Raw genomic sequence first — 57,671 nt, 5'->3', positions numbered from 1 at the left:
ACCCAGACCATCGAAGTCCTCGGCCGGGACCAGAACGCCTCCGACTTCACCAGCCTGGTCGCCGCCAAGAGCTACGCCTTCGACCCGGCGAGCGCCAACACGGTCACGATCCCCGTCACCGCCCGCACGGCCGACGTCAGGCTCCGCTTCACCGCCAACTCCGGCGCCCCGGCAGGCCAGTTGGCGGAGTTCCAGGTGATCGGCGTGCCCGCACCCAACCCCGACCTACAGGTGACGAACCTGACCACGACGCCCGCCTCGCCGGTCGAGTCGGACGCCATCACCGTCGCCGCCACCGTCCGCAACGACGGCCCCGCCGCCGCGGCCGCGAGCAAGCTCGCGGTGCGCCTGGGCGGTACCAAGGTCGCCACCGCCGACGTCGGCGCCCTAGCGGCCGGCGCACAGACCACCGTCACCGCCTCCATCGGCCAGCGCGAGGCCGGCTCCTACGAACTCAGCGCCGTCGCCGACGACACGGGCACGGTCATCGAGCAGAACGAGTCCAACAACACCTACACCCGGCCCACGCCCCTCGTCGTCAAGCCGGTCGCCAGCTCCGACGTGATCACCACCTCGGTGACCACCACACCCTCCAGCCCGTCGGCCGGAAACACCGTCTCCTTCAAGGCGACCGTGAAGAACCAGGGCACCGAGCCCACCGCCGCGGGCAGCCACGGCGTGACCCTCACCCTCCTCGACAAGCAGGGCGCCACGGTCAAGACCCTGACCGGCTCCTACGACGCGACCCTCGCCCCCGGCGACTCCACCGTCGTCACCCTCGGCCCCTGGACCGCCGCCAACGGCACCTACACCGTCAAGACCGTCCTCGCCGCCGACACCAACGAACTCCCCGTCAAGCGCAACAACAACACCGCCACCCAGCCCCTGTTCGTCGGCCGCGGCGCCAACATGCCCTACGACATGTACGAGGCGGAGGACGGCACCACCGGCGGCGGCGCCAGTGTCCTCGGCCCCAACCGCACCGTCGGCGACCCCGCCGGTGAGGCATCCGGGCGCAAGGCCGTCCGCCTCGACGCCACCGGCGAGTACGTCGAGTTCACCACCCGCGCCGCCACCAACACCCTGGTGACCCGCTTCTCCATTCCCGACGCGGCGGGCGGCGGCGGCACCGACGCCACCCTCGACCTCTACGTCGACGGCACCTTCAAGAAGGCCATCCCGCTCACCTCCAAGTACGCCTGGCTCTACGGCGCAGAAGCCTCACCCGGCAACTCGCCCGGCGCGGGCGCCCCGCGGCACATCTACGACGAGGCACACCTCATGCTCGGCGAGACCGTACCCGCCGGCAGCAAGATCCGCCTCCAGAAGGGCTCCGCCAACACCTCCACCTACACCATCGACTTCATCAACCTCGAACAGGTCGCCCCGGCCGCCAACCCCGACCCCGCGACCTACGCCGTGCCCACCGGATTCACCCACCAGGACGTCCAGAACGCCCTGGACAAGGTCCGCATGGACACCACCAACACCCTCGTCGGCGTCTACCTCCCGCCCGGCGACTACGAGACCGGCAGCAAGTTCCAGGTCTACGGCAAGCCGGTCAAGGTCGTCGGAGCCGGCCCCTGGTACACCCAGTTCCACGCCCCCAGCACCCAGGACAACACCGACATCGGCTTCCGCGCCGACGCCACCGCCAAGGGCTCGCTCTTCAAGGGCTTCGCCTACTTCGGCAACTACACCTCGCGCATCGACGGCCCCGGCAAGGTCTTCGACTTCGCCAACGTCTCCGACATCACCATCGACGACATCTGGAACGAACACATGGTGTGCCTCTACTGGGGCGCCAACACCGACCGCATGACCATCAAGAACTCCCGGATCCGCAACCTGTTCGCCGACGGCATCAACATGACGAACGGGTCCACCGACAACCTCGTCACCAACAACGACGCCCGCGCCACCGGCGACGACAGCTTCGCGCTGTTCTCCGCCATCGACGCCGGCGGCGCCGACATGAAGAACAACCTCTACGAGAACCTCACCACCACCCTGACCTGGCGAGCCGCGGGCGTCGCCGTGTACGGCGGCTACAACAACACCTTCCGCAACATCCACATCGCGGACACCCTCGTCTACTCGGGCATCACCATCTCCTCGCTCGACTTCGGCTACCCGATGAACGGCTTCGGCACCGATCCGACGACGTTCGAGAACATCTCGATCGTCCGCGCCGGCGGGCACTTCTGGGGCGACCAGACCTTCCCCGGCATCTGGTTCTTCTCCGCCTCGAAGGTCTTCCAGGGCATCCGCGTCAACCACGTCGACATCGTCGACCCCACCTACAGCGGCCTCATGTTCCAGACCAAGTACAACGGCACCACGCCCGAGAACCCGGTGAAGGACACCGTCCTCAACGACATCTCCATCACCGGCGCCCGCAAGAGCGGCGACGCGTGGGACGCCAAGTCCGGCTTCGGCGTCTGGGCCAACGAGATGCCCGAACCGGGCCAGGGTCCCGCCGTCGGCGAGGCCACCATCAACTGCCTGCGCACCGGGAACAACGCCCAGGACATCCGCAACACGACGACCACGTTCAAACTGACCGTCAACCCCTGCTGACAAACCCGATCACACCTGCCAGACCAGTAACAACCACCCGCGCCCACCGCACACCGCGGCGGGCGCGGGCACATGTGTGTGTCAGCGGCGTGCCCTACGGATACGAAGGGGGCCGCGCGCCTCGCCCTCCACGACCGGCCGTCCACCCTGGGTCACCTCGACCTGGCCCACTGCCGCCAGACGCCAAGCCGCCTGCCGGGTCGGCTCCATCAGCGCTCGCCAACCGTCGTCGTCGCCCTCGTAGACCTCGCGCGCCACGTCGGACGGGCAGATCGAAGCCGTGTCGGCACGACGCTCCAGCAGGCTGGTGATCGCCGTCTCCAGCCTCTGGGCCAGGTCCCGGTCCCTGTCCGCCATGGGGCGGTGTCACGCAGGGGTGCCGAGCGGCGGGTGTTCGAGCACGCGGGGCTTGTACTCGACCAGCTGGATGCGGCCGTCGAAGGTGCGGTGCTCGGTCATCTCAAGGGCGACGTCCGGATAGCCGTCGTAGATGCGTTCCTCGCCCGTGGCCCCCGTGATCACCGGGAACATCACGACCCGGAAGCGGTCGACGAGTCCGGCCCGGAGCAGGGACCGGGACAGGCTGAGGCTGCCGATCGTGCTGAGGAGCCCCGAGCCGGTCGCCTTCATGGCGCGGACCGCCTCGACGGCGTCGTCACGGACGAGCGTGCAGTTGGCCCACGTCAGCGGCTCCTCCAGCGACGAGGAGAACACCACCTTGGACGCCCTCGTGAGCTCGTCGACGGACGCCTCTTCCTCGGGCCGGAACTCGTCCTGGCCACCGGGAACCTCGCCCGCGGCGAAGCCCGACATCAGGCGGTAGGTGTTCGCCCCCATCAGGTAGGTGACCTCGGGCTGCTCGCCGAGCCATGCGAGGTACTCCGGGCCCTCCAGCCCCCAGAACCCGGGCCATCCCGCTCCCGACGCATAGCCGTCGAGAGAGGTGATGAAGTCGACGAGAAGCTCCGACATGGCAGTGTCCTTTCGTGGGGTGTCACGAGTTTGGACCGACCGAGACCCACAAACTCATCGGCCGCGCCGTGGAGCAACGCGATGGCCGTAGTGAGCGGCGAGGCCCAGGGGTGTCTGCCCGGTGGGCCCCGGAAGCTGCGGGTCGGGGTGTGCGGACGGAGTGGTCAGCGGACCGCGCCGTCGGTGGCCGTACCGGGGAGTGCCGCCGTCGGGTTCTCGGCGGAGCCGATCGCTCCTGCGGCCCTGCGTCGGCGTGCCAGGGACTCCTCGGCCGCCTGGCGCGGGTGGCGGCGGCGCCAGTACGGGTTGTCATGGGGGAGCCTGCTGGTGACCCGGCCGTACATGCCGAAGGTCAGGATGACCAGGCCCATGACGAAGCTGAACATGACGTTGGTCAGGCCGAAGTCGAGGAAGTTCGCGTCCTTGTCCAGCACGAAGATGTGCCAGAAGCCGCTGAGGAGGAAGAGGGTTCCCACCGTCATGTTGAGCGTGGACGCGAAGTTGCCGCCGATCACGGCGCCGGCGATCAGCGCGAGGCCGACGACGACGGAGACGAGGCTGAGGGCGCCGTTGGTGGTCATGCCGGCGATGGTGTCGCCGTCGGTGCCGAACGGGCTGAGCCGGTCGGCGAAGCCGAGGACTCCGAAGATCAGCAGGACCACGCCGCAGAAGGCGGCGCCGTACCGGTAGACGGTGGCGAGCTGGTGATCGACCGGAAGTTCGTCGCGGAGCTGCATGTCAGGTGATCCTCTCCCTGGGGGGTATGCCCTCCTTTCCGCTGGTTCGGTGTCAACGGTTGCACCTGCCACGAGGTCCGTGAGCCGGAGCGGCCCGCATTCAGCCGCCGTGGCCGGAGAGGGGGTCGTGGCCCCAGTTCATGAGGGAGTGGCGCCACGTCGTGTCGGCGACGTCCCCGGAGGGGCGCTGCGCCAGGTGGCGGCGGACGTAGCCGACGACCTTGCGCATGTGCTGGTAGTCCGCGTCGGACAGGTCGTCCTTGCGGGTGCGGAGGATGCCGACGATACGGCGGCCCGAGGCGTGGCCGGTGGACTCACCGCCGCCCTGGTGCTGTCCAGCGTCTCGGGACTCCGGTGTCTTCAGCCACTTGTCCAGTTCCGCGGGCGCCATGGTGACCAGGTCGCGGAACTCGCTCCATGTCTGCTCGTGATCCATGCGTGGCTCACTTCCCTCGCTTCTTGAGGGCGGACGGCTTGTGGACGGCGGATCGTCCGGACTTGTCGCTGCGCACCTCGTACTGCGGCTCGTCGGACGAGGCGTCCACCGTCCGTCCGGCGGCCTCGGTGCGGCGGGTGATCTTCTTCTCGACCTTGCCGGTCGCCTCGCTCCCGTGGCTGCGCCAGGTGACCTTGTCGCCTTTGCGCAGGTTCTTGTCCTGGCTTTCGTCCTTGGTCATGTCTTCAGCCTCCTGGCTTCCGAGTTCCCGCGGGGCGGAGGGTTGTACCGGTCCCAGCCCCGACGCGCTTCGCGGACATCTCCCTCCGGAAGGCGGCTCCGCCAGCACTCCTCAGCCGGGGAAGCGCCCGGTCGAGCGGAGTTGCCAGCGTCGTTCCGCATAGGCGAGATCGTCGCGCCACAGTCGGCCGGCGGCGGCCCGCATCAGGGGGCGCAGCAGCGGCGTCATCCGGCGGGCCACGGCGAATCCAGGCCGATCGGACGCCGCCACCACCGCTTCCACCACCGCTGTCCGCGGCCTGCCGTGCTCGTCGGCGCCGAGCGGGGTGGCGTGCGTCTCGACGACCGATCCCGCGCCCTCACCCCGGGTGATGCGCATCAGGACCGTACGCGGCTCGGGAGCGGTGAACACGGCCCGCACCGGTACGACGAGTCGCCCGGCGACCTTGAAGGACACGTCTACGGTGAAACCGTCCTCGTCCGTCGGGGCGCTTTCGTCCGGGGCGCCGGGCTCACGCTGCGAGGGTCCGTCGGGTCCCTGCGTCGCGGGGGTTGCGGGCACGACGGTCAGGTCCACGAAGGAGTACGGGTGGAACCAGGCGCCGTGCCAGGGGTCGAGACGGTTGGCCACGACGTCCTCGGGTTCGCAGGTACCGACGCCGACGTACACCGCGGACACCGCTCCCGCCAGTGCGGGCCGCGCAGGAACCACAGGCGCCTCCAGCGGTACCTCGCCACCGACGTCGTCCAGGCGCACCCACACCAGCACCCCGTCGTCGTGCGCGGGCAGTGGCTCCCAGCCCGCGAACGAGGTGCCGCGCAGGCCGAGCCCGTGCCAGTGGCAGACGAGGGTGCCGCAACGGACGGGGCTGTCGCGAAGCGGTGCGCCCAGGTGAGGGCAGATGCCGGGTCCGGCCACCAACTGTCCTGCGGCGTCGCGCCAGACGACGACCTCCTGCCCGGCGATCGTCCGGGCCAGCGGGCGGTCGTCGCGTACGTCGCTGGTGGCGCCCACGACGTACCAGTTGCCGGACGGTCGCGCCTGGGCGCGCTTCAGGGCGTCGGCGATGACGGCTGGGCGCGCCTCGCGCCAGGTCGGACGCTGACGTTCCCAGTCCACGGCGTTCCGGCGCAACGACAGGGGGTACCGTCCGCGCCGGACGGGACGGAGGGGAGGAGCGGCAGGAGCGGGAGGGACGGGCCGGAGGGGGCGGGCCGGTCGATCCGCAGGATCCGGTCGCCGCCGCGAACGGTCACCGGAGCGGTCGTCGACGGGGTCGGTGCTCACACGGCCTCCTTGCGCAGCGGGCCGTCCACGGCGTCGGACGAGCGGGGAGCCGGGGCCGGTGACCGCGGGGTCACGGGCTGCGGGGTCCGGCGGGGGCCGCGTGCCGCGATCCTCGCCGCCGACAGCCGTACCGCCCCGTCGAGGGCCACCGCGGCGCGCCGCCGCCGGGACACCACGGACCGGCGGTGCAGGACCGCGTACCCGTCCTCGGCGACGGCGTCCAGAATCGCGCCGTACAGGACGAACGCCGTGCGGATGCAGGGGCGCGCGACCGGGTCGAGCATCGCCAGCCCGGGGGCCGCCTCACGGTAGACGCCGCGTGTGAGGTCCTCGAAGGACCTGAACGCCTCCGTGATGCGCGGGTCGCGGTTGCCGGTCGCGCGGCTCCAGGACAGCAGGTCCCGATGGACGCCGTGGGCGCTCAGCAGGTCGGCGGGGAGGTAGACACGGCCACGGTCGAGGTCCTCGCCCACGTCGCGCAGGAAGTTGGTCAGCTGGAAGGCGACGCCCAGGGCGGCGGCGTAGGGGGCGGCCTCGTCCCGGGGGACCACCGTGCCCAGGACGGGAAGCATCTGGAGTCCGATCACCGCGGCGGAACCGTGCATGTACGCCCGCAGGCTGTCGTAGGTCTGGTAGTCGGTCACTTCCAGGTCGCTGCGCATGGCGGCCATGAAGTCGCCGAAGTGACGGTGGTCGATGTCGTAGCGTCGGGCGGTGTCGGCCAGAGCCAGCACCACCGGTTCGAGGCCGGCGCCGTCCCGCAGCCCCTTTTCCAGGTGCCGCTGAAGGCGGGCCAGTTCCGTCGCGCGGGCGTGGGGCGGGACGCGGGCGTCCAGGGAGTCGACGATGTCGTCGGCCCAGCGGGCGAAGCCGTACAGGGCGTGCACGGCGGGGCGGCGTTCGACGGGCAGCAGCCGGGTGGCGAGGAAGTAGGTCCGTCCGTGCCGGGCGTTGAGCCGACGGCAGTGGGCGTAGGCCTGGCGCAGCGCCGGGTCGGTGATGCCCGCCGCGTCGAGTTCACGGGCGGTCATGCGGGAGTTCCCTTCGAGGTTGCCGAGGAGGCGCGGGTGCTGGATGCGGCCGGCGGGTCCGGCGTGATCGAGGCCGGTGGGGCGGGGCGTCGGCGCCTGGGTGGAGCGGCCTGATGGCCCCCGGTGATCCGGGCCGCGGCGAGCTTGCCGGAGAGCAGCACGGTGGGCACCCCGACGCCCGGAGTGGTGCCGCAGCCGGCGAGCACCGCGTTCTCGGTGCCGCGTACGAGGTTGCGCGGCCGGAACGGGCCGGTCTGCGGGAAGGTGTGGGCCGCCGAGAAGGGGGTGCCGGCCGCGTGCCCCTGGTTCTGCCAGTCGGCGGGGGTGACGAGGGTTTCCTCCTGTACGGCGTCCGCGATGCCCTCGAATCCGCGCCGCTCCAGCTCTCGCAGCACGCTGTCGCGGTAGCGCGGCGCGAGCTCGGCCCAGGCGGTGGCGGAGGGGCCGATGGCGGTGTTGGGGCAGGGGGCGAGGATGTAGTGCAGATGGCGGCCGGGCGGGGCCAGGGAGGGGTCCGTGGCGGTCGGGCGGGTGATCAGCAGGGACGGGTCGCTCATCAGCTGCCCGGTGCGGGTCAGCTCGTCGAACGTGCGCCGCCACTTCGCCCCGAAGGACAGGGTGTGGTGGGCGAGGGTGGGCCACGTCCGGTCGGTGCCGACGTGCAGGACCACGGCCGAGGGCGCGTACCTGAGCGGCAGGATGCGGCGGGGTGTGTGTCCGAGGAGGCGGTAGGCGAGCGGCAGGTCGGGTGTGAGGACCACGGCATCGCAGGCGATGCGCTCCTGGTCGGTGACGACGGCCGTGACGCGGTCACCGCTGCGTTCCAGCCGGGTCACCCGCTCCCCGAAGCGCAGCTGCGCGCCCGCGTCGGCGGCGGCGTCCGCCATGGCCCGGGGCAGCGCGTGCATGCCGCCGCGGGGGAAGTACACGCCGGCGACGGTGTCCATGTAGGCGATCACGGCGTACGCGGCCAGGGCCCGCTCCGGCGGGACACCGGCGTAGAGCGACTGGAACGAGAACACCCGGCGCACGCGCTCGTCGCGCAGGTACCGGCCGATCCGGGCGTCGAGTCGGCCGAACCCGCCGAGCGCGGCCAGTCGGGCCAGATCGGGGGTCAGCAGGGCGAACGGCGAATCGAAGTTGGCGTCGATGAAGTGCCGCATCTGGGTCCGGTAGAGATCCTCCAGCCACCGGCGCAACCGCCGGTACCCGGCGGCCTCCCGGGGGCCGGCGAACCGCTCCAGCTCCGCCTCCATCGCGCGCGCGTCGGTGTGTACGTCGAGGCTGGTGCCGTCGGCGAAGAGCGCGCGGTAGGCCGGGTGCAGCGGGATGAGGTCCACCCGGTCGCGCAGGCTGTCGCCCACCGCCGCGAAGGCCTCGTCCGCCAGGTCGGGCATGGTCAGGACCGTGGGACCGGTGTCGATCCGGTAGCCGTGGTGGTCTAGCCGTCCGGCCCGGCCGCCGGGCAGCGGATCGCGCTCCACGAGCGTCACCCGGCGGCCCGCGCCCAGCAGATGCAGGGCGGCGGACAGGCCGGAGAGGCCGGCGCCGACCACCACGACGTGATCGGTGCGTCCCGGTACGGTTCTGGGCATCGAGCGGCCTCCTCGAAGGCTCATCGGGCGGCCCCTTCGACGGCCGCGGTCAGCAGCAGGGAGACGGGAAGGCCGTCCTCGGCGCTCGGGTGGCCCGGGGGCGGCGGGGGAGAGGCGGAGGAACCCGCCGTCGCGAGGAGCAGGTCACGCAGCGGCAGACGACCCTCCGGCTCCAGCCGAGCGGACTCCAGATGGCGCATCGCGTGGCCCGCCAGCCGGTCGATCTTCGCCTCGACGATGTCCCGCGCACCCGTGTCGATCAGTACGTCGCGGACTTCGCCGAGGCGGCTGTCGGGCAGGTCGGCGCGGCCGAGGCAGCTGCGCAGCACGGCGAGGCCCCGGTGGTCGCCGATCGCCTCGGCCCGGGCGTGCGCCACGGCCACGAGGTAGGTCGGCTTGCCCGCCCGGATGTCGCCGCCGACGGGCTTGCCGGTGCGCCGGGGGTCGCCGAAGACGTCGCCGAGGTCGTCGCGGAGCTGGAAGGCGATCCCGACGCACCGGCCCGCCGAGCACAGGGCCTGGCTGCGTGCGGCATCCGCTCCGGCGAGGGCGGCGCCCAGTGCCAGGGGACGTTCCACCGAATACAGGGCGCTCTTGAGGCAGGCGGCGCGGATGGCCCGCCGCATGGACCGTGAGGAGGTGGCCTGCCCCCGGAGGTCGAGATACTGCCCGGCCACCATCTCCGTGCGCATGACGCTCCACAGGTCGCGCACGGCGCGAGCCCGCGGCCGGGGCGCCTCGATGTCCGCGACCAGGTCGTCCGCCCAGGCCAGGGCCAGGTCCCCGGCGAGGATCGCCGCGGCCTCGCCGAAACGCGAGCCCGCGGCGCCCGGAACGGTGTCCGCGTACTGGGCGGCCACGTCCGCGTGCAGGGCGAGCCGTCCGCGCCGCAGCCGGGATCCGTCCATCACGTCGTCGTGGACCAGGGCGCAGCTCTGGATGAGTTCCAGTGCGGCACCCACATGCAGGGCCGCTTCGCACTCGGCGGCTCCGCCGCCGCAGGCGCGCATCGCCCACCACGCGAACTGCGACCGTATGCGCTTGCCCCCGTCCAGGGTGAAGCGCGCCAAGCGCTCGGCGAGATCACGGCCGAAGTCCGGGTCCACGGCGGTGGCCCGCTCCGTGCGTTCCGCCAGCACGGACTTCAGTACGCGGCCCACGGCGGCGGGCACATCGGCGTCGACGGCGCGCGGGTCCCTGCCGTCCAGGGCAGAGCGGGCCGGGGCGGGACGGGAGCCTGGCGGCCTCCCGGCCACAGGGTGATCCTTCGCCTCGGTGGGGCGCATCCCGGTTCCTCCCGTGTCGCTCGCGTAGCTTCCTGACCGAAGGCCTTCCTCACGAGCGGCCCGCACGGATGCGCCGTCGCGGCCGCGATCCCTGATCCGTCACAGCGATCGCACCTGGAACCCGGGCGGCGCCACGCCGACCGAGGCCCGCACGGCGCTGCTGAGGTGATGCCAGGTGGGGCCCGGCGCCGTCTCGTCCATGCTCGACGGACCGGCCGCCGACCGCACGGCGGAGCAGCCACCAGGCCCTGCCCACCAGGTCACCCCCGCCCGCAGCTCCGGCCCCGCTCGCCCCCGTGCTGCCGTCCCGCCCGTCCCTCCGCGCGTCGTCCCTCGGTTTCCCGGGGCTGCCTGCATCCGTGTCTACGGTTTGCACGGAAGGAGTCCGACGGGCAGTTGCCCGCACCGCCGGGCTCGGGACCCCGGCGGTGCGCGCAGGGAGGGAAGAGGGGACATGTGGGAGGCCGAGGTGGCCATCGTGGGCGCGGGAGCCGCGGGACTGTCTCTCGTACACCACCTCGCCCGGCCGGCTCCCGGTGCCCGGCGCGTGACGGTCGTCCTGCTGGACGCCCCGCCGGGTCCGCTGCGGCCGCCGGAACGGACATGGTGCTTCTGGGAGAACGGTCCCGGACCCTACGACGCCGCGGTCACCGCGACCTGGCGGCGGCTGCGCCTGCACACACCCGCGGGCCGTCCGCTGGAGGACGACATCGCCCCGCTTTCCTACAAGATGATCCGCTCCACGGATTTCGAGCGCCTGGTCGAGCGCGAAGTCGCGTACAGCCGGGACATCCGCTGGCTGGAAGCGGCCGTGGAGACGGTGGACCCCTGTGCCGACGGGGCCGAGATCCGTGCCCGGGACGACCGGGGGCGCCCTCTCGTGGTCCGTGCGCGCTGGGTCTTCGACTCCCGGCCGCTGGGGAGTCTCCCCGCGGCCCGGACCACGTTGTTGCAGCACTTCCACGGCTGGTTCGTCCGGACCGAGCGGCCCGTGTTCGATCCCGGGACGGTGGAGTTCATGGACTTCCGGATGCCTCAGCCGGCGCGGGGCCTCGCCTTCGGATACGTGCTGCCGACCAGCCCGCACGAGGCCTTGGTGGAGTACACGCGGTTCTCGCGTGCCGTGCTGTCGCGGCAGGCGTACGAGGCCGAGCTGCGCCGGTACACGGAGGACGTGCTGCGCCTCGGGTCCTTCGAGGTCCTGTCGACCGAGACCGGCGTGATCCCGATGACCGACGCGCGCTTCGCACGCCGCTCGGCGCCCTCGGTCTTCCGCATCGGCGCCGCGGGAGGTGCCACCAGGCCGGCGACCGGGTACACCTTCTCCGCCGTCCAGCGCCAGACGCGAGCGATCGCCGAAGCCCTGTACGCGGGCCGCCGTCCGGAGCCACCGCCCGCGCACTCGGCGCGCTCGCTCGCCATGGACGCCGTGCTGCTCAGGGCGCTGGACAGCGGACGGGTGGACGGAGCGTCGTTCTTCTCACGCCTCTTCACACACGTCTCGGCGGAGCGGCTGTTGCGGTTCCTCGACGGGCGGACCCGGCTGGGCGAGGACCTCGCCCTCGGCAGCCGCACGCCGGTGCTGCCGATGCTCCGCTCGGCCGCGGAACTTTTCTGGCTTCCCCGCAGGCCTGCCCCCTGACCGTGATGACGGCACGAAGGAGTTCTGTGCACCCCTACGCAGGAGACGGCATGAGCGTGCTGCGCGACGAGGACCTGGCCGCCGCGTTCGACCACGCGTCGCGCAGCTACGACATGCTGGTGGCCGCGAACCCCGGCTACCACGCCCATCTGCGCCGTTCCGTGCGACGCCTGCGACTGCCGCGCCACGGCGGCGGCCTGCGGGTGCTGGACCTCGGCTGCGGTACCGGCGCCTCGACGGCGGCGCTCACGCAGGTGCTGCCCGACGCGGAGATCGTCGCGGTGGACGCCTCCGCGGGCATGCTGGAGCGTGCCGCCGCCAAGCGGTGGCCGCCGGGCGTGACATTCGTTCAGTCCCCCGCGGAACGGTTGGCGCAGGCGGGCGTGCGGGGACCGTTCGACGCCGTCTTCGCCGCCTACCTCTTCCGCAACGTCGCCGATCCCGACGCGGTGTTGGCCTCGGTCCACGACGTCCTCGCCGTCGGTGGCCGACTTGCGGTGCACGAGTACACCCTCAGCGGCCGGGCCGTCGACCGCGCGGTGTGGACCGGGGTGTGCCGGGGTCTGGTCCTGCCGGTGGCGACCTTGCTCGGCGACGGTGACCTGTACCGCCATCTGTGGCGCAGCGTCGTGCAGTTCGACACGGCGGGAGACTTCGCCGACCGGATGCGCGACGCCCGCTTCACCGACGTCCGGGTGCTGCCCCTGCCGGGGTGGCAGACCGGCATCACCCACACGGTCGTCGCCCGCCGTCCCGCCGTCGACGCGGAGGCCGTCCGATGAGCGCGCGGCGACGGCAGCCGGCGGTCCGGCGCGGCCGGGACCGGCGTGCGCGGACCGTGCCGCCCGTGCCCGGCACGAAGCGTGTGAGCAGCGACCGCACTGTGTCGACGGCGGTCGTGGGCGGCGGCATCGCAGGGCTGGCGGCCGCAACGGCCCTGGCCGAGCGGGGTGTTCGGGTCACGCTCTACGAACGCGGGCGCACCCTGGGCGGCCGGCTCGCGGGCTGGCCGACGGTCCTGGCGGACGGCAGCCGCGTGACCATGAGCCGCGGCTTCCACGCCTTCTTCCGTCAGTACTACAACCTGCGCGGACTGCTGCGCCGTACCGATCCCGGACTGGAGCGCCTGCGTGGCCTGCCCGACTACCCACTGCGGCATGCCGACGGGATCGAGGACAGCTTCCGGCACGTCCCGCGCACCCCGCCCTGGAGTGCTCTGGGCTTCGTCGCCCTGAGCCCCACCTTCGGCCTGGGCGATCTGGCCCGCATGAGCCCCCGGGCCGCGCTGCCCCTCCTGGACGTCCGCGTCCCCGGCGTCTACACCCGGCTGGACGACATCAGCGCCCACGACTTCCTGCACTCGATCCGCTTCCCGCAGGCCGCGCACCATCTGGCGTTCGAGGTGTTCTCCAGGAGCTTCTTCGCCGATCCGCGCGAACTGTCCGCGGCGGAGATGGTGTTGATGTTCCACATCTATTTCCTCGGCTCGGCCGAAGGCCTCCTGTTCGACGTGCCGGACGAACCGTTCCCCACGGCTCTGTGGGACCCCCTCGCCGGCTACCTCGCCGGTCACGGTGTCGACCTGCGCACCGCCACTCCCGTGGACTCGGTGGAATCCCGGCCGGACGGTGGCTTCGTCGTCGCCGCAGGACCGGACGAACACCATCACGACACGGTGGTCCTGGCCCTGGACGCGGCAGGACTGCGCGCGCTCGTGGCGCGCTCGCCGGGGCTGGCCGACGCGGCGTGGCGCGAGCGGATCGCCGGGCTCCGCACCGCGCCGCCCTTCCTGGTGTCCCGGCTGTGGCTGGACCGCCCGGTCGCCGCGGACCGGCCCGGCTTCCTCGGCACCAGCGGCTACGGCAGCCTCGACAACGTCAGCGTCCTGGACCGTTGGGAGGGCGAGGCGGCGCGCTGGGCCTCGCGCACCGGGGGCTCCGTGGTGGAACTGCACGCCTACGCCCTGCCCGAAGGCGCGGTCCGGGACGTCGAACAGAAGCGTCTGGTGGAGCAGCTGCACCGGGTGTATCCGGAGTCCCGCACGGCCGCGGTGGTCGACGCCCGGCACGAGTGGCGCGCCGACTGCCCGCTGTTCCCGGTGGGCGGCTACGGCGACCGGCCGACCGTACGCACCAGTGATCCCGGCCTCGTCGTCGCCGGTGACCTGGTCCGCACGGAACTGCCGGTCGCACTCATGGAGCGCGCGGCCACCAGCGGATTCCTCGCGGCCAACGCGCTACTCGAACGGTGGGGCGTCAGAGGCCAGACCCTGTGGACGGTTCCGGACGGCGGCCGCAGCGCGGTGCTGAGAGGGCTTGCTCGGCTTGCCTGACCTCTGCATCCGGCAGCCGAGTACGACCCGAATGTGCTGCATGAACAGCGCAGTCCACGGGGCGGTCCTGACCCCGCAGCCCTTCGGCGCACTGTCCCGCCCGTCAGGCGACACGCCTGCGCGAGATGTGGACGCGGCCCTCACCTGGCACGCCCTGGGCCTGGAGACGATGGCGTCCCTGCTGGTGCTTTCCCTGCACCGGCTGGGGGACCGCTATTTCGAGGGCCGATGCCAGTGGCCGCGCACGCATCCCCTGAACGAACGCGGCACCACGGTGGCGCATCATCCGCTGATCGTCGTCGAGTCCACCCGGCAGCTCGCGGTGGCCGTGCAGCGGCGTCACCTCCCCACGGCCTCGCCCGCCGACTGCGAGGTGTTGTCGGTCGGCCTGGGTCTGCTTCCGCACCTGGTACCGATGGAGAGCGGCAGCGCCACGGACGTGGCGGTGCGCCTGACCTTGACTGACGTCGTGGCACGGCCCGGCACAGCCGCCTCCTTCCGCGTCACGGCGGAGTACCTGTATGCCGGGCGGGTGTTCGCGACCTGCGTGATGCGTTGTGCGTCGCCCCTGGGGGAGGGGCGGGAGCCGGCCGGCGTGGTGCCGCCCGGACCCGGGCTGCTGCACCCGGCCGCGGCGGCGGTAGGCGCGGCGGCCGACCCGGACGTGCTGCTGGCCCGTGGTCCCCAGGGCCGCCTGGTGATCGCCCCGCGCGACCCCGCCCACCCGGTGCTGCTGCCCGGCCGGCCCAGCAGGCTGACCACTGCGGCCGTCCTGGAGGCGGGGCGGCAGGCGGTCCTGCTCTCCTGCGGGATGACGGCCCGTGCGGTGGTGGGCTTGCGTGCGGACGTCAGGTCGCCGGTCCCGGGCCGGGGTGCCGTGGTGGACGTGACGTTCGAACAGAGCCGGGCCCGTTTCGCCGTGAGTGCGGCTGGGCATGTGGTGGCGTCCGGTGCCGTGAGTCTGCTGCGGTCCTGACCGTCCCGCGGTGCGGATAGCCCGCCGAACGCAGAGCTCTAGGTCTTGCCCGTCCTCAGGGAGCGTCGTCCGAGGCCCGTGCCGCGCCCGGCCTGCTCTCCAGCGCGTCGAGCATGACCAGCGCCTCGTGCAGGCCGTGCGGACGCAGCTGTCCGGGGCGTGGTGTGCGGCCCCAGCCGGGACCCGTGAGCAGGACTCGGGTGCGGGTGCGGGCGCCGCGGACGCCCCAGTGGGTGGAGGCGATGTGCTGGGCCAGCTCCTTGGCGGCCGTAGCCGAGGACTGCGACCACAGGACGACCGCACTCGGCCCGACACGGTGCACCGCGGCCAGCAGTGCCTCCGCCGGGACCGCGCCGCCCAGCATGAGGGTGGCGACCTGCCGCTCGGCGAGCGCGGCGTTCAGTGCCTCCAGCGGCAGCGTGTGCTGTTCTCCGGGCACGCACGCGAGGATCACGGGGGCCGAGGAGGACGACGCCCGGGTGGCCGCGGCGTCCACGTAGACGTGCCGGATCGTCGCTGAGATGTGCCACGACAGGAGGTGCTCGACCTCGACGTAGCGTTCGCCGGCCGACTGCCACTTGCGTCCGACGGCCTGGAGGGCCGGCGCCAGGATCTCCTCCCACGCGACGACCAGCCCGTGGGTGCGCACGGACGTCGTGAGCTGCTCCTGTACCGCTGCGGCGTCCAGCCGTACAGCGGCGCGCGCGAGACCCTTGCACTCAGGTCGCACCGAGCCGAGCGGCAGGCCGCTGCCTGAGCGTGAGGCGTACGGGGAGCCAGGTTCGTCGTCCGTGGCAAGGGGGAGCGCGGCGGGTGTCTGGCGTGCGGGGCGTCGCTGGGCGAGGTTCTTGGCGGCCCGCGCGGCTTCCCCCGGCGGAATGCCGACAGCGGTGAGCCGGCACATCTCCAGGACCATGGCGACGTCTTCCGGCGTCCACCTGCGATGGCGTCCCTGAGGCCGGGCTGCCGGGCCGAGGCCGTATCTGCGGTCCCAGGAGCGCAGCGTGGTGGGCGACACGCCCAGACGTCTGGCGAGGGAACCGGTCGTCACTCCGGCCTCCGCGGGGATCGCTGCCGCCGGTTCGCTCACGTCCATGGAAAGGTCCCGACGTACAGGGCGGAGCGGGCGTATGCGCCCGGATGCCGCGGGCGCACGACACGCTCGACTCCGATCACAAAGGCCTCCCGTTCGGTCTCGCATTCGCCCTCCCCGCCCTGATCTGTTCTTCCTTCGGGTGCTTGACGGATGCACGAACGGGCCGTGATCCGCACCGAGAGGTGGATTCGATGCAGAGACGATGCGAGTGGTCCATCTTGCATTGATTGCGCACTGTGGAGGAGAAGCAGTCGCTCTCGGCGACCGCGAGGCCCGGCGGAGGAGCAGCCATGACGACCGCACAGCGACCCGGCGCGGACATCGACGACAGTGCGCTGGTGGACGCATTCCTCAGGGGGGACGAGGCCTGTCTGGCCACCGTGTACCAACGGTGGGGCTCCCTCGTGCACACCCTCGCCCGGCGTGCGCTGGGGGACGCCAGGGAAGCCGAGGACGTCACCCAGCTGGTCTTCCTCGCAGCGTGGCGCGGCCGGGCGGGATACAACCCGGACCGCGGGACCCTGCCCGGCTGGCTCACGGGCATCACCCGGCGCAAGGTCGCCGACGCGCTGGCGGCCCGCACCCGCCGCACCGAACTGGTCGCCGCCGCGGGCGCCGAGCTGATGCTGAGGGCCACCGACGAGGCCGTGCGGCCGGAGGCCGCCATCGACCACGTCCTGCTGGCGGACGAGATGTCGCAGCTTCCGGCACCGCAGCGCCGGGTGCTCAACCTGGCCTTCTACGACGACCTGACCCAGACCCAGATCGCCGAACTCACCGGCTGGCCCCTGGGCACCGTCAAGAGCCACGCCCGCCGCGGCCTGCGCCGCCTCGCCTCCCGTCTGCGCGAGGACGACCCCGTCGCCTGCGCCGCGTGACATCGACGCACAATCGATTCAACTCAGTCGGCATCATGGCCCTCGGCACAGCGGCGCGATCCGCCGACGTGGACCGCCGGGCAGGCCCCGCGCGTCGGTGAGCCGGCGAACTGCTCAGCTCACGCCCATGACTCCGTCCATCCGGTCCCCGGTGGCCAGCCGCGCGCTCACCTTGAACCGCGGTTTTCTGGGCGTAGGGACAGCCAGGGTACGGGCGGACGTCGTCGCCGTGACGTCCCCGCTGACCGTGAGGCTCGTGACCGCGCGGCTCCCGGCCGCCAGCGCGTACCAGTTGCCCCGGGGGGATCGCCACACCGTGCCGGCCGCGATGTGCTGGCCGAAGCGGCTGCAGAGCGCGGTCGACCGGACGCGCGACACGGGACGGGCCGGTGCCTTTGCCCCGTCCCCGGCCACCCGCAAGGTCACCGTGACATCGCCGGGACCGCGCCAGGACGCCTCACGCATGCACGTCCACACGGCCCGGTCGGCGCCGTCGGGAAGCTCCTGTTCGGCGAACTCCCATGCGTTGACCGCCCGGGTGTCCTTGTCACGCAGGCCGGAGAGGGTGCACGCCTGATGGGACCAGGCCACCAGGGCGGCGGATCCGGTGGCCTCCCTCGGTTGGCGAGGCGGTGGCGTGCCGTGGCCCGGCAGCGGCGTGTAGGTGAGGTGCACCGGAGACAGGTCGCCCAGACCGGCGAGCAGGAAGGCGTGCCGCTCGGCGATCTGTGCCGAGGAACGCAGTTGCAGTACCGGTCGGCTGTGGCACCCGGTCCCGCTCCCGGCGGTGAGCGGGACCGGCTCGGTCACGCCGTCCTCGGTCGTGTCCAGCGCCCGTGCGAGGACATCGGGGCGCAGCAGGTCCCGGGACTGCACCTCGGCCACCCAGGGAGCGATCAGATAGCGGGCACCGCCGCTCCCGGAGCTGAGGTTGACGGCCGCCGCGGTCGTCACGTCCGCGTCGTCGACCCGGGCCACGTCGAGCCGGGTGCGGTCCGGTGAGCGCAGGTCCTCCTGGTAGCGGGCCAGGCGCTGTCCGTCGTGCAGCAGGACCACGGCGTGTGCGTCGACTTCGCCGGCGTAGAGCAGTTGGGGTGCGGACAGGGGCGGGGCCGAGGAGGTGGCGGCGGTGGTGACGACGCGGGTGCCGGGCCCGGGGTTTGACCACGTGGACAGCGCGCGGTTCAGGAGTTGTTCGTCCTCCGTCCGCGAGCCGCGGGGCGGCCAGGCGGTGAAGTCGATGCGCGCGGTGTTGTCCCACTGGTCGGCCGGAGCGCGGGTGAGATCTGCCGCCCGCAGGCCGGAAGCGGCTGCGGGCAGCGCAGTGGTGGGTACCGGGGCGGGGGCGAGCTGTGTCAGCAGCATCGCGCCGGTCAGCAGACCGGCCAGACAGGCCACGAGGGTCAACCGGGTCCGGTGCCTGCGCCGCAGCAGGTCGGTGGGAGTCGCCTGGAGGACGCAGGCGTCGAACTCCTCCGAGAGGGCCAGGGTCCGCGCCGCGCCGACTTCGTCCGCCTTGAAGGCGTGGCAGCCCCGCACAGCGCCGCGCGCGTCCTTCGCCCCGGCCGCTTCGAGCACCTCGACAACAGTGTCGTCCGGCAGGCCGTAGACCGAGCACAGCACGAACGCGGCCCGGGTCTCGGCGGACAGACCGGCCAGGGCGCGCGTCAGGGACAGCGCTTCCGCTCCGCCCGGCCGCGGAAACAGCCTGAGCCCCAGCACGATCGGAAGACGCGGCATCAGCGCGCGTGGCGCGCCGAGCCGAGCCGGCCACAGCGCGGGTCGCCGGTCGTAGGCGAGGACGCGGCCCAGCACCGTTGCGAGGTAGGCGTGTTCGGGACGGGCGTGATCCTCCTCGGAGCGGCGGGGCGAGGGTACGGAGCGTGTCCGTGCCAGGCGGGCGCTGGGCAACGCGCGCTGCACCACCCCATGGGACACGGTCACCTTCCGGTGTCCGCTCAGCGACGCGGGAAGCGTGATGTACGCGAGACGCACCAGATCGGCGTACTGATGGACGAGAGCGTTTTCGGCTTCCGAGAGGGGCGTGTCGAGACGCCCGGCGCGCTGTCGAAGTGAGCCAAAACGCATGATGGGGCAGGCCTTCCTGAGGGAGACACGCTGTGTTGCACCCGTTCAAACGAGTGAATCCCCGGCTGGTCACTGCCGGCCGGTCCGATGATCGTTTCGGGGTGGCGGTGTCTGCTCGTCCGGCGCGTCGGGTGGCGCCGACTCAGCGCCCTGCCTCGCGGCGTTCGACCAGGTGCCGGTGCGATGTGCTCCAGTCGATCCTGTCGGCGAGTTCGGTCAGGAGGCCGTCGGCGACCCAGCCGGCCTGGGGATCGTGGCCCCGCTCGGCCAACTGGCGTACGTGGTCGAGGGTTTGCCGCTGTCTGGCGATCACGGCGTCGACGACGCCCGTGGTCGAGACAAGGCCGTAGGCGTCGCAGAAGTCCTCCAGCCGCGTACGGCGGTCGGGCGGCGTCGGGTGGTGCAACCAGCGCAGACACTCGGCGTCGGCGCGGAACGGGGCGACGTATTCCCATGCGTAGGCGATGTCTTCCATGGGCGGCGCCGGACGGGCGAAGTCCCAGTCGATGAGGCCCACGGGCCGGTCGCCCCGCCAGACGACGTTCCAGGGGCCGAAGTCCCCGTGGCAGATGACCTCGCCGCCGCCCGGGGCCGCGGCACCCGTGGACCAGGTCGCCCCGGGCGGAGGTGCAAAGTCCCGACAGGCGTCGTGGTAGTCGCGCAACAGCCGGGCGAAGCCGACGTCCGCCAGGTGCCGCGGCAGCGCACGCACGATCGGGCGTCACTGTTGGCTTTGTGTCCGCCGAGCGCCCCCGACATCGAGACTTTGTCCTAGTCATGGAAAAAGTCGAGAGATCAGGCGCGAAAGGGGTTACGCGTCCGCACGAAGGCCGCTAACTTCCTTGAAATGAACCGGTCATTCACAGGTGACCGGTTCAACGGCGCGACGGCGCGCGCCTGTTCTCCCCTCGACGGGACCGATCGTGTCCCGCTGTCACCCCCACCCCTCGGGAGACTCTGTGCGCACAAGACTGCTCAGACCCAGGTTCGTCCGCACGTTGGCGCTGACGGTGGTGTGTGCCGTCGGCTTCCTCGCCCCGGGCACCGCGAGCGCCGCACCGCCGGATCGGCCGGCCGGCGCGAGCGCGGCGGCCCCGGCGTTCCAGCAGGTCACGCTCGCCAAAGGCGTGGCCGAGACGGGCGAGCCCATGACGTTGACGGTCCTGCCGGACCGGTCGGTACTGCACACCTCGCGCGACGGCACCGTCCGGCGGACCGACGCGAACGGCAACACCGCCGTGGCCGGCAAGCTCACCGTGTACAGCCACGACGAGGAAGGCCTGCAAGGCATCGCGGCCGACCCGGGCTTCACGTCCAACCGCTTCGTCTACCTCTACTACGCACCCCAGTCGAGCACGCCCGGCGGAGACGCCCCGTCCGACGGAGCCGCCTCCGACTTCACGCCGTTCGACGGCGTCAACCGGCTCTCCCGGTTCGTGCTGAAGGCCGACAACACCCTCGACCTGACCAGCGAGAAGAAGATCCTCGACGTTCCCGCCTCCCGCGGCATCTGCTGCCACGTCGGCGGGGACATCGACTTCGACGCGGCCGGCAACCTCTACCTGTCGACGGGCGACGACAGCAACCCGTTCGCCTCGGACGGTTTCACCCCCATCGACGAGCGGGCCTCCCGCAACCCCGCCTACGACGCCCAGCGTTCCGCGGGCAACACCAACGACCTGCGCGGAAAGGTGCTGCGCATCAAGGTCAACGCAGACGGCACGTACACGATCCCGAGCGGCAACCTCTTCGCGCCCGGCACCGCCAAGACCCGCCCCGAGATCTACGCGATGGGATTCCGCAACCCCTTCCGCATGAGCGTCGACAGGGCCACCGGCATCGTCTACCTCGGTGACTACGGCCCTGACTCCGGCACCTCCTCGGCCGGGCGAGGCCCCGAGGGCCAGGTCGAGTTCAACCGCATCACCAAGGCCGGCAACTACGGCTGGCCGTACTGCACGGGCCGCAACGACGCCTACGTCGACTACGACTTCGCCACCAACACCTCAGGAGCCACGTTCACCTGCTCGGCGCCCAGGAACACCTCACCCCGCAACACCGGTCTCACGGACCTGCCCGCCGCACAGCCGGCCTGGATCCCCTACAACGGTGACTCCGTACCGGAGTTCGGCGGCGGCTCGGAGTCACCGATGGGCGGCCCCGTCTACCGTTACGACGCCGCATCGACCTCCGAGGTCAAGTTCCCGCAGGAGTACGACGGCGACTTCTTCGCGGGCGAGTTCGGACGCCGCTGGATCAAGCGCATCGAGGCGGGGACCGACGGCACCGTGCAGTCCATCAACCCCGTCCCCTGGACCGGCACCCAGGTGATGGACATGGCCTTCGGACCGGACGGCGCCCTGTACGTCCTGGACTACGGCACCGGCTACTTCAACGGCGACGAGAACTCCGCCCTGTACCGCATCGAGTACGCCACCGACGGACTCGCGCCGACCGCCCAGGCCAAAGCCGACACCACCTCCGGCGTGGCCCCCCTGACGGTCGCCTTCTCCTCGTCCGGCAGCGCGGATCCGGACGGCGGTGCTCTCACCTACGCCTGGACCTTCGGGGACGGCGCCACCTCCACGGCCGCCAACCCCTCCCACACCTACACCGCCAACGGCCAGTACACAGCCACGCTCAAGGTCACGGATCCGACCGGAAAGACCGCGACCGCCTCCGTGCAGCTCACGGTCGGCAACACCGCACCCACCGTACGGCTCGACCTGCCCGCGAACGGCTCCGTCTACGACTTCGGGGCGGCGATCCCGTTCAAGGTCACGGTGACCGATCCTGAGGACGGCACCATCGACTGCGCCAAGGTGAAGGTGTCGTTCATCGTCGGACACGACAGCCACGGCCACCCGCAGACCTCGGCGACCGGATGCACCGGAACACTCCAGACCCTGGCCGACGGCGAACACGACCCCAACGCGAACATCTTCGGCGTCATCGACGCCGAGTACACCGACAAGGGCGCAGGCGGCCAGCCCGCGCTGACCGCACACGACCAGCACGTCACCCAGCCCTCCCACCGGCAGGCCGAGCACTACGGCAACTCCTCCGGCGTGGACGTCATCACCCACGCCGCCGCCCACGGCGGCAAGACCGTCGGCAACATCGAGAACGGCGACTGGATCTCCTTCACGCCGTACGCCCTCGCCAACACCACCGGCTTCACCGCCCGAGTCTCCTCGGCGGGCGCGGGCGGCACCCTTGAGATCCGCGCCGGATCACCGACCGGAACCCTCCTCGGAACAACGACCGTACCCGTCACCGGCGGCTGGGAGACCTTCCAGGACGTGACCACCGCTCTGGCCGACCAGCCCAGCGGCACCACCCAGCTGTACCTCGTCTTCAAGGGCGGCAGCGGCGCCCTGTTCGACGTCGACGAGTTCTCCTTCACCACCTCCGGCGCAGGAACGCGCACCGGCCCGGTGAGGGGAGTCAACGGCAAGTGTCTCGACGTGGCGAATGCCGGGACGGCGGACGGTACGCAGGTGCAGTTGTGGACGTGCAACGGCAGCGGTGCCCAGAGTTGGACGGTTGCCGCGGACGGTACGGTGCGCGCGCTCGGCAAGTGCCTGGACGTGTCCGGTGGTGCCAGTGCCGACGGGACGAAGATCCAGTTGTGGACGTGCAACGGCACGGGAGCGCAGCGGTGGGCGCCGCAGTCGGACGGGACGGTGCGTAATCCGCAGTCCGGCAAGTGCCTCGACGCTTCCGGCGGTACCTGGAACGACGGCACCCCGGTCCATCTGTGGACCTGCCACACCGGCCCCAACCAGAAATGGACCCTTCCCTAGAAAGGAGGCGACCTGACATGCGTACGCGACTCACAGCGACCATCGGCCTGTTCACCGGCCTCCTGCTCTGCCTGACCCCGCAAGCCACCGCCGTACCCGAACCGACGGGCACGCCCGCCGGCACGACCCGCCAGGCGGAACCGGCCCCCCTCGCCACGACCGCCGCGGCGGCCGACCCGGCGTACAAGATCCTCGTGTTCTCCCGCACCGCGGGCTTCCGGCACTCATCCATCGACGAGGGCGTCTCAGCACTGCAAGCCCTCGGCGCGGCCAACAACTTCACCGTGGACGCCACGGAGGACCCCCAGGTCTTCACCTCCGCCAACCTCGGCCGGTACAAGGCGGTCGTCTTCCTCTCCACGACCGGAGACGTCCTCGGCGACGCCCAGCAGACCGCCTTCGAGCAGTACGTCAACGCCGGTGGCGGATACGTCGGCATTCACGCCGCCGCCGACACGGAGTACGACTGGCCCTTCTACGAGGGCCTGGCCGGCGCCCTGTTCCACTCACACCCCGCCATTCAGCCGGCCACCGTCAAGGTCGAGGACCGTGCCCACGACGCCACCGCGCACCTCGGCACCACCTGGCAGCGCACCGACGAGTGGTACAACTACCGCACCAACCCCCGCACCACCGCACACGTGCTCGCCTCCCTCGACGAGTCCAGCTACACCGGCGGGAACATGTCCGGCGACCATCCGATCGCATGGTGCAAGGACTACCGAGGGGGCCGGGCGTTCTACACCGGAGGCGGTCACACCGAGGAGTCGTACAGCGACCCCGCCTTCCGACGACACCTCCTGGGCGGCATCCGCTGGGCCGCGGGTATGACTCATGCGGACTGCCGCCCGGAGAACGGCTACACCTCACTGTTCGACGGCACCTCCACCAACGGCTGGCGGCAGGCGGGGCCCGGCGGCTTCACCCTCACCGCCGACGGCAGCCTCACCTCCCACGGCGGCCTGGGCATGCTCTGGTACGCGGCCGAGGAGTTCACCGGCGACTACTCCCTCAAGCTCGACTGGAAAGCCGCCGGCGACGACAACTCCGGTGTCTTCCTGGGCTTCCCCGCCTCCGACGACCCCTGGTCCGCGGTGAACAACGGGTACGAGATCCAGATCGACGCCACCGACGCGGCCGACCGGACCACCGGCGCCGTGTACGGATTCCAGTCCGCCGACCTCGCGGCACGCGACGCCTCACTGAATCCGCCCGGGGAGTGGAACACGTATGAACTCCGTGTCACCGGCGAACGACTGGAGATCTTCCTCAACGGAACCAAGATCAACGACTTCACCAACACCGACCCCGCCCGTAGCCTCCAACAGGGCTACATCGGCATCCAGAACCACGGCGACGGCGACGAGGTCGCCTTCCGCAACATCCGGATCGACGCGGAGAACGCCACCCCTCCCGGTCCCGTCTCGGGCCCGGTGAGGGGAGTCAACGGCAAGTGTCTCGACGTGGCGAATGCCGGGACGGCGGACGGTACGCAGGTGCAGTTGTGGACGTGCAACGGCAGCGGTGCCCAGAGTTGGACGGTTGCCGCGGACGGTACGGTGCGCGCGCTCGGCAAGTGCCTGGACGTGTCCGGTGGTGCCAGTGCCGACGGGACGAAGATCCAGTTGTGGACGTGCAACGGCACGGGAGCGCAGCGGTGGGCGCCGCAGTCGGACGGGACGGTCCGCAATCCGCAGTCCGGCAAGTGCCTCGACGCTTCCGGCGGCACCTGGAACGACGGCACCCCGGTCCATCTGTGGACCTGCCACACCGGCCCCAACCAGAAATGGACCCTCCCATGACGCACTGAGGAACCAGCAACCTCCGCACAGCGGGCCGTAGCGGCGCGTACACCGCCGCTACGGCCACGTCACGTGGACCTGTCCACGCCGGCGATCAGGCCTCGGCAGGGTCCTCAGGGGCGAGCAGCACTGCCGCGCCGGTGCGGTGCGCGACGGCGTCGCTCACCCGGGGGTTGAACAACGCCTCGACGGAGCCCCGGTGATGCGGGGTCAGGATGATCAGATCGGCGCCGAAGGACTCGGCGGACTCGGTGATGGACTCGGCAACCTGCGTGGTCAGCCCGCGCATGAGGCTGCCCTCCGCCCGGACGCCCTTCTCGGCGAGGATCGCCAGCGCCTCGTCGACGACGGCCTTGCCCTCGGCATCGTCCTCAAGGGCGACGACCGTGGCGAGGGAAGCGGCGGAGGCGATGACGTGCAGGACTCGCACCTCGGCGTCGGTCAGCTTCGCCAGGTCCCCCGCCAGGCGTATGGCGGAGAGCCGGGCGGGGTCGGGGTCGACGGCGACGAGGATGCGCTGGAACACGGACACGGTTGATTCCCCTTCCGTGGACACGGAGGATTCTCCGGCTGGTCGGGGCCGCCGGTGGACGGCATGACGCTTCGGCGCGTCCGGCGCCGAAGGAGTTCTTCCTGTCTCCACGGCATGATCTTCTCACCGGCGCGGGGAGGGTCGACCGGCGGGTCCATGTAACGGCCATCAATGTCGCTGACCCCGGTCAGGGCACCGGATCGGGGTGGGGATCGGGGTCGGGGTCGGGCACGATCTCCTGGGCCCGCGACCAGAGGGCGTTGAACCATCTGACCTGGCGGTTGACTCGTTCGTGATGCGCGTCGAGCGTGGTCTTGATGTTGACTCCGAGCTGGTCGGGTTCGAACTCCAGGTACAGGTCGGTGTCGAAGATGACGACGTCCCGCGCGGCCGGCCTCGGGTGCGGATTCGTTTCCGGAGTGGGCGGCAGGACGAGATAGCGCACCGTGATGCCGACGTCGAGCTGGGCCTGGCACAGCTCGGTGAAGCGGGCCATGACCATGGGGTCCTCCGCCTCGGTCTCCTTGATCATGAAGAGGCGGCGGATGGTGACCTGCCGGACCGCCATGGCCTCGGTCTGTGCGTCCAGGTACGGCCCTGCCGTGTCCGTGCCCCAGAAGGGCTGGTCGACGGAGCTGCTGGTGGCGTCGATCGTCCGTTGGGCGCACTGCGTCAGGCGGATGAGCCATTCGTTGTTGTCCCGCGGCCAGTGCGCGCTCTTGCCGGTCAGGTCGGTGACGACGGAGGCGAGACTCTCGACTTCCGACCGGGCGAACGCCTTGACTATCTCCGGGCCCTGTTGACCGACCCGCCTCAGACTTGTGATCAGCCGCTTGGCGTCGCTGGTGCTCATGCCCGCCTCGTCCAGGTCGCTCAGCAGAGCGGCGGCGTCACTGAGGTGGTCGAAGTGCTCGTCCGTCCGGCGGCTGCGCTCGACGTGGCCCGTCTCGACGGTGGCGAGGCGCTGCTCGAAGTCCACCATGTACTGGACGATGAGCGTGGAGCCGCCGATGACGACGGCTACCGCGATCTTCCACAGTTCGTCGCCCGACTGCTTCACCAGGTTGGTGAGCACGTACGCGCCGGTGCTCACGACGATGGTGATGAGGATCTTGAGTATCAGGGGCGAGACATGCACCCCGTGGGTGGCCGGTTGTGGTGTGCCCGGATCGCCTTGCATGTACGTCTCCCCCCGTCAGATGCTCACAGGATGTTGCCCCGTCGGCTCGGCGCCGGCACCTCCTGGAGCGAGCGAAGTGAAAGCAGTGCCAGTCGGTCTCGAATGCGCTGGGTGAGTGTCCGCCACTGCCTTCCGTAGCCCGGTGTCTTGTCCAACTGTTCCCATATCGGGTGCAGAGCGCTGTCGATGCGGGCCCGGGGCATCCACAGGTGGAGCAGGTGGTCGACGAGGGGTCCCAGGACCCCGGGGCCGGACCGGTCGTCCGTGGCACCGGTCCGCAGTCCGTCGAGTGTGTCGGCGACGGTGGTCAGCAGCCAGTCGTGCAGCGCCAGGTCCTCGCAGAGACCGGCCGCGGCACCCGGTGTGGTGTCGGGCGGCAGGCGCAGCTCCACGACCCGCAGGCCGTCCTGGTACTTGGTGAAGAGCACGGTGGGCGGGTCATCGGGGAGCGTTCGCGCGGCGGTCCAGCGCAGCCGGGTGTCGAGGGTGGTGAGGGGCGGATCGTGGTCGAGGACCCGGTGCTGACGAGAGATCCGCGCGGTGAGGGCCTCGGCGATGGATCCGATGTCCAGTTGTCCTGGACGGTGTCCGAGGAGGAAGCCACGGGCGACCGCCTGTCCGGCAGGTCGCCCCACGGGTACGAGCAGCCCGGGCCGGACCAGGTAGTGGCCCCAGGGCTGGCGTCGGTCGGTGCCGGTGTCGGCCAGGGAGAAGAACGCGGAGGACTGGAGCACCCGGCCTTCCACGAGCATCGCGCGCGTGAGCACGGTGCCCACCGCGCGGACCCGTGTCCCCGTGTCGGAGGGCAGGGGGCAGTCGACGCCGGTCAGGACTTCCGGGGAGGCCACGTGACGGTTGGGGTGCCGCGAGACCCTGACGCGGTCGCCGGGGCGCAGTCGCAGCAGTCGTACGGCCGTGGGCTCGTCCAGCGGGTCGCGGGTGGGCAGCAGGCAGGTGCGGACCTCACCGCAGGCGAGGACGGAACCGGTGTCCGTGCGGGCGCTCGTCATGTCACAGTCCGGGCGGGAACACGTAGGAGACACGGTCCGCGATGCCCGCGGGCACGTCGAAGCGCTCGTCCGCGGAGCGCTGCGCGACTTGCCGGAGCGGTCCCTCCTCGACGTGGACCTGGTCGAGGATGACGCGTACGGCGTGCTCGACGGGCAGGAACCGGCCGGGCAGCACACTGCAGGTGGCGTACGCGGTGAAGGGCGCGGCCTGGGGATCGAGCTGCAATACGGCGGGCAGTGCGTCCCATTCCTCGGGGAAGTCGGGGTCGTGCCAGGCAACCGGCTTGAGTACCGCGCGGCCGTCGTCGCGGAGAAGTCCCAGCCGGACCAGTTGCCACACCGCGGCCAGGAAGGCGCAGGACCAGGTGCGTTGACCTTCCGTCTCGTTCCACAGCTCGATGTCCATGAAGACGGAGTGGCCGCGTGCGCCGGTCTCCGCGGGCGGGTGCCAGACCGCTGTGGTGGGGTCCAGGGCGGCGGAGGTGCGCTGTGCGGGGGCGCGTTTTCCGTTGCTGAGCCAGCCGGTGCGGCTGACGGGCGGCCGGAAGCCGCTGCTGCCCGGCGGCGGGGACTCCACCAGCCTGGCCGCTACGGACTCGGCGGGGTGGATGAGCTTGCCGTCGGCACCTGGAGCGGTGGCGCAGGCGGATTCGCGGGCCAGGTAGTCGACGGCCAGTCCGGCGCGGGCGGCCTCTTGGACCAACGACGGCAGGAGTTCGTCGGGAGGGGCGAGCCGGGAGAAGTAGTCGTCGATGAGGAAGCAGGTGCTGACGCGCGGACGGGTGCCGGTGAGGGACGTGCCCAGCCCGGACCGGACGGCGTCCACCCACGGTCGAACCGTGGCGAAGTGGCGCCGTAGCCGCTCGGGTCCCTCGACGATGTCCTCCATGTACAAGTGGCCGATCTCCAGGGAGAGATGGGAGAACGGCAGGGACTCGGTGCGTGGTTCGGCGCTGGATTCGCGGAAGATCGGGACGGGACGGTTCACCGCTCCCCCCAGAATCCGTCGTCGGTCAGCCGCTGGGCGAGGTCGCCCAGGGCCCGCCAGGTCTGCGGGTCGGCGATCTGGCGGTCGTGCACGTCCTGGTCGGTGATGAGCCGCTCCTGCCACTGGAGGACCGGTTCCAGCGGGATCTTGGCGACCATGACGGTGCGGCCCAGCCCCCGGTCGGAGGCGAGCTTCTCCAGGGTGCTGTCGCACTGGGTCATCCACGCGTACCTCGCCGGTCCCACCTGGGACCACAGGGGCGAGTCCGGATCGGGTACGGCCGCCCGTACGAAGCGGATGGCACCGCGCAGTGCGTCGCGGTCGTGGCCCATGTCCTCGCCGGTGCTGAGGATGCCGCGTGGGCCGAAGGCGAGTTCGGCCGCCGCGGCGACGTGCTGCCGTGTCCAGCGATGGAAGACCAGCCACCGGTGGGGGAGTCGGTCGAGTCCGAGTCCGGGTGAGGTGGCTTGGAGGACCAGGTCGACGGCGTAGCTGCGTCCGGCGCTCAGGTCCACGATGAGCATGTCGAACTCGCGTCTGAGCCGCAGGATGAGGTCGACGCACCGGTGCACATGCTCCTGGTCGGTGACGAACTCACCGCCGTAGCGGTCGCCCGGCAGGAGGACGAGGCGGCCGGAGCCATTGGGCCGGGCGCGCAGGTCGGAGTGTTCCGTGCGTGCCCAGACATCGACGCGCAGGGGTTCGCCGACGACGCCTTGCAGATACGCGTGCAGTCCCGCCGTCTCGGCCTCGCGGTGGACGTCGGGCAGATCGAAGACGGTGGCGGCGGTGGGGGATCCGAAATCGAAGTCCAGGAAGCAGACGTCGGAGCCCTCCAGAGCGCACTGGTAGGCGAGGTTGGCGCTGGTGACGGACCTGCCGGTGCCGCCCTTGTCCGAGGCTGCGAAGACGAGCACGTCACCCCTTCCCGTCGGTGCCGCGGGCCCGGGCGAGGGTGTCCAGCCGGGCCAGGACGTCAAGGGCGAGCGCGAGAGCGGTTCCCGCCTGCTCGCCCACCAGCCGGTGCGCCCGCTCCAGGTCGGCTTCCAGGCGCTTCATCCACTTCTCCTGGTCGGTGGCCCGGCTCGGGGCCGGGTACATCTCCTGCTCCCTGCCGAGCAGATGGGCGGCCTCACTGATCGCCTCCTGGGCCTGTCCGGACAGGTCGCGGCTGTGGCTCGGCGGCTGGATGTACAGGAGGTGCGCGGCGACCATGCACTCGGCGACACGTTCCGTGATGCTCCACGAAGGGCTCCCGGCCGGGAGCGGCGTGTGCAGACCGGTCACCGGAAGGGCGCTCCACAGGCCGATGCCCGCACCGTCCTCGATACGGTGGCTCCACACGTGATCGAGGGTCTCCTCCGCGAGACGCAGCAGCTTCTCCTCCTCGGAGGTCTTCTGCGCCAGCGAGCACAACTGGACCGCGCGCTTGAGCAATTGGGTGGGAAAGTCGCCCATCACCCAGGCCATGGCAGGCCCCAGCGCCTCGCTGCCCGGCAGCGGCAGGGTGACCCCTGGGCTGTGCGGGCCGCTCTCCTGGCCGTCGCTCGTGGCGGCACCCGTGAAGCGCCCGTGCTCGTTGAGGCGTTCCATGACCTTGATGAGGTTGCTGAGGTCGTGGCCGGTGGTACGCCGGCGCATCATGTCGTGCACCAGGACGGAGACGACGGACAGGGAGAAGTACGCCGAGTCCGCTTGCTGGGACGTGGTACGCCACGGGATCTTCGCGAGCGGCCAGTGGTCTTCACCGAGGCGGGCCAGGGCCGACCAGTACTGGTGGGTGATTTCCCAGCGCAGCCGCAGCGCGTTGGCCAGCTTGTGCTGCTCCGCGTCGAGCAGACCCCGGGTGAGGGTGCGTTCGGACAACAGGTCGACGATGCCGTCCAGCGCTACGACCGTGAAGTGCAGGTTGGGCAGAGGACGGGCGACCCCGGACGGCTGCGGAACCGTCTCGTGGGCGGGGCCCTTGAGGGGGACCTCCGGAGCGTCCCGCACGACGCTCCACGCCCAGCCGCACTCGAACAGGCGGTTGGGGTTGGTGAGTTCGTCACGGACCTCGGCGGGCAGGTCGAGGCCGGGGCTTTCCGTGATGGTCGCGCGCAGGGTCCCGAACCGGCGCTGGAAGCGCTCGACGACCTGACGGTCGGAGAGGCCGTCCTGGTCGAGGAGACCGGCGAGGACCTGCCCCTGCGGAGACGCGATGTCGATCACGTGCACGGTGAAGGACCGCAGCAGGCCCACGAGCGCGGCGGTCAGCCGCAGGCTGGTGTCGCTGTGGAGCCGGTCGATGCGGTCGAGGGTGGATTGCCGGCGGGTCGTGCTCCGGCAACCCTTGAGGAACTCCAGCACGGCCAGACACAGGCTGACGGACATGGAGTAGGAGTCGACCACGTCGATGTCCCGTTGTTCCGGGGCGAGTTCGTCGGCCGGGTCGACCGGGACGAAGTAGTGGCCCCCGGCGAAGCCGGGACTGTGCCCGGAGCGATTGCGGTCCATGAACTCGCCGAGCACATCGATGAGCCGCAGGGGGATGTCCGTGGTGTCCCCCCAGGCTTTGAGCGCCTTCGCCACGTCGAGCTGCGTGGTGTCGGGGTGGTCCAGCCGGAACGCCGGGATCTCGGTGGCGGGATAGAGCAGGCACAGCAGCCGTTCGGCGTCCGCGACACTGCTGCGCCCGTCCGTGTCGTCCCAGACCCACACGCCTTCGGGGAAGGAATGCCTGGCCAGCGCCTGCCATATGTCGAGCAGATGCTGCCGTGGCCTGATCCGCATCCGGCGCCCCCTTGCCGTCCCTGTCTCCCCACGACGGTCATCGAAAGCTACCCGCTCAGCGGAAACCGCAAGCGAGAATTATGTAGTCGTAACCGGTGCGCACCTCGCCCTGCTCGCCGATCTCATGGATCCGCACGGAATCGGTGAAACGCCTGATGCTGGCCTCGATTTCCGTCCGGTCCACGTTGCTGGCGGGAAACCAGAGATCGCCTACTTGGTATCCGGCGCTGTGCTCCATGAAGGCGGCGGCGAAGGGTGCGCCCGGAGCGAGTGCCTCCAGAAAGTGCTGGACGGCGCGGTGGAAGTCCTTCGTGTCGGTGGAGATCGATTCCGCCACGAAGAACATGGTGCCGGTCTGCCAGTTGTCCGGCAGATCGAGCGGCCGAAGAATGTCGCCTTCCTTGACCTGTGCGACCTCGCGCAGCCGGGGCCAGGGGCCGTCGGGAAAGCCGGCGTAGGCCTCGTCCGGGCACAGCTTCTGCCAGAACTTCTCCCAGCTGCCGTCGTGCTCGTCGATCTGCCCACGCAGGTAGGCGCGGTTGGTCTTCGACCGGTCCAGCAAGGTGATGCGGTCGCACCAGGGCAGCATCAGAAAAGCCGGGTAGAGATTGGCTCCTGCCCCCACGTCGATACCGTGGACCGGCAGATTGGGCCGCCCCCGGAAATGATCACTGAAGTGTTCGCGGACGATCGACATGATCTCCTCGTCGACGGAGAGCACTTCGATGTAGTTCTTCTCCACGTACTTCGCGGAGTCGAAGTCGTCCCACGGCGCGTCCCCGTTCAACTGTGCCTGTCCATCTGATGATCCGAAAGGCATGCCTCACGGTACCAACACTGTCGGCGAAAGAGGGGTGCGATGAACGCACGGCCGGACGCGACGCGCCGTGCCTGATCCAGGCACTTGAACCGGCGGGAGCGCCAGGCAATTCTGGTGCGATGCCAGCACCTTCGCTTCCGCCCGGCCAACCTCGCGAGGCCAACGGGCAGGACATGCCCGACCTTCTGCGCCTGGACGGTGCCGCCTTTCCCGACGATCCGATGCGGAATTCCACCCTGCGCCAGTTGCTGGACATGTACGCGGACCATCTGCTGGTCATCGATGACGACGACGGCCACCTGTGTGCCTACGTACTCGCGACACCGCCCTACAGAGGGGAAAGCTGGATCTTCAGCCTGGGCGTCGCGCCCACGAGACGCAGGAAGGGACTGGCCCGCACCCTGATGACGCAGGCGCTGGAAACCCTGCGCTCCGACGGGGCGAGCATCGTCCGGCTCTGGGTGGAGCCCACCAACGAACCGGCCCGAGCGCTGTACGAGTCCCTCGGTTTCGTCCCTGATCCCGAGGGACCACACCCCGACCACTTCGGCCCCGGCGCCCACCGCCTCGGCATGACCCTCAAGCTGTGATGCCGGGGCGCGGCGGCCGTCGTTTCCGCGACGGGACCCGTCGGCCTCCCTGCGCATGTCCGCCGCCAGTCGCATCACGTCGTGGCTGCGGAGGGGTGGCTGCGCATACAGCGAGTGGGTGGCGATCAGGCACTCGATGACCGCGAAGCAGCGCAGGATACCGATCATCGAAGCCCTTGCCCGAGCACCGGCGGCGTCCAGTAACTCGGCGATGACGGCCTGTACTTCGGGCCGGGTGGTCGTCGCCTCATAGAGAGGCTGTGGAAGGTGACGAGGATGTCCGCCGCGCTGATCGGTATCGTCCTGTCGCTGCGATGAGCCGGGGTGCGATCTCCGGTCGACTGCCGAGGTTCTCCAGTGCGCGCAGGACGTCTCGTTCGGTGGTGCCCGGGCACATGTCGACACCCCCGCCCTGATCGTGCCCACTCATCGATGCCGCGATCCGTGTCGTCGTCTTTCGCGGTGGTACCGGTCACCCTCAGGATGAGTGAAGCAGCGGACGCGGCCAACGCGTGCGCAGACGCCTGCGGCATCCGTCCGCCCGAGTCGGCCGGGAGCGTCATGACCGCCGAACCTCTGGGACGCTTCTTCGCCACCGGGCACGTCGCCGCACCCCAGGCCCGCCCGCCCCTGCTCCGCGGCGTACACGAGGCCGACCTGCCCGAACTCGAGCGGCTTGAACAGGAGGTGTTCCAGGATGCGGCCTACCCCGCCTTCATCCTCCGACAGTTCTACGAGGTGTACGCCGACCACTTCCTGGTCCTCGACAACGGCACGGGGAGCTTGCACGGCTATGTGCTGGCGCCTCCTACGCCGTGTGGGCGGGACGCCTGGGTTCTCGCCCTGTGCGTGGCCTTGGACCGTCGGAGCCAGGGCTTCGGCCGTGCATTGATGGCGGCGGTGCTCGCCCACCTGTGCAGCATGAGCATCGAAACGGTTCGGCTGACCGTGGAGCCCGACAACCACCCTGCGATCGAGCTCTATCACTCCCTTGGTTTCCGTGTTGAGGAACCGTACGGCGGGGTGCGACGGGACTACTTCGGGCGTGGCGAGGACCGCCTCGTGATGAGCTTGGCTCTCGGTCCCGGCCACTGAACTCTCAGCACAGTGACCGAAGTTCCGCCCTGCGGCCCAGCCCATTGGACGTCCGCTGGTGACGGCCTCGGTCTCAGGATGGTGCCGTGCAGGCGGCTTCCGCCTCGGCGACAGTGTCGTAGATCCTCAGGACCTGGTCGCTTCCGGTGAGCTCCAGGATGCGCCGCAGGGATGCGGGTACGCATGCGAGGAGCAGCTGCCTGTCGTTCTGCTCCGCCTGGCGGCGCAGGTCCAGCAGGACGTTCAGCCCGGATGAATCACAGAACCCCACCCCGGCCAGGTTCACCACGATGCAGGCTTCGCTGTGCTTGAGCAGCTCCTCGAACCGTTCGCGCAGCAGAGCCTGGTGCTCGTAGATCATCTCGCCGTCGACCAGTGCGTGCACGCAGCCGCCCGAGACGCGCGTATCGACCGAGGGAACTGCCATCACTCACCTGTCCGCGAGACGCCCGCTGATGATCCAAGACCCTACCCCGATCGGCTGCTGCTGCGCGCTGTGTACGGGGTCAAAGGACAGGTGCGGTCTGTGGGCCGCAGGCTGCCTGTCCTCGTCCTCAGCGTCGTGGCCTCGGTGCGAGAGGTCTGCGCGCGGGTCGTGGAGTTCGCGGCCACGCTGGCGGGGCGCCTGCCGGGGGCGCCTGTCTCCTGACGAGGTTGGCTGCTGTGAAGGCGCCCTCACCAGGAGTCGGCCCTGTCCCGCGTCGCTTGCCGGGCCTCCCAGTCAACCTTGGCGTCGATGGTCTCGGGGTGAGCGATGGTCAGATGCCGGCACTCGCCGGTGGAGCGTCGCCGGGGGTGCCGGCGACGCTCGGTGTCCGGTGCGGGTGGGTCGGGCTCTGCCCTAGGCCGTGTCTTTCGGATCATCCCGGGGCCGCAGGGCTTGGCACGCCCATCTGCCGCGTTGTCGTCGGTCGCCGACGCTCCGCGTCGACTCCCTCCTCCGCCTTGCAGCTGCACGCACCAAGCCCCGCTCATCGGCACCGGTTCAGCACCGTCGCTCCGAGTCGGGCTGATCCGAAAGACACGGCCTAGCGGCCGTAACCCGGCTCGTCGGTGTCGTCGAGGATTTCGGCGTCGCTGTCGATGCGCTCCTTGCGCACCTGTCCGCGTACGGTCCTGCTCGGTGTGCTCCTCCGTGGTGAGGCGGACGCGCTCCTTCGGCACGACCTCGGTCTCCATGACCGGCCTCTCCTCGTGCAGCACGACCTCCTGTTCGGCCTCGCCGATCTCCGTCTCCCGCCGGGCGGCGTCGCGGTCGGTCTCGGCGATGGGCTCGCGCTCGACGCGTACTTCCTCGTGCCGCAGTGGAACGGTGCGCTCCTGCTCCTCGGTCACGACGTACTTGCGCAGGCGGGCCCGGCCCGTCTCACGCCGCTCGACGCCCACGTGCAGTTCTTCCTCGGAGCGCGTCAGGGCTTCGTCCTGATAGCCGCCACGGTCATGCCCCGCGGCGTCACCGTGCGCCCAGCCGCTCTCGCCGGGTTCGTTGGCGCGAGCCCAGGACTCGTCCCAGCTCATGCCGTAGTACTCGTAGAGCCGGTGTTCCTCGGTCGCCGACAGATGGCCGCCGGCCTCGACGTCGACATGAGGTGCGTCCTTCACCTTGCTCTTGGAGTAGGGGACCTCGACGTGGCCGTCCACCACCGAAGCGTGGCTGATGGGCACGAAGGACTCGCTGGTGCCGAACATGCCGGTTTTCACGGACGCCCACTCGGGGCGCCCGGTGGCGTCGTCCAGGAACACATGCCTGGCCTCACCGATCTTCTTGCCGCCTTCGTCGAGGATCGGATGGTTCAGGACTGCTGGAATCTGCTCGTTGGTGATCATGCTTGTCTCACCCTTCTTCCGGCGTGATTCCCCCGACGAGTAGACATCGCAAAAGGCATGAAACGCCGCATATGCCACAAGGGGCACATTCTTTCCGTAAGCGCTATCCCGTCACATCCATGAACTGCTGCCACAAAAACGAACGACGCAGCCCCTCAGAGCCCGGTCACCTTGGCGCTCGCCACGATGTCGTAGACGAGGGTGAGCGTGCGGCGGCCGTTCGGCGGCAAACCGACGTCCCAGCGGGCGATGCCCTCGGCGTCGACCGTGTCCGGAGCGGGGGAACAGGCTTCCTTGCGCAGCCGTACCTCCACCGCCGACACCTCGGAGACCGGGAGGCGTTCGCGTACGGTCACCGTCTGCTCGCCTGTTTCACCCGGAGCCGAGAAGCGGGAGAGGTGCAGACGAACCGTGCGGGTGACGGTGGTGCGCTGGGGCAGTGCGGAGGAGTCACGGGATTCCTCCACCTCGCGCAGCACCCGGTAGTCGTCGTGACTGCCGAAGGCCAGCTCCAGGGGCGCTCCGGGAGCAGTGAAGCGCAGCACCCCACGGCCGCCGAAGCCGCCCGCACCGACCAGGTCCACCGGGCCTGCCAGCAGTGCGTGCCCCGCCGGATTGTCGCAGCGCACGACGTGCGTGACGAGTGGGGACAACTCCGGTGAGCAGGCGTACTCGTGGCGCGCGACCGTGTCGGCCACGGACAGCGGGATCCGGTGGGCGCGGCCGTCGGCGGGGACGGAGACGGGGGCGGGGGAGCGCAGGATCTGGGCACGGCCGCCGTCGTCCACCCCCGGCAGGCCGAGCACCGGGGCCGGACCCGGTTCGGCGATGTCCTCCTCGCGCAGTTCGACGGCGACCGTGCGCCGCTCGGCGGGGGAGCGGTCGGTGAGCGTCAGCCGGTCGGGCATGAGGCGCGGCGGTTCGGTGGCCAGCGCAGAGCGGGCCGTGGACAACGTGAGGCGTACGTCCTTCCAGTCCTCGCCGGTGTGCTGCCAGACCATGGCGTCGGTCTCCAGGGTGAGTTGCTCTCCGTCGAGCACGGCCCGGTAGGTGGGGCGCCACAGGGCACAGGCGGTGAGGTGGCTCAGCCTCAGCCGGGCCGGGCCGGCTGTGGAGGCCTCCAGGGTCAGCTCGACGTGGCCGAGCAGTTCCGCGGGGTGCTGTTCCGACAGCTCGACGGCGTGCTCCGCCTGACGGAGCTCGGTGGCGAGGGCTGCCAGACCGGCCTCGACGGTACGCAAGTGCTCGCCGTGCGCGTCACGTTGGTCGTCCACCCGGTCGAGTTCGGCCGTCCACCGTGCGGTGTCGGTCGCTCCGTGACCGGTCCCTTCGCCGATCTCCCGCAGCAGGTCGGCGGCGAGACGGGAGAGCAGGTCGAGGCGGGCACGCAGCCGGTCACGCTGCCGTTCGAGCGCGGAGGATTCCTCGTTGACGGCGTGGACACGCAGACGCAGAGCCGAGTCGTCGGAGCCGGGCAGCGGCCCGCGCGGGGTCCAGGCGCGGACGATCCGGGCGTCGAGGACGGTCGCCGCGCCTTCGGCGGCGGTCACCTCGGCGTGGAGGGTCGGGTCGACCGCGAGAGCGCTGATCGGCCCGAGTCGCAGCCGCTGCACGCCGGTTCGGAGTTCGAGGTCGGCGGAGCGTTCTACCTGGGCCCGGTCCTCCAGGCAGGTGACGGCGGTGACGGGCAGCGGGATCGGGTCGAGGTCGGTGGACATGGTGTGTCAGCTCCTGCGGTTGCCGCCGACCAGGGCCTTCGCGGCCGGGATGCGGATCTCATAGCCGCCGCGGCGGGCGGCGGTGCCTCCGGCGGGCAGGTCCACGCGCCACACGCGCGTGCCGGGGTCGGGGTCGTCGGCGGAAGCGGTGTCCTCGGGGGCCGTCCAGTCGGCCTGTTCCTCGATGCGGATGTCCGCCTCGGCGGCGGTCGGTACTTGTTCGCGGACTTCGACGGTGACGGGCTCGCCCAGGGTGTTGGCCAGTTCCACATGGACGCCGTGGGCGAGCACGGTGACGTTGTTGCGCAGCCCGGCCGTGGACTCCTTGAGGCTCGTGCGGCGGGTGACCCGGATGCTCTCGGCCGGCCCGAGACCCATGCGCCGGGCCGCGCCCGGGGCGAGGGTGGGCAGCGCGGCACTCACCACGAAGTCGTCGTCCACCCGGACCTCGACGGGACCGGCCAGGAGTGCCTGCTCGGTGGCGTTGGACAGCACCAGTGCCGCGTACACCCGCTGCTCCACCGACGGCACACAGACGTACTCGGTCCGCAGACCGACCGGGATCCGGCCGACGGTGACGGTGTGCCAGGTGCCGTCCGAGGGCACGTCGACGCGGGCGACGGCGTCGTAGCGATGGTCGAAGGAGCCCGCCGACGCACGAGGCCGCACGGCGTGTGCGGGCAGGGGCAGCGCGGCCACCGCCTCGGCCCGTCGACGGTGCTCCACGGCCACCGCGTCGAACGACGGGGCGGGGAACAGCCTTCCCCTGCGTGCTCCCGGCTCCTCGGGGCCGTTGAGGACGAGCGCGGCGTAGTCGAGTTCGGCGCCGCTGGGCTGCGGCGGGCCGACGGGTGGGGCAGGCGGCGCCGGGGGTGGAGCCATCATCCCCGGGGGAGCCATCAGCGCGGCCGCGGGGGCCGCCTGGGGCGCGGCGGCGAGGGTGGCCCTCCTCGGTTGCGCCGCTTGCGCGGACGCGACCGGTGCCGGGAGGCCGCCAGGGGCCGGGGGTGCCGGGGGCATGCCGCCGTACGCCGGACGCGCGGGCGGGACGGGCACACCGGCCGTGCCCACGGAGGGGGGAACGGGCGGGAGGGCAGGTCCCTCCGGGCCGGCGGACCGAAGGGCCGCGCCGACGGGGACAGGGGCGGTGGCCGCAACCGGCCGGGGCCCTGCGGAGTCGTACGCCGTGAAGAGGTCGGCGAGCCCGGCGGGCGGCTCACGCCAGCCGGACGGCTCGGGGGCGGGCTGGCGGCGGCCGATGCGCAGCGAGCGCAGTCTCGGCAGCTCCGCGGCGCGCCCCAGGTCGGCGGTGGCCAGGGCGATCCGTACGCCGGTCCAGTCCTCACCGGTGCGCTGGGCCACGCCGGCGCGCAGCACGAGGGTGCCGCTGTCGTCGCCCTGACGGCAGGTCAGGCGGTAGGCGGGCACCCACACGGCGCCCGGGACGCCGTACTCGATCTCCAGGCCCACCTCTCCGGTCCCGCCGTCGAGGGTCACGGCCGCGCAGACCGTGGTGCGCACCTGCCCGGACGCTGCGGCGGTGGACGCGCGGTCGCAGCGATCAGCGGCGACGGCCAGGTCGTGTTCGAGGCGGCGCAGCTCCTCCTCGGATTCGGCGAGGCGCTCGTGCAGGCGCGTCAGCCGCTCGTCGACGAAGTCCGCGAGCGTCAACCATGCCTCGGCAGGGGTACTGCGGTGGTGATCGGGGTCGTCGCGCCTGCGCGGCGGCGGAACCGGACGGAGTTCGGTGATCTCCTTGATCCGGACCAGGAGCCGCTCGTGCTGCCCCCGGGCCGCGGCGCAGGCGTCCTTCAGGCGGTCCCTCTCCCGCCGCAGCCCGTCAGCCGTGTCGCCGTCGGCAGGCTCGGCCTCCACCTCGACGCGTACCGAGGTGACCCGTGCACCGGAGTCACCCGTGACCCGGGCCCGCACGGAACCCGGGTCCACCGTGCGCGGCAGCCCCGTCACCAGTACGCGGCCGTCGGCCGGAACCGTTCCCTGCGCCAGCCGGCTGCACAGCGCGCCCTGCGCGTAGACCACCACCGCGTCCAGAGCCGACGCCCACCGCGGCACCCCTTCGGACTTCATGCACTCAGCCCCCGTCATGTCCGTGCGGGCGAAGCCTAACGTCCATCGAGGGTCACGACCGGGACTCGCGGCATGGACTCGGCGTTGACCGCAGGGTGCTACTCGGTGCCGCGCAGGGCGACCCAGGTGTTGTGTGCCACCACTCCGTCGGCATCCAGGCCCCGGTCGCTCTGGAACGCCTGCACCGCGGTCTGGGTGCCGGTCCCGAACTCCCCGTCGACGCCCGTGCTTCCGACGCCGTACCCGCGCTTGGTCAGCATGCACTGCACCTGTTGGACGCGTCTGCCGGTGTCACCGAGGCGGGTGCGTCCGCTGCCGGTGTAGTAGGTGCACTCGGAGAGCCAGGGAGCGGTGCCCGTGGAGATGGACGTGGTGGGGGAGGGGGAGTCGGCGGGGGACGCTGTGGGAGAGGGAACGCCGTCAGTCGGGTCCGTGTTGGGTTCGGCGGAGCGCTGGGCCTCGCGCTGCGAAGTGGCCGTCTCCGTCCCGCTGTCGAGGTCCTCGGCCACTGCGCCGTCGACGTCCGGGCGGGTCAGCCCGCCGGTGCCCGAGGGCCCGGGGGTGGACGAGCGGCCCCCGGGCACGGTCGAGATGTCGCCGCCGGAGCGGGCGCCGACTTCCGGACCGTGGGTGGTCGCGGACCGCTCCCCGGGAATGCTCCAGAAGACCGCCGCAGCCAGGACACAGGCCGAGAGCGATGTGGCGGCGATCCATAACGCCCTCCTGCCGCGCGAGGACGAAGCCCCGGCCCGGTCCGGCGACCCCGACGGTGCTGTCGCCGGGCCGTGTTCGATCGGCACCGGCGGCGCCACAGGGGCTGGAACAGGGCTGGTCACCCGTGCTGAGGCGGGGACGACCGGCGACCACAGACTGGTCAGGGTCGCCACGGGCAGGCGGCGCAGTGTCTCGTACGCCTGTTGCCGGGCGAGCAGGTTGGCGCCCAGCGGCTCGGGCCAGGCGGCAGGCGTCGTACGTGTCGCGGCGGCGTCGATCAGTTCCTGCGGGGTGGGCCGCTCTGCGGGATCCTTGGCCAGGCAGGCGGTCAGCAACCGGCCCAGGTCCGGATCCGCCGCCGAGATCTCGCCGATCACCTCGGGATTCGCGTTCTCGTACGCCACCCGGTGCATGACGTCGACGCCCGTGCCGTCGCCGAACGGCGCGCGCCCGGTGGCCGCGTAGACCAGGGTCCCGGCCAGCGAGAACACGTCGGACCGGATGTCGGAGCGGCCTTCCTTGAGGTGCTCGGGCGACATGTACGCGGGAGTTCCGACGCGATTGCCCGTACCGGTGAGCGCACTGGCGTCGGCGGCCTTGGAGACCCCGAAGTCGATCACGTGGGCGCCGTGGACGGACAGCAGGACGTTGGACGGCTTGAGGTCCCGGTGCACGATGCCTTCGGCGCTGAGCCCCTCCAGGGCCTGCCCGAGGTCGGCCACCAGTCGCCAGACGGCGTCCGTCGGCAGGGGTGTGTCCTCGCGTACGGTCTCGGCCAGGTCGAAGCCGGGCACGTAGTCGGTGGCCATCCACAGCAGGTCGTCGTCGAAGCCCGTGCCGCACAACCGAGGCGCGTACGGCATGCGCAGTCGGGCGTGCACCTCCGCTTCCCGTTCGAAGCGGCGGCGGAATCTGGGGTCCTCCGCGTACTCCGGCCTGATCACCTTGACCGCGACCAGACCGGGGTCGTCCTGCGCGGGGCGCGCCAGATAGACCCGTCCCATACCGCCGCTGCCGAGCAGCGCCACGGGCACCCAGGGGCCGACCCGTCGCGGGTCGCCGGGCCGCAGCGGCGCGGCACCGGTCCGCCGCAGCGCCGCACCCGCGTCGTCCGCCCGCTGCGGCTGCTGTCCCGACAAGAAATCCCCCGAAGTCGCTTTCGGCGTACGCCAGTTCGTTTGTGGTGGAAGAGGAGGCTAACCCAGCCCGCCCACGCGTTCAGCGATTCGATGACTTCGGTCCCACGGAGGCGTTCGGTGCGGGCCTGGGCAGGTGTTCGGGCACTGCCGGTGGTTCCAGCCGGACGGATGTGGAACCGGCCGACGGGTCGAGAGCGGACGTGACGCGGATGGTGCGGGTCAGGACGTCGGTGACATGAGTTGTCGGCGGATCACGTCGTGGGCAAGTCGCGCCGTCGCGAGCAGGTCCTCGCGAGCCGTGTCGACGGTGGATCGCACCGACAATCCGTGCCAGACGCATTGGACGAGCCCGGTCAGGACCGCTGCGTCGGTGCCCGCGGCCAGTTCCCCGTCCTGGATCGCCTGTTCGATGCGCGCGAGGAGGGCCTGCTCGTTCGAGCTGTGCAATTCGGCGACGTAGGCGCTGGTATCGAGCGTGCTAGTGCTGTCGGTCATCACGGCGCTGCTGATGAGACATCCGGGGTGCGTGCTGCTCGGCTGGGTGAACTCGTGGACCGAGTCGGTGAGGATGCGTTCGATGACCGTGCGGACGTGCTTCTCGGCGACAGCCTGTTGGTAGATCTCGCGGTAGCGCTCGCCGTAGGTGCGCACCGCTTCCTCGAACAGTCCGGCCTTGTTGCCGAAGGCCGCGTAGAGGCTGGAGGTGGAAAGCCCGAGGGTCGCGGTCAGGGTGCGGGTCGAGGTACCCGAGTAGCCGCGTCGCCAGAAGAGGCGAGCGGCGTCGAGGACCGCACGGTCGCGGTCGAAGGCCCGGGGGCGTCCACGGTTGCGTTCGGTCACGCTTGCATTGTAGATCGTTCGCTCCATAATGAATTTGTGGAGCGAACGATTCAGAAGAAGCTGTCGGTCGGCGGGGGCAGTTGGGTCACGGTTGATGTGTACGGGGAGCCGGATACTCCGGGCCTCGTCGTCGTCCCGGGGGTGATGAGCGATGCGCATACGTGGCGCCATGTGGCGGGCGCCATCGACGCTTGGCCCTCCGTGGTGGTCGTGAACCGTCGCGGCCGTGCCCCCTCGGGGCCGTTGACCGATCTGTACTCGCTGCGGACAGAGGTGGAGGACCTCGGCGTGGTCCTCGACGAGTTCAACGGCACGAGAGCTCTCTTCGGCTGGAGCTACGGCGGGTTGATCGCCTTGCTGGCCGCCGACGAGAGCCCGGTTCACCAACTGATCGCCTATGAGCCGGTGCTGGAACCGTTCGGACGCCATGCGCTGCCGGACCTGAAGACGGCAGCGGAGACGGCGGACTGGGATCGCTGCGTCGAGATCGTCAATCGGCGGATCTCCGGCTTCTCCGCAGCGCATGTCGACAACCTTCGAGCCGATCCTCTCAGTTGGGCGATATTGCGTCGCTTGAGCGAACCGCTGTACGCCGAACTCGCGGCGCTCAATGCGACACCGCCTCCGGACCTGATGGCACGGCGGGCAGGCCAAGTCGACCTGATCATCGGCCGGCGCAATCGCGGAACGGCCCCCTACGGAACGACGTTCGACCACGTGCGGCAGCACCTCGCGCACGCCGGAGTCCACGAACTCCCCGACCAGGGCCACCTGGCGCACATCCAGGCACCGGCAGAGCTGGCCCGCCTGCTCAACAGGCTCGTCGCCGTCTGATGGGCAACCATGTCAACGCGCCGCTCTCCCTTGAGGGTCGCAGGCGATTTCTAGCGATGCATGTCACCTCCCCCTCGGCGGACACCCCCCGCGGCGACACCCGGGCGGACCGTCACCGACGTCATGACCCCGTGCCCCTAGACGATGCCGGAGTCGGTGGTCCCCGGGCACCGAGTCGGTTGCGCATCCCGGGTGTTGTCTCCAGGCGGGGCCAGGTGATGTTGCAGTTCGAGATGGCGGAACTGGTACACGGCGCCGACCCTGCGGAGAACCGCTCGGTGTTCGTGAGCATCCGTCAGGAACTCCGTGAGGCGGAACGGGATGCGGTGGCGGACCGCCAGGTAGCCGCGGGTGAGGGCGTAGGGCCAGCAGGCGGTTCGACTCATGGCGGCGGCGAGCCCCACGGCGAGTCCGCCGGTGGCGAGGGCCAGGCAGTAGACGGCGGACCGGGCGGCCGCAGGGAGCGGGGCGAGCAGGTGGGTGCTGTCGGGCTCGACGGGAAAGCCGGCCAAGGGGTCCCTGGCGACCAGGAAGGTCAGCGCGCTGGGTGCGGCGAGTGCGAGTCCCGCGAAGAGGGCCGTGAGCAGGGCGAGATGACGGAAGGCCGTACGGTCCTGGCGCAGGAGGAGGCCGGGCGCGGCGGCGGTGGCCGCGTCGGCCGGGCGGGCTCGCACCGCGGCGGCCAGTCCGAGGCCGAGCCCGTCGAGCGCGCAGTACAGGACATAGCGGATGGGGCCGTCGACGAGAGCGTGCTGGTCGCCCGCCAGGAGTGCGGCGGGGTAGTCCATGAGGAGCAGGGCCAGTCCGAAGGCGGGCCCAGTGGTCAGCCCGATGGCGATGGTGCGCGGATCGAAGGACCAGCGAAGCCGGGTGGCCGGGGCAGGACGGTGGGTGTCCGGGCGCCTGGCGGCCGACCCGAGCAGGCCACCGGCGGTGGCATAGACGGCGGCGTTGACCAGGGCGACGGACCAGGCGGTGACCGCGCCGAGCCATGCGAAGGGGAACCACAGGGCCGAGCCGGCCGCCAGACCGCGCAGACACATGCCCCTGTCCCAGGTCCAGGAGGGCGCCGGAGGAGGGGAGTGGTAGGGCCGGTCCGTGCGGGCTCCGACGACACTGCCGACCAGCCCGCCGGCGAATCCGAAGGCGAGCCCGCCGAGCGGAACGTAGTCGGAGGGAAAGCGTGGTCCCGCCGCCGCGGGGTCGACCAGCCAGAAGGCCACCGCACTGGCGGTCGTGGAGGTCACCCCCGCGGTCATGGCCGCGCCGATGTCGCAGGCGAGACCCGCCGCCATGCCGGCGATCAACGCCGCGGGCGCTCCCGCCACCCACCAGAGGTGTGTGTCGCCGGTCAGGCTGGTGCGGACGTAGGCGGCCAGGAGCGCCGCGGCCCAGGAGACCAGTCCCAGCACAACGCCTGTGGAGTGGGAAACGAGCCGGGGCGGCAGGGCGGATCGCAGCCGCCACCATGCCAAGTCCGTGCTGCCACCGTCGAGATGGCGCAGATGGGCGGCGAGGAAGCGGAAGGTGCGGGTGGCGGTGCTGTTGTCCCACTGGCAGGGGCGACGTGGGCGCGGGCGGTAGGCGGCGGGTACGGCCGCGGCCAGCAGATGCCGTTCGACGTCCTGGCGTCGGGGCAGGCGGGCGCGGTCGCACAGCTCGGCCGGATCCGGCAGGGCCGTGAGAGCCTCACCGGGGCGGGCGTTGTAGACGGCGGAGGCCAAGGACAGCATCAGCGGCGTGGACAGCGAAGCCGCCAACGGTGAACGTGCGGGGCAGTCCAACTGCTCAAGTACCGGTCGCCAACGGGCTTCGACCGCCCCGTCCGAGCAGTCGGAGCCCTGCACCAGATATTCGCCGATCGTGCGCTGGTCCAGAGGGCACAATTCCACCGCGGGGGCGGCAGCCAGCCGTACCGCAAGCCGGTCGACGGGGCGTGCGGTGGCGACGTAGGCGTCCCTCCGGCTGGCGAGCACTACCGCCTGGCCGGGCGGCAGAGTCGCGTTGAGCTCGTCGAGGGCCAGGGCCCAGGTCTGTGGGGGCATCTCGTCGAACCCGTCCAGCAGGGGGACGATCATTCCCGCCTCGATCAACGCCCGCGCACCGGCGTCCTGCCCTTCGGACACCGCCTCGCCGGCGCCCAACATCGGGTAGTCACCGGCGAGTTGTCCTACCAGCCACGCGTCGAAGGGCAACTGAGCGGGGTCCCAGGACGCCAAGGGCACCAGCACGGGAACCGGGCCTCCCGGCTCGCGGGTCTCCAGCAGGCCCAGAAGCAACCGGATCAGCAACACCGTCTTGCCGGACCCCGGTTCCCCCAGCACCACCAGGCGCCGGGTCGGGACGCGCCGCAGGAACACGTCCGTGATCTCACCGTCCCGCCCTGCCAGGTCCGTCGGTTCCCGCGCCCACCCCTCCGGGCTCCCCGGCGACCCTCCCGGCCAGCCACGGGCGGTGCGGCCGAGCAGCTGCCACGGCCCGCTCAGCGCGGGCGGGGCGGCCCGCCAGGAGACCGCGAGCGCATAGGGGACGGTGACCCGTCGCGCTGTCAGTTCGGCCATCCACTGCCCCCGCACCTCGATGGCCAACCGGTCCGCTGTCGCAGCGAGATCACGGGCGCCGGCCGGGAGGAGCGTCGGGCTGCTGTTGCGGAAGGCGGCCCACGACAGATACATCCCGCCCACCGACGGCAGCGACGCCGTGACCGTCCCGGCCACCGGCAGCCCGAACCGCCAGCTCACCCACACCGCCCCCGCCAGGCCGGCCACCGTCAGCGCCAGATACATCCACCCGTCACGCCGCCGCCCGACCGCCACTGCTCCGCCCGGCCCCCTGATCGCCATACCCGCTTCCTACCGGCCGCCGCGGCCGACGACCGCCGAGCACCTGCGCCTTCACCCGAACGTGGGTCACGCGTGCCGTGGCGCAGGAACCTTCGCAGCGCCCGAGTCGTCCTCCTTGTCAGCCTGGCGATAACGCCTGTATAACGTTGTAAAAGCTCATGTACGGGGACTCCGGCACGGCTCATGGTGAAGACTCCGTACCCTTACCGGTCACTTCGGCCGGGACGCTGGTGAAGGGAAGGCCGTGCGGGTCAGCCTCAAGGACGTTGCCGCGCACGCTGGGGTCTCGATCAAGACCGTCTCCAACGTGGTGAACAACTACGAGCACGTCACACCGGCCATGCGGGAGCGCGTCCAGGAGTCGATCGACGCACTCGGCTACCGGCCCAACCTCACCGCTCGACATCTGCGCAAAGGACGCACCGGCATCATCGCGCTCGCGCTGCCCGAACTCGGCAACCCCTATTTCGCCGAGCTGGCCGCGGCCGTCATCGACGCCGCCTCCGCGCACGACTACATCGTGCTGCTGGATCACACCGGAGGCCTGCGCGAGCAGGAGGTGCTGGTCAGCCAGGGCTTCCGGGCGAGAGTGATCGACGGCCTCATCCTCAGCCCCATCGAGCTGGAGACCGAGGATCTGCGTGACCGGGCGGAGAACGTCCCCCTGGTGCTGCTCGGCGAGCGGGACTACGCCCTGCCGTACGACCACATCGCCATCGACAACGTCGCCGCCGCCCGCGCCGCGGTACGGCACCTCGTCGGTCTGGGGCGACGCGAGGTGGCGTTCATCGGCGCGCGGCGAGGACGCAGCGAACCCGCGCAACTGCGCATCCGCGGCTGGCGCGAGGAACTGTCCGCCGCGGGACTCCCGGCCGACGACGGGCTGGTCGCGGCCACCGACGGCTGGGGTCACATGGACGGGGCGACGGCCATGGCCCGCATCCTGGAGTCGGGCCGGCGTCCGGACGCGGTCTTCGCCTACAACGACCCGATGGCCATCGGTGCGATGCGCGTGCTGCATGAACGCGGGCTGCGGGTGCCCGAGGACATCGCGGTCGTCGGCTTCGACGACGTGGTCGAGGGACGGTTCGGCGCGGTGACGCTGACGTCCGTGTCGCCGGACAAGGGAGCCATCGGCCGGCTCGCGGTCGAGTCGGTACTGGCCCGCCTGGGCGGTGACACGCCGCCAGAACCCCGCCGGGTGTGGGCGGACTACCGCCTGGTCGAACGGGAGAGCACGCTGGGCCGGGCCGCACCGGACGGCGCCCGCCAGGGGTGATGTGCGGCGCGTGGACGGGCTTCGGGTAGCTCGTCTGCGATGTTCCGGGTGGGCCTTTCTCTGCCCAAAGCGAGCCTTACGCAGGGGCGTTGCGATCAGCAATGAACGGGCAGGTCGACGGCCGTCTCCGTCGCGCCACATGCCTGCGGCGCGACGTCGTCCCTCAATGCCGGTGCTCTGGACTGCTGTTGAGGCTGGCGCTCCGCAACGCGCGCACCAGGTGCGGCCGTTGTGATCGCCGTGGCCGTCGAGGGTTCGGCCGCCGCGGTGTGCACAGGGGGTTTACAGCGTCCTTCCAACGATGTAAAAACCTCTGTGCGGCGGGTCGAACAGCAGAATCCGCCGGGGGAGAAGCGCCACCCTGCTCGACGTTCCTGCTCGACCTGTGCTCGGCCTCAGCTCGCCCACCACCTCCCCAGTTCCCCTTCAGCGTCGCCCGGATCGGGGTCACCATGCAGCGCACCGCACATCGCCGTCGCCTCCTCGCCCGTCCAGTGGTCGTCTCACTGGCCGCGGCGGTGGCACTGACCGCAACCTCCTGCGCCAAGTCGGAGGACGACGCGTCGAACGACTCCTCCAGCTCGGCCGCCGCGGACTCGGAACAGAAGGTCGCCTCGCCCGCACCGGACGCCAAGACCTGCACCATCGATGCCTACGGCGCCGAGAAGCTCGACCTCAAGAACGCCACCGTCGGCTTCTCCCAGTCGGAGAAGGCAGCCAACCCGTTCCGCATCGCCGAGACACAGTCCATCAGGGACGAGGCGAAGAAACGGGGCGTCAAACTGCTGACGGCCAACGCCCAGTCGCAGTTCTCCAAGCAGATCAGCGATGTGCAGGACCTGCTCGCCAAGGGCGTCGACCTGCTGGTCATCGCGCCGCTGAACTCCGACGGCTGGGACCCGGTCCTCCAGGCCGCCGCGGCCAAGAAGGTCCCCATCGTCACCATCGACCGCAAGATCAACGCCACCGCCTGCAAGGACTACGTCTCCTTCATCGCCTCCGACTTCGTCGAGCAGGGCAAGCGCGCAGCCGACCAGATGATCGAGGCGACCGGCGGCAAGGGCGAGGTCGCGATCCTGCTCGGCGCCGCGGGCAACAACGTCACCACCGAACGCACCAAGGGCTTCAAGGACCAGCTCGCCGCGAAGGCACCGGACCTGAAGGTCGTGTTCGAGCAGACCGGTGACTTCGCCCGCGAGAAGGGCCAGCAGGTCACCGAGCAGCTCATCCAGTCCAAGCCCGGCATCAAGGGGATCTACGCCGAGAACGACGAGATGGGCCTCGGTGCCGTCGCCGCGCTGAAGGGCGCCGGCAAGAAGGCCGGCGACGTCGAGATCGTCACCGTCGACGGCACCCGGAACGCGGTCCAGGGCATCGTGGACGGCTGGATCAGCGGGGTCATCGAGTCCAACCCGCGCTTCGGACCGCTGGCCTTCCAGACCCTGGACACCTTCACCCAGGGCGAGAAAGTGGCCCAGGACATCGTTATCGAGGACGGCGCCTACACCGCGGACAACGCCAAGGGCGACCTCGGCAAGGCCTACTGACGGATCCCGGGGCCCGGTCGGCCGGGCCCCGCGCGCCTTGCCGGCTCCCGCTGTCCCTTCCACGCACTCTGGAGGCACAACGTGGCACCCACCGCCGAAGTCCTCGCCGTCCGCGGACTCAGCAAGACCTTCCCCGGCGTCCGGGCCCTGGACGACGTCGACCTCACCCTGCACGCGGGTGAGGTCCACGCCCTGATCGGCGAGAACGGCGCCGGCAAGTCGACCCTCATCAAACTCCTCACCGGCGTCTACCGACCCGACGGGGGCGAGCTCCTCTACCAGGGCCGCACGGTCTCCTTCGCCACTCCGCTGGAGGCGCAGAAGGCGGGCATCTCGACCATCTACCAGGAGGTCAACCTCATCCCGCTGCTCAGCGTCGCCCGCAACCTGTTCCTGGGCCGCGAACCACGCGACCGCTTCGGCCTGCTGGACATGACACGCATGAACCAGCAGGCGGAGGAGACGCTGCGCACCTACGGGGTGCGGGTGGACGTCCGCCGCCCGCTGCGCACCCTCGGCGTCGGCGCCCAGCAGATGGTCGCCCTGGCCCGAGCCGTAGCCACCGACGCACGGATCGTCATCATGGACGAGCCGACCTCCTCCCTCGAACCCCGAGAGGTGGAAACCCTCTTCACCGTCATCCGCCGCCTGCGCGACGCGGGCATCGCCGTCGTCTACGTCAGCCACCGCCTCGACGAGCTGTACGCCGTGTGCGACACCGTCACCGTGCTGCGCGACGGCCGACGCGTCCACCACGGCGACCTGTCCCGACTCGACCGTATGTCCCTCGTCTCGACGATGCTCGGCCGGGACCTCGGAGAGGTCCGCACGGAGGGCCTGACCAAGTTCACCGGCGACCACAGCGCCACTGACACCGAACCGGTCCTGGAAGCACGCGAACTGACGGCCCCTCACCAACTGCACGACGTGTCGCTGACCATCCGGCCCGGCGAGGTCGTCGGACTGGGCGGGCTGCTCGGATCGGGCCGCACCGAGACCGCCAAGGCCATCGCCGGTGCCCTGCCCACCCGTTCGGGCACGGTCACGGTCGCCGGTGTGCCGCTGCGCACGGGATCCACCCCGGCCGCCCTCCGGGCCGGCGTCAGCCTGCTGCCCGAGGACCGCAAGAGCGAGGGCATCGTCCCGGGCCTGTCGGTGCGCGAGAACATCGCCCTCGCCGTACTGCCGCGCCTGTCCCGCTTCGGCCTGGTCTCCGAGACCCGCGTCGACGCCGTCGTGGACACCTTCGTCCAACGGCTGCGCATCAAGGCCTCCTCGCCGCAGCAGAAGGTGGGCGAACTCTCCGGCGGCAACCAGCAGAAGGTGCTCCTCGCCCGCTGGCTCGCCATGCACCCCAAGGTGCTCCTCCTCGACGAACCCACCCGGGGCATCGACGTCGGCGCCAAGGCCGAGGTGCAGAAACTCGTCGACGAACTCGCCGCCGACGGCCTGGGCGTCCTGCTCATCTCCTCCGACCTGGAGGAACTGATCGAAGGGTCCGACCGCGTGGTCGTACTGAAAGACGGCGCCGTCGTCAGCGAGTTGACCGGCGGCGACGTCACCGAGGAGAAACTGATGCGCGCCATCGCCGGGGACCCCTCCGCGCGCGACACCCGCGAGGAGGCCGCCGCCGATGGCTGAAGCCGCCCTGCGCACCGTCCCGTTCGACAAGAACCGTGTCCTGCAATGGCTCCAGACCTACGGCGTCTACGCCGGGGTGGGAGCGCTGCTCGTCGTCAACGTCGTCATCACCCCGCACTTCCTGTCCGCGGAGAACTTCCGCACCCAGGCCGTCCAGGTCGCCCCCGTCATCATCGTCGCCCTCGGCATGGCGCTGGTCATCGGCACGGAGGGCGTCGACCTGTCCGTCGGCGCCGTGATGGCGCTGGCCGCCTCCGTCACGGCTCTCTACCTCGGCTACGGCCTGCTGCCCGCCCTCCTCGCCGTCGCCCTTTTCGCGTCCGGCGTCGGGCTGGCCAACGGCGCGCTGGTCGCGGTCATCGGTGTCCAACCCATCGTCGCCACGCTGGCGTTGATGGTCGGCGGCCGGGGACTGGCCCTCGTGCTGCTGCCGCAGCTCAAAGACCTGCGCAACCCCGGCCTTGCGTCCCTGGGCTCGGGCGATGTCATGGGCGTGCCGTATCTGATCCTGATCGCCGCCGGGCTCGCACTGCTGGTCGCGTTCGTCGTCCGCCGCACCACGTTCGGACGCCAGCTGCTGGCCGTCGGCGACAGCCGCCCCGCCGCCCAGCTCGCCGGCCTGCCCGTACGGCGCGTCCTGATCGTCGTCTACGTGGTCAGCGCGCTCCTCGCGGCCGTCGCGGGCGTCCTGGCCACCGCCAGGCTCCAGGCCAGCGACCCGACCTCGCTGGGCAACCTGATGGAACTGTCCGCGATCACGGCCGTGGTGGTCGGCGGCACCCCGCTGACCGGCGGACGCGTCAACATCGCCGGAACCGTGGCCGGAGCCGTCCTCATCCAGCTCCTGACCGCCACGCTCATCAAGCACGACCTGCCGCCGTCCTGGACACAGATCGCGCAGGCCGTGGTGATCGTCGCCGCGGTCTACGCGGCGCGGGGACGGGGGAAGCGATGACCACGACCGGGACGGACGCACCCGTGACCACCGCGAGCAACGAACCCGAGGAGGCCACCGAGCCGGTGGGCCCCGCCCGCTCCGAGCGACTGAGCGCACTGACCCAGCAGCACGGAGCCCTGGCCGTCCTCGTGCTCGTCTCCCTGGTGGCGTCGTTCTCCTTCGACACCTTCGCCACCGGCGACAACCTCGGCAACATGGCGACCAGTTCCGCCTTCCTCGCGATCGTCGCCCTCGGCATGACCTTCGTCATCATCACCGGCGGCATCGACCTCTCCGTCGGCTCCCTCTTCGCCCTGGGCGGCGTCCTGGCCGCCTGGGGCTCCCGCCACGGCACCCTGGTGGCGCTGCTGCTCCCGCTCGCGGTCTGCGGCCTCATCGGCGCCGTCAACGGCCTGCTCGTCGCCCGGTCCCGGCTGGCGCCCTTCATCGTCACCCTCGCCGCCATGCTGGGCGCCCGCGGGCTGATGCTGGCACTGACCGACGAGGGCGCCGACACCTACCTCATCGCCAAGGGCTCGGTGCTCGCCGAACTCGGCCAGGGCAAGACCCTCGGCCTCGGCAACCCCGTCTGGATCACCCTCGCGCTGTTCGTCGCCGGTGCCGTCGTCCTGCGCCGCACCCGCTTCGGGCAGCACGTGTACGCGGTCGGCGGCAACGAGGACGCGGCGGCTCTCATGGGCGCCCCGGTGGCCCGCACCAAGATCCTCGTCTACACCCTGTCCGGGCTCCTGGCGGGCCTGGCGGGCGCGTTGAACGCCGCCTGGCTGGCGTCCGGGGTCACCATCCTCGGCTCCGGCATGGAACTGGAGGCCATCTCCGCCGTCGTCATCGGCGGCACCCTGCTCACCGGCGGCCTCGGCTACGTCAGCGGCTCGCTGGTCGGGGTGCTGCTGCTGAAGGTCATCCAGAACGTCATCAACCAGATCGGCTCCCTGGACTCCTCCTACCAGCAGGTCGTCAGCGGCGCATTCCTGGCCGTCGTCGTCATCGCCCAGACCTGGCTGGGCCGCAGACGGCAACTGATGTGACAGACCCCGGACGGCGGCAGGGCCCCGCAAGCCTGCCGCCGCCTCCGGTTCCAGGCGGTCGGACGCCCACGCCCCGGCCGCCTTTCGCACGCGCACGTCTCCCCGCCCCACCACCCAAGGAGTCACGATGCGTCGAGTACCCGTGCAGCAGAGGCAGTTGGCCCGGCTGAGACACCGCCTGCGGTGGACGACCACCGTGCTGGCCGCGCTCGCGACGTTCGCCGCACTGGCACTGACGGCCACCGGGACCGCCACCGCCGCCGCGCAGGCGTGGACGCCCAAGCCGTCGCCGATGACCACCCCGTGGACCAATCAGGTCCCCACCGACACCCCCCTGCCCGAATATCCACGGCCCCAGCTGACCCGCCCCGACTGGGCCAACCTCAACGGCATCTGGGACTTCGCGGTCACCTCCGCCGACGCCGGCCGGCCCGCCTCGTTCACCGAACAGATCCGGGTCCCCTTCGTCGCCGAGTCCGCCCTCTCCGGCATCCAGCGCAAGATCACGCAGAACGACAAGCTCTGGTACAAGCGCACCTTCACGGTCCCCGCCGACTGGAACGGGCGCCGCGTACAGCTCAACTTCGGTGCCAGCGACTGGCGGACCACCGTCTGGGTCAACGGCGTCCAGGCGGGCGCGGTGCACAACGGCGGGTACGACGCCTTCTCGTTCGACATCACGAGCCTGCTCAACGGCGGCACCAACACGGTCGTCGTCTCGGTCTGGGACCCCACCGAGACGGGCAACCAGGCCATCGGCAAGCAGCGCATCCGTGACGTCGCCCCGCACTCCGGCGGAGGCATCTTCTACACCGCGGCCTCCGGCATCTGGCAGACGGTGTGGCTGGAGCCCACCGCCTCCGCCGCCGTCACCCGCCTCGACCTGGTCCCGGACCCTGCCAACAGCAGACTGAAGGTCACCGTCCGCGGCACCGGCATCAACGGACACCAGGCCCGCGTCACCGTGACCACCGGCGGCACCACCATCGGCACGGCCGTCGGCGCCGTCGGCAGCGAGTTCACCGTCCCCGTCCCGAGCCCCCACCTGTGGACCCCGGACTATCCGTTCCTGTACGACGTCAAGGCCGACCTGCTCTCCGGCGCGACCGTCGTCGACTCGGTCGGCAGCTACACCGGCATGCGCACCATCGGCCTCGCGAGCGTCGGCGGCCATCTTCGGCCCGTCCTCAACGGCAAGTTCGTCTTCCAGACCGGCACTTTGGACCAGGGCTACTGGCCCGACGGCATCTACACCGCGCCCACCGACGCGGCACTCCGCCACGACCTGCAAAAGCACAAGGATCTGGGCTTCAACATGGTCCGTAAGCACATCAAAGTGGAGCCGCAACGCTGGTTCTACTGGGCCGACCGGCTCGGCCTGCTGGTGTGGCAGGACATGCCCGCCATGGACACCCGCACCCCCGACAGCGCCGCCCGCACCCAGTGGGAGGCCGAGTACGACCGCATCGTCGACCAGCACCGCAGCTCACCCTCGCTCGTCGTCTGGGTCAACCAGAACGAGGGCTGGGGGCAGTACGACCAGGCCCGTATCGCCAACGAGGTGAAGGCGTACGACCCTTCACGCCTCGTCGACAACATGAGCGGCGTCAACTGCTGTGGAGCCGTCGACGGCGGCAACGGCGACCTCCTCGACCACCATGTCTACGTCGGGCCCGGCACCACGGTGCCCAGCACCACCAGAGCCGCCGTGCTCGGCGAGTTCGGCGGACTGGGCTACAAGGTCTCGGGCCACGAGTGGTACCCGGGCGGCGGCTTCAGCTACGAGGACCAGCCGAGCCAGACCAACCTGAACAACCGTTTCGTGGGCCTGATCGACGCCATCCGCCAGGTCCGTATGCCCCGCGGGCTGTCCGCGTCGGTCTACACCGAGATCACCGACGTGGAGAACGAGGCCAACGGCCTGCTCACCTACGACCGTCAGGTCGTCAAGGTCGACGAGGCCCGGGTACGCGCCGCGAACCGGGCCCTGATCGACGCCTCCCAGGGCACCACCACCCCGGCCACCCTGCCCACCGGCCAGTACAAGTCCCTGCGCGTGACCACCCCCGGCTACACCGACCGGTACGTCCGTCACCAGGACGGCGCGGTCTTCACCGCGGTCGTGGGCAGCGGCAGCGACGCACTGCTCAAGAACGACGCCACCTGGAAGATCGTCCCCGGCCTGGCGAACAACACGTGCTACAGCTTCGAGTCCCGCAACTACCCCGGCGAGTACCTGCGCCACCGCGACTACCGCGTCTACAAGGAGTCCGGCACGACCGACGTCTTCCGCGCCGACGCCACCTTCTGCCCCGTCCCCGGCGCGAACGGTGGCGTCCGCCTGTCCGCCTACAACTTCCCCGAGCAGTATCTGCGCCACTACAACGCCGAACTGTGGCTCGCCACGCCGGGCGGCGCCCACACCTACGACAACCCCGCCCTGTTCACGCAGGACACGACCTGGTCGGTGGACGCGCCCTGGGCGCCGTGACCGCCGTCCGACGTCGTGCGGCGGCCCCGGCCACGGGAGTTGGACTCCCGTGGCCGGGGCCGGCCCGTGCGGGGGAGGATCAGGGCTTCTCGTCGCTGTAGAGGCCGCTCACCTCCTCGGTGCTCAGCGCCTTGTCGAACGCGTGGACCTCGTCGACCGCGCCGTTCCAGAAGTCGACGTTCGAGCCGCCCCAGTGGGCGCGGCCCACGGTCAGTCCTCCGGTGCTCGGGTAGGCGGCGCCTCCGGTGGTGGTCGCGGCGAGCTTTCCGTCGACGTAGAGGCGGATCTCGTTGGTGGTGGCGTCCCGTACGCCCACCAGGTGGTACCAGCGGCCCGTCTCCACGGCCGTGGCCACCTGCGCGCGCCGTTCACCGGGCGTGCTGAAGGCGAAGCTGCCGTGGCCGTACTGGAGGTAGAAGGAGTTGGCCGTGGCCCGGGAGTCCTGGCTGACCGCGGTGGCGTAGTTGCCGGGGAGCTGGTCGAGACGGACCCAGGCGGCCACCGAGTAGCTGCCCGAGGTGTCGAGGACGGGACCCGCGGTCTCGGCGTACTGCTTCTGTCCGTCGAACTTCAGGGCGCTGCCGCTGACTCCGGGGGTCCAGGACGCGCCCTCGCGCAGGGTCAGGGGCTGGGTGCCCGACCCCTGGCCCGCGGCGGTCGTGCCCGTGTTCTCGTCCAGGTTCCACGCACCGCCGGTCAGCGGCTTCCCGGAGCCGGCCGCGGCGCCCGCCGCGATCACCTTGCGGTTCACCGCCCGCACCTGGGCCGCGTCGACCTTGATCTCCCGACGGTCGTACGTGTAGAGGCCGTTGAGCTCGTTCTCCAGGTCGGTGATCTGGGTGTAGACCGAGCCGGACAGTTCCGCGCCGGCCTGCGCGAGGTAGAACTGCTCGGTGTTCTGCACGTACTTGCGGGTCAGCTCCTCCTTGGAATTGACGCCGCTGTAGATCACGGTCGGGGCGCCCGGCCACATGTGGCCCGGGGTGCGCAGCACGAACCCGCCGTGCTCGCCGTCCATGGCCGCCCGGGTGTCGTCCGGGAAGGCGGGGTCGGTGTTGTTGTAGTCGTGGTGGTCGATGATGTCGCCCTTGCCTGCATCACCCTTGGAGTTGCAGCAGTTGACGCCGCTGTGGGCGTTGACGACACGGGACGGGTCGGCGGCCTGCACGGCCTCGGTGATCCGGCCGGTCTCCTCGCGGCTCCACTCGCCCCAGCCCTCGTTGAAGACGATCCAGCCGATGACCGAGGGCGCGTTGTGGTGCTGGCGCATGGTTTCCCGGCCCTGCTCGACGAAGGCCTTCTGGCCGCTCTCGTCGGTGATGTTCCCGGAGACGAAGTCCTGCCAGACCAGCAGGCCGAGTTTGTCGGCGTGGTAGAACCAGCGGGCCGGTTCGACCTTGATGTGCTTGCGGACGGCGTTGAAGCCGAGTTGCTTGTGCGCCTTGAGGTCGAAGGCGAGGGCTTCGTCGCTGGGCGCGGTGTACAGACCGTCGGGCCAGAAGCCCTGGTCGAGGGTGGCGAGGGAGAAGATCGGCTTGCCGTTGAGGACGAGCTTGTTGAAGCCGCCGACCTTCTTCACCCCGATCTCGCGCATACCGAAGTAGCTGGTGACCTTGTCGGTGGCGCGGCCGTCGGTGAGCTTGACGTCGAGGTCGTAGAGGTAGGGGTCGTCCGGACTCCACAGGTGCTGCTTGGCGACGGGCAGCGTCAGCTGCTTGTCGGCCGGGCCGTCGGCCCTGCCGACGACCTTGCCCTTCTTGTCCCGGGCCACCGCCTCGACGCGTGCCGAGGGGGAGGCGTTCTGGGAGTCGACCGTCACGGCGAGCGTGGAGGTGTCGATGTCGGGGGTGGTGACGATGTCGTCGATGGACGTGGCGGCCACGGGCTCCATCCACACCGTCTGCCAGATGCCCGACGTCTGCGTGTAGAAGATGCCACCGGGGTTGCTGGACTGCTTGCCCATGGGCTGGTTGGCGCCACCGGTGTCGGTGACCGCGACGACGATCTCCTGAGGGCCGCCGCCCTGGAGCGCGTCGGTGATGTCGGCGGTGAACGCGTTGTAGCCGCCGGTGTGTTCGGCGACCTTCGTGCCGTTGACGTACACGGTCGCCCGGTAGTCCACGGCACCGAAGTTGAGCTTGAGCCGGTTGGCCTGCCCGCTCTTGCCGACCTTCCAACTGCTGGGTACGTCGACCAGCTTGCGGTAGAACATGTGGTCCTCGTGCCGCTCCAGCCCCGACAACTGCGACTCGACGGCGAACGGCACGATGATCTTCTCGTCGAGGTTCTTGCCGAAGACCGGGGCCTCGCCCGCCTCGGCGGCGCTGAACTGCCAGGGCCCGTTGAGGTTCTTCCAGGCCGAGCGCTTCTGCTGGGGGCGCGGGTACTCCGGCAGCGGATGCTTCGTGTCGAGCTTGTCGCCCCACTCGGTGGTGAGCCGGTGGGTGGAGGCGTTCTCGGCGTAGCGGATCAGCTTCGGCACGCTCTCGCCGCCGACGGTGAGACCGCCCTGACCGTCGTAGGAGACCCTGACCGACTGGTTCAGCTGGATCGCCTCGGAGAGCGTGACGAGCAGGGAGTCGGGATCGCCGGGGTGGACGGCGACGGACTTGACGGGCATCGCGGTGGTGTCGGCCTGGATCTCCAGATGGTCCTTGACCGTCTGGAGGCCGCCTGTCCTGCCGTCGAAGCGCAGTCGGACCCGCTTGCCGTCCGTGGCGACGGTCGGTTCGACCGGGTACACCTCGAAGTCGCCGGGCGGAGTGAACGCCGACATCGGCACGAGCTGCTTGGGCAGCGTCGGTGTCGACCAGCGCAGATACATGTTGGCTCCGCCGGTGTCCTGGAACAGCTCCAGGCGGAAGTCGTGCTCCTCACCGGCGGTCAGCTGGACGGGTGCGCTGGTCTGCTCCTGGTCCCAGTCGCCCACCCAGTGGTCGATGACGGGCTTGC

45 protein-coding genes (2 of these 45 cut by a window edge) are annotated in these 57,671 nt (G+C 70.8%); 18 read left to right on the top strand and 27 right to left on the bottom strand.

Features of this window, described 5'->3' with window-relative positions; all coding sequences use genetic code 11:
• Positions 1-2,580 carry the 3' portion of a discoidin domain-containing protein gene (locus ACIHIX_RS26015; RefSeq protein ID WP_399960069.1) on the top strand. It extends 1,710 nt beyond the left edge of the window, so only the last 2,580 of its 4,290 coding nucleotides appear in the window; its start codon lies beyond the left edge, outside the window; its stop codon occupies positions 2,578-2,580.
• An 81-nt stretch (positions 2,581-2,661) separates the two neighbouring features.
• Here ACIHIX_RS26015 and ACIHIX_RS26010 read toward each other — a convergent pair whose 3' ends face one another.
• From ACIHIX_RS26010 to ACIHIX_RS25970, 9 genes are all read right to left on the bottom strand, one after another.
• Positions 2,662-2,937 (bottom strand): DUF3253 domain-containing protein, encoded by a 276-nt coding sequence (locus ACIHIX_RS26010; protein ID WP_399960067.1) that lies wholly within the window; start codon positions 2,935-2,937, stop codon positions 2,662-2,664.
• A gap of 9 nt (positions 2,938-2,946) precedes the next feature.
• The gene (locus tag ACIHIX_RS26005; protein WP_399960066.1) at positions 2,947-3,552 is read right to left on the bottom strand and encodes a dihydrofolate reductase family protein; all 606 of its coding nucleotides are present in this window, start codon (positions 3,550-3,552) and stop codon (positions 2,947-2,949) included.
• 164 nt (positions 3,553-3,716) lie between these two features.
• Complete coding sequence (locus ACIHIX_RS26000) at positions 3,717-4,289, bottom strand: DUF4383 domain-containing protein (protein WP_399960064.1); 573 nt, start codon at positions 4,287-4,289, stop codon at positions 3,717-3,719.
• A gap of 100 nt (positions 4,290-4,389) precedes the next feature.
• On the bottom strand, positions 4,390-4,725 hold the full coding sequence (locus ACIHIX_RS25995; protein ID WP_399960062.1) for a DUF3140 domain-containing protein: 336 nt from the start codon (positions 4,723-4,725) through the stop codon (positions 4,390-4,392).
• A 7-nt stretch (positions 4,726-4,732) separates the two neighbouring features.
• Positions 4,733-4,966 carry a DUF2945 domain-containing protein gene (locus ACIHIX_RS25990; RefSeq protein WP_399960060.1) on the bottom strand — a complete coding sequence of 78 codons (234 nt, stop codon included), beginning with the start codon at positions 4,964-4,966 and terminating at the stop codon, positions 4,733-4,735.
• A gap of 111 nt (positions 4,967-5,077) precedes the next feature.
• Positions 5,078-6,100, bottom strand: coding sequence for a DUF5914 domain-containing protein (locus ACIHIX_RS25985; protein WP_399960058.1), 1,023 nt, complete (start codon positions 6,098-6,100; stop codon positions 5,078-5,080).
• A 149-nt stretch (positions 6,101-6,249) separates the two neighbouring features.
• On the bottom strand, positions 6,250-7,284 hold the full coding sequence (locus ACIHIX_RS25980; protein ID WP_399960056.1) for a phytoene/squalene synthase family protein: 1,035 nt from the start codon (positions 7,282-7,284) through the stop codon (positions 6,250-6,252).
• Complete coding sequence (locus ACIHIX_RS25975) at positions 7,281-8,879, bottom strand: phytoene desaturase (protein WP_399960054.1); 1,599 nt, start codon at positions 8,877-8,879, stop codon at positions 7,281-7,283. Before ACIHIX_RS25975 ends, ACIHIX_RS25980 begins: the two co-directional genes overlap by 4 nt.
• A 20-nt stretch (positions 8,880-8,899) precedes the next feature.
• Positions 8,900-10,165 (bottom strand): polyprenyl synthetase family protein, encoded by a 1,266-nt coding sequence (locus tag ACIHIX_RS25970; protein WP_399960052.1) that lies wholly within the window; start codon positions 10,163-10,165, stop codon positions 8,900-8,902.
• A 454-nt stretch (positions 10,166-10,619) separates the two neighbouring features.
• Between ACIHIX_RS25970 and ACIHIX_RS25965 the strand changes: the two genes are divergently transcribed.
• The 4 genes from ACIHIX_RS25965 to ACIHIX_RS25950 are packed head-to-tail and all read left to right on the top strand — an operon-like array spanning position 10,620 to position 15,115.
• Positions 10,620-11,807, top strand: coding sequence for a lycopene cyclase family protein (locus tag ACIHIX_RS25965; RefSeq protein WP_399960050.1), 1,188 nt, complete (start codon positions 10,620-10,622; stop codon positions 11,805-11,807).
• Positions 11,808-11,857: 50 nt separating this feature from the next.
• Positions 11,858-12,589: a class I SAM-dependent methyltransferase gene (locus tag ACIHIX_RS25960; protein WP_399960048.1), complete on the top strand. Its 732-nt coding sequence runs from the start codon at positions 11,858-11,860 to the stop codon at positions 12,587-12,589.
• Positions 12,586-14,139, top strand: a complete 1,554-nt coding sequence (locus ACIHIX_RS25955; RefSeq protein WP_399960046.1) for an FAD-dependent oxidoreductase — start codon at positions 12,586-12,588, stop codon at positions 14,137-14,139. The genes ACIHIX_RS25960 and ACIHIX_RS25955 overlap by 4 nt, the downstream gene beginning before the upstream one ends.
• Before the next feature lie 40 nt (positions 14,140-14,179).
• On the top strand, positions 14,180-15,115 hold the full coding sequence (locus tag ACIHIX_RS25950) for an AfsA-related hotdog domain-containing protein (RefSeq protein WP_399960044.1): 936 nt from the start codon (positions 14,180-14,182) through the stop codon (positions 15,113-15,115).
• A 55-nt stretch (positions 15,116-15,170) separates the two neighbouring features.
• On the opposite strand, the gene ACIHIX_RS25945 is transcribed toward ACIHIX_RS25950, so the two are convergent.
• Entirely contained in the window at positions 15,171-16,211 is a 1,041-nt protein-coding gene (locus ACIHIX_RS25945; protein WP_399960042.1) for a MerR family transcriptional regulator, read from the bottom strand.
• Between the two features lie 290 nt (positions 16,212-16,501).
• Here ACIHIX_RS25945 and ACIHIX_RS25940 point away from each other — a divergent pair, with 290 nt between their 5' ends.
• Positions 16,502-17,089, top strand: coding sequence for a sigma-70 family RNA polymerase sigma factor (locus ACIHIX_RS25940; RefSeq protein WP_399960040.1), 588 nt, complete (start codon positions 16,502-16,504; stop codon positions 17,087-17,089).
• Positions 17,090-17,203: 114 nt separating this feature from the next.
• Here ACIHIX_RS25940 and ACIHIX_RS25935 read toward each other — a convergent pair whose 3' ends face one another.
• Complete coding sequence (locus ACIHIX_RS25935; RefSeq protein WP_399960038.1) at positions 17,204-19,084, bottom strand: hypothetical protein; 1,881 nt, start codon at positions 19,082-19,084, stop codon at positions 17,204-17,206.
• Between the two features lie 235 nt (positions 19,085-19,319).
• Entirely contained in the window at positions 19,320-19,889 is a 570-nt protein-coding gene (locus ACIHIX_RS25930; RefSeq protein ID WP_399960036.1) for a phosphotransferase, read from the bottom strand.
• Positions 19,890-20,136: 247 nt separating this feature from the next.
• Between ACIHIX_RS25930 and ACIHIX_RS25925 the strand changes: the two genes are divergently transcribed.
• Positions 20,137-22,983, top strand: coding sequence for a PQQ-dependent sugar dehydrogenase (locus ACIHIX_RS25925; protein WP_399960034.1), 2,847 nt, complete (start codon positions 20,137-20,139; stop codon positions 22,981-22,983).
• Positions 22,984-23,000: 17 nt separating this feature from the next.
• Positions 23,001-24,785 (top strand): ThuA domain-containing protein, encoded by a 1,785-nt coding sequence (locus ACIHIX_RS25920; RefSeq protein WP_399960032.1) that lies wholly within the window; start codon positions 23,001-23,003, stop codon positions 24,783-24,785.
• Positions 24,786-24,879: 94 nt separating this feature from the next.
• On the opposite strand, the gene ACIHIX_RS25915 is transcribed toward ACIHIX_RS25920, so the two are convergent.
• The 7 genes from ACIHIX_RS25915 to ACIHIX_RS25885 all read right to left on the bottom strand — a co-directional run bounded on the left by ACIHIX_RS25915 (position 24,880) and on the right by ACIHIX_RS25885 (position 32,087).
• Positions 24,880-25,317 carry a universal stress protein gene (locus ACIHIX_RS25915; RefSeq protein WP_399960030.1) on the bottom strand — a complete coding sequence of 146 codons (438 nt, stop codon included), beginning with the start codon at positions 25,315-25,317 and terminating at the stop codon, positions 24,880-24,882.
• 187 nt (positions 25,318-25,504) lie between these two features.
• Positions 25,505-26,497 carry a hypothetical protein gene (locus ACIHIX_RS25910; protein WP_399960028.1) on the bottom strand — a complete coding sequence of 331 codons (993 nt, stop codon included), beginning with the start codon at positions 26,495-26,497 and terminating at the stop codon, positions 25,505-25,507.
• A gap of 23 nt (positions 26,498-26,520) precedes the next feature.
• Positions 26,521-27,507, bottom strand: a complete 987-nt coding sequence (locus tag ACIHIX_RS25905; RefSeq protein ID WP_399960026.1) for an SCO2521 family protein — start codon at positions 27,505-27,507, stop codon at positions 26,521-26,523.
• A 1-nt stretch (position 27,508) separates the two neighbouring features.
• Positions 27,509-28,495 (bottom strand): SCO2522 family protein, encoded by a 987-nt coding sequence (locus tag ACIHIX_RS25900; protein ID WP_399960024.1) that lies wholly within the window; start codon positions 28,493-28,495, stop codon positions 27,509-27,511.
• Positions 28,492-29,412 carry an SCO2523 family variant P-loop protein gene (locus tag ACIHIX_RS25895; RefSeq protein WP_399960022.1) on the bottom strand — a complete coding sequence of 307 codons (921 nt, stop codon included), beginning with the start codon at positions 29,410-29,412 and terminating at the stop codon, positions 28,492-28,494. Before ACIHIX_RS25895 ends, ACIHIX_RS25900 begins: the two co-directional genes overlap by 4 nt.
• A 1-nt stretch (position 29,413) precedes the next feature.
• Positions 29,414-31,267: an SCO2524 family protein gene (locus ACIHIX_RS25890; RefSeq protein WP_399960020.1), complete on the bottom strand. Its 1,854-nt coding sequence runs from the start codon at positions 31,265-31,267 to the stop codon at positions 29,414-29,416.
• Positions 31,268-31,322: 55 nt separating this feature from the next.
• Entirely contained in the window at positions 31,323-32,087 is a 765-nt protein-coding gene (locus ACIHIX_RS25885) for an SCO2525 family SAM-dependent methyltransferase (protein ID WP_399960018.1), read from the bottom strand.
• A gap of 119 nt (positions 32,088-32,206) precedes the next feature.
• On the opposite strand from ACIHIX_RS25885, the gene ACIHIX_RS25880 reads away from it, so the two are divergent.
• On the top strand, positions 32,207-32,677 hold the full coding sequence (locus ACIHIX_RS25880; protein WP_399960017.1) for a GNAT family N-acetyltransferase: 471 nt from the start codon (positions 32,207-32,209) through the stop codon (positions 32,675-32,677).
• A gap of 561 nt (positions 32,678-33,238) precedes the next feature.
• On the top strand, positions 33,239-33,772 hold the full coding sequence (locus tag ACIHIX_RS25875) for a GNAT family N-acetyltransferase (RefSeq protein ID WP_399960015.1): 534 nt from the start codon (positions 33,239-33,241) through the stop codon (positions 33,770-33,772).
• A gap of 73 nt (positions 33,773-33,845) precedes the next feature.
• Here the strand turns inward: ACIHIX_RS25875 and ACIHIX_RS25870 are convergent, their stop codons facing one another.
• Positions 33,846-34,199 carry an STAS domain-containing protein gene (locus ACIHIX_RS25870; protein WP_399960013.1) on the bottom strand — a complete coding sequence of 118 codons (354 nt, stop codon included), beginning with the start codon at positions 34,197-34,199 and terminating at the stop codon, positions 33,846-33,848.
• 99 nt (positions 34,200-34,298) lie between these two features.
• Between ACIHIX_RS25870 and ACIHIX_RS25865 the strand changes: the two genes are divergently transcribed.
• Entirely contained in the window at positions 34,299-34,421 is a 123-nt protein-coding gene (locus tag ACIHIX_RS25865; protein WP_399960011.1) for a hypothetical protein, read from the top strand.
• A 26-nt stretch (positions 34,422-34,447) separates the two neighbouring features.
• On the opposite strand, the gene ACIHIX_RS25860 is transcribed toward ACIHIX_RS25865, so the two are convergent.
• The 5 genes from ACIHIX_RS25860 to ACIHIX_RS25840 all read right to left on the bottom strand — a co-directional run bounded on the left by ACIHIX_RS25860 (position 34,448) and on the right by ACIHIX_RS25840 (position 42,098).
• The gene (locus ACIHIX_RS25860; protein WP_399960009.1) at positions 34,448-35,599 is read right to left on the bottom strand and encodes a PRC and DUF2382 domain-containing protein; all 1,152 of its coding nucleotides are present in this window, start codon (positions 35,597-35,599) and stop codon (positions 34,448-34,450) included.
• 155 nt (positions 35,600-35,754) lie between these two features.
• A complete protein-coding gene (locus ACIHIX_RS25855) occupies positions 35,755-37,317 on the bottom strand; it encodes a mucoidy inhibitor MuiA family protein (RefSeq protein ID WP_399960007.1) in 1,563 nt (520 codons plus the stop codon).
• Between the two features lie 6 nt (positions 37,318-37,323).
• Positions 37,324-39,405: a DUF4139 domain-containing protein gene (locus ACIHIX_RS25850; RefSeq protein WP_399960005.1), complete on the bottom strand. Its 2,082-nt coding sequence runs from the start codon at positions 39,403-39,405 to the stop codon at positions 37,324-37,326.
• A gap of 98 nt (positions 39,406-39,503) precedes the next feature.
• On the bottom strand, positions 39,504-41,258 hold the full coding sequence (locus ACIHIX_RS25845; RefSeq protein ID WP_399960003.1) for a protein kinase: 1,755 nt from the start codon (positions 41,256-41,258) through the stop codon (positions 39,504-39,506).
• A 219-nt stretch (positions 41,259-41,477) separates the two neighbouring features.
• Positions 41,478-42,098: a TetR/AcrR family transcriptional regulator gene (locus ACIHIX_RS25840; RefSeq protein WP_399960001.1), complete on the bottom strand. Its 621-nt coding sequence runs from the start codon at positions 42,096-42,098 to the stop codon at positions 41,478-41,480.
• Positions 42,099-42,134: 36 nt separating this feature from the next.
• On the opposite strand from ACIHIX_RS25840, the gene ACIHIX_RS25835 reads away from it, so the two are divergent.
• Positions 42,135-42,932 (top strand): alpha/beta fold hydrolase, encoded by a 798-nt coding sequence (locus ACIHIX_RS25835; protein WP_399960000.1) that lies wholly within the window; start codon positions 42,135-42,137, stop codon positions 42,930-42,932.
• Between the two features lie 137 nt (positions 42,933-43,069).
• On the opposite strand, the gene ACIHIX_RS25830 is transcribed toward ACIHIX_RS25835, so the two are convergent.
• Positions 43,070-45,775, bottom strand: a complete 2,706-nt coding sequence (locus ACIHIX_RS25830; RefSeq protein WP_399959998.1) for a hypothetical protein — start codon at positions 45,773-45,775, stop codon at positions 43,070-43,072.
• Positions 45,776-46,019: 244 nt separating this feature from the next.
• Here ACIHIX_RS25830 and ACIHIX_RS25825 point away from each other — a divergent pair, with 244 nt between their 5' ends.
• The 6 genes from ACIHIX_RS25825 to ACIHIX_RS25800 all read left to right on the top strand — a co-directional run bounded on the left by ACIHIX_RS25825 (position 46,020) and on the right by ACIHIX_RS25800 (position 54,719).
• Positions 46,020-47,054: a LacI family DNA-binding transcriptional regulator gene (locus ACIHIX_RS25825; RefSeq protein WP_399959996.1), complete on the top strand. Its 1,035-nt coding sequence runs from the start codon at positions 46,020-46,022 to the stop codon at positions 47,052-47,054.
• A gap of 452 nt (positions 47,055-47,506) precedes the next feature.
• Positions 47,507-48,601: an ABC transporter substrate-binding protein gene (locus ACIHIX_RS25820; RefSeq protein ID WP_399959994.1), complete on the top strand. Its 1,095-nt coding sequence runs from the start codon at positions 47,507-47,509 to the stop codon at positions 48,599-48,601.
• An 81-nt stretch (positions 48,602-48,682) separates the two neighbouring features.
• On the top strand, positions 48,683-50,242 hold the full coding sequence (locus tag ACIHIX_RS25815) for a sugar ABC transporter ATP-binding protein (protein ID WP_399959992.1): 1,560 nt from the start codon (positions 48,683-48,685) through the stop codon (positions 50,240-50,242).
• Positions 50,235-51,197, top strand: a complete 963-nt coding sequence (locus ACIHIX_RS25810) for an ABC transporter permease (protein ID WP_399959990.1) — start codon at positions 50,235-50,237, stop codon at positions 51,195-51,197. Before ACIHIX_RS25815 ends, ACIHIX_RS25810 begins: the two co-directional genes overlap by 8 nt.
• Positions 51,194-52,228, top strand: coding sequence for an ABC transporter permease (locus ACIHIX_RS25805; RefSeq protein ID WP_399959988.1), 1,035 nt, complete (start codon positions 51,194-51,196; stop codon positions 52,226-52,228). Before ACIHIX_RS25810 ends, ACIHIX_RS25805 begins: the two co-directional genes overlap by 4 nt.
• A 127-nt stretch (positions 52,229-52,355) precedes the next feature.
• Complete coding sequence (locus ACIHIX_RS25800; protein ID WP_399959986.1) at positions 52,356-54,719, top strand: AbfB domain-containing protein; 2,364 nt, start codon at positions 52,356-52,358, stop codon at positions 54,717-54,719.
• A 79-nt stretch (positions 54,720-54,798) separates the two neighbouring features.
• Here ACIHIX_RS25800 and ACIHIX_RS25795 read toward each other — a convergent pair whose 3' ends face one another.
• A protein-coding gene (locus tag ACIHIX_RS25795; protein WP_399959984.1) for a LamG-like jellyroll fold domain-containing protein crosses the window boundary here: on the bottom strand, positions 54,799-57,671 show its 3' portion. It continues 400 nt past the right edge of the window; the window shows 2,873 of its 3,273 coding nt (coding positions 401-3,273); the start codon falls outside the window, past its right edge; its stop codon occupies positions 54,799-54,801.

The sequence above is a fragment of the Streptomyces sp. NPDC051913 genome, from assembly GCF_044593635.1.
GTDB lineage: Bacteria > Actinomycetota > Actinomycetes > Streptomycetales > Streptomycetaceae > Streptomyces.
Note: the sequence above shows the minus strand (reverse complement) of the source record. Positions and strands in the feature narration are given on the sequence as shown.

What these genes read in the sequence shown, in the direction of transcription:
- ACIHIX_RS25885 (WP_399960018.1), bottom strand. Translation starts at nt 32,087, where the DNA reads ATGCCTTTCGGATCATCAGATGGACAGGCACAGTTGAACGGGGACGCG.
- ACIHIX_RS25800 (WP_399959986.1), top strand. Translation starts at nt 52,356, where the DNA reads ATGCGTCGAGTACCCGTGCAGCAGAGGCAGTTGGCCCGGCTGAGACAC.
- ACIHIX_RS25830 (WP_399959998.1), bottom strand. Translation starts at nt 45,775, where the DNA reads ATGGCGATCAGGGGGCCGGGCGGAGCAGTGGCGGTCGGGCGGCGGCGT.
- ACIHIX_RS25875 (WP_399960015.1), top strand. Translation starts at nt 33,239, where the DNA reads ATGACCGCCGAACCTCTGGGACGCTTCTTCGCCACCGGGCACGTCGCC.
- ACIHIX_RS25855 (WP_399960007.1), bottom strand. Translation starts at nt 37,317, where the DNA reads ATGTCCACCGACCTCGACCCGATCCCGCTGCCCGTCACCGCCGTCACC.
- ACIHIX_RS25850 (WP_399960005.1), bottom strand. Translation starts at nt 39,405, where the DNA reads ATGAAGTCCGAAGGGGTGCCGCGGTGGGCGTCGGCTCTGGACGCGGTG.
- ACIHIX_RS25910 (WP_399960028.1), bottom strand. Translation starts at nt 26,497, where the DNA reads ATGCAAGGCGATCCGGGCACACCACAACCGGCCACCCACGGGGTGCAT.
- ACIHIX_RS25870 (WP_399960013.1), bottom strand. Translation starts at nt 34,199, where the DNA reads ATGGCAGTTCCCTCGGTCGATACGCGCGTCTCGGGCGGCTGCGTGCAC.
- ACIHIX_RS25890 (WP_399960020.1), bottom strand. Translation starts at nt 31,267, where the DNA reads ATGCGGATCAGGCCACGGCAGCATCTGCTCGACATATGGCAGGCGCTG.
- ACIHIX_RS25990 (WP_399960060.1), bottom strand. Translation starts at nt 4,966, where the DNA reads ATGACCAAGGACGAAAGCCAGGACAAGAACCTGCGCAAAGGCGACAAG.
- ACIHIX_RS25995 (WP_399960062.1), bottom strand. Translation starts at nt 4,725, where the DNA reads ATGGATCACGAGCAGACATGGAGCGAGTTCCGCGACCTGGTCACCATG.
- ACIHIX_RS26005 (WP_399960066.1), bottom strand. Translation starts at nt 3,552, where the DNA reads ATGTCGGAGCTTCTCGTCGACTTCATCACCTCTCTCGACGGCTATGCG.
- ACIHIX_RS25810 (WP_399959990.1), top strand. Translation starts at nt 50,235, where the DNA reads ATGGCTGAAGCCGCCCTGCGCACCGTCCCGTTCGACAAGAACCGTGTC.
- ACIHIX_RS25965 (WP_399960050.1), top strand. Translation starts at nt 10,620, where the DNA reads ATGTGGGAGGCCGAGGTGGCCATCGTGGGCGCGGGAGCCGCGGGACTG.
- ACIHIX_RS25805 (WP_399959988.1), top strand. Translation starts at nt 51,194, where the DNA reads ATGACCACGACCGGGACGGACGCACCCGTGACCACCGCGAGCAACGAA.
- ACIHIX_RS25820 (WP_399959994.1), top strand. Translation starts at nt 47,507, where the DNA reads ATGCAGCGCACCGCACATCGCCGTCGCCTCCTCGCCCGTCCAGTGGTC.
- ACIHIX_RS25880 (WP_399960017.1), top strand. Translation starts at nt 32,207, where the DNA reads ATGCCAGCACCTTCGCTTCCGCCCGGCCAACCTCGCGAGGCCAACGGG.
- ACIHIX_RS26010 (WP_399960067.1), bottom strand. Translation starts at nt 2,937, where the DNA reads ATGGCGGACAGGGACCGGGACCTGGCCCAGAGGCTGGAGACGGCGATC.
- ACIHIX_RS26000 (WP_399960064.1), bottom strand. Translation starts at nt 4,289, where the DNA reads ATGCAGCTCCGCGACGAACTTCCGGTCGATCACCAGCTCGCCACCGTC.
- ACIHIX_RS25940 (WP_399960040.1), top strand. Translation starts at nt 16,502, where the DNA reads ATGACGACCGCACAGCGACCCGGCGCGGACATCGACGACAGTGCGCTG.
- ACIHIX_RS25960 (WP_399960048.1), top strand. Translation starts at nt 11,858, where the DNA reads ATGAGCGTGCTGCGCGACGAGGACCTGGCCGCCGCGTTCGACCACGCG.
- ACIHIX_RS25860 (WP_399960009.1), bottom strand. Translation starts at nt 35,599, where the DNA reads ATGATCACCAACGAGCAGATTCCAGCAGTCCTGAACCATCCGATCCTC.
- ACIHIX_RS25950 (WP_399960044.1), top strand. Translation starts at nt 14,180, where the DNA reads ATGAACAGCGCAGTCCACGGGGCGGTCCTGACCCCGCAGCCCTTCGGC.
- ACIHIX_RS25905 (WP_399960026.1), bottom strand. Translation starts at nt 27,507, where the DNA reads ATGACGAGCGCCCGCACGGACACCGGTTCCGTCCTCGCCTGCGGTGAG.
- ACIHIX_RS25970 (WP_399960052.1), bottom strand. Translation starts at nt 10,165, where the DNA reads ATGCGCCCCACCGAGGCGAAGGATCACCCTGTGGCCGGGAGGCCGCCA.
- ACIHIX_RS25945 (WP_399960042.1), bottom strand. Translation starts at nt 16,211, where the DNA reads ATGGACGTGAGCGAACCGGCGGCAGCGATCCCCGCGGAGGCCGGAGTG.
- ACIHIX_RS25975 (WP_399960054.1), bottom strand. Translation starts at nt 8,879, where the DNA reads ATGCCCAGAACCGTACCGGGACGCACCGATCACGTCGTGGTGGTCGGC.
- ACIHIX_RS25980 (WP_399960056.1), bottom strand. Translation starts at nt 7,284, where the DNA reads ATGACCGCCCGTGAACTCGACGCGGCGGGCATCACCGACCCGGCGCTG.
- ACIHIX_RS25955 (WP_399960046.1), top strand. Translation starts at nt 12,586, where the DNA reads ATGAGCGCGCGGCGACGGCAGCCGGCGGTCCGGCGCGGCCGGGACCGG.
- ACIHIX_RS25920 (WP_399960032.1), top strand. Translation starts at nt 23,001, where the DNA reads ATGCGTACGCGACTCACAGCGACCATCGGCCTGTTCACCGGCCTCCTG.